The sequence below is a fragment of the Motilimonas sp. 1_MG-2023 genome (assembly GCF_030547455.1).
Taxonomy (GTDB): domain Bacteria; phylum Pseudomonadota; class Gammaproteobacteria; order Enterobacterales; family CBDFNC01; genus Motilimonas.
The window spans coordinates 1-56,491 of the sequence record NZ_JAUOPX010000025.1; the positions used below are offsets into that span (position 1 = coordinate 1).

Consider the following 56,491-nt stretch of genomic DNA (forward strand, 5'->3'; position numbering starts at 1 on the left):
GCGCATAAACCAGCTGATGTTTTTAAGGCGACTGCGCCATTCAGCAATTAATTCAGCCACTACCGCTTGCTCTGCACTGGTTTGCTCTTTTCCCATTAACCAATCATCTACCAGCATGGGCATGGCAAACAACTGCTGCCAACGAGCTGCGACTTCTGCATCCGATAAGTTACGGTTTTCAGCTAAATTAATGTGCAATATCAGATGGTAATGATTACTCATAATGGCGTAAGCGCAGACATCGATGGTGAAAATGCTCGCCAGCTGCTTTAGCTTTTCAAGCACCCAAGGTTTGCGATGTTCGTAACTTTGGTGGGTGTAGTGATCGATGCCGCATAAAAAAGCACGGCGCACGCAACGGCTGGTGACATGATAGTACGGAGTTGATTCAGGGCAAATCAACTGCCCGCGAGGTAAAGTCATGGCCACATCCTGCTCAATAAGTGGTTTTTAAACTATGGCTCAGGATGTGAATTAGTGCAAAAAGTGATGGATGTCCTGATATCTGCAAAAAGTGATGGATGTCCTGATATCTGCTGATATCTGATGTCCTGATATCTTACGCGAGTCTACAACCCGCCGCGTAGCGGTAAATTTAGGGCTGTATTGCTACAGCGTTTTGTGACTCTTTTCTAGTGACGAAACGAACCCTTCTGGGTAAAGGATTTTTTGGCCACTAGTGAATTCATTAATATGCACCCAAAGTGCTTTAAATTTGTTGCCTCCTTCATTACCAATAAATTCACGACTTTTATAATATGCAGGGTCTGCAAACTTCGCATCTAAGATACATACTACCTCATGACCAGGCTTACCGTTGTATTCGAAAATGTTTTCAAAAACTTGAACATCATTATCTACAATAATATTTGTGCCCAACTCCTCTTGGAACTCACGGACAGCAGCTTCTTTTGCTAATTCACCAAACTCTATTCCTCCCCCAATAGGTCGATAGAAAATTTCATCTTTTTTAGGATCGTAACCTTCTAGCACAAATATGTGGTTGTCTTTTTCGATCTTACAAATAGCAATATTCCTAATACTCAAATCGCTTTCCTCTAAAACTAACGTTTCTTAGGCTCCATAATGGGGTGATAAAACACCCAAAACGGCGCCTAAAACATATCCAAAATACTTACATTGTTTTTATCTAAGTTAAACAACGCTTTATCGCGTAATAATTTCCGCTCCTACCTTTGCTGTTGCAACATTGCCAAAACCTGATGCAGCGACGGCGAAACTTGATGACCAAGGGCAAGAATCTCCGCGTCTGGCTCGGTTAGGTCGGGAATTTGAAAAGTGATCATATTGGCTGATACTGTGGCGCGCACGCCGTTGTTGGAGTCTTCAAACGCCAAACAATGCTGCGGCGCGATGCCTAAGCGCTCGGCCGCGAGCAAGTAAATATCAGGGGCCGGTTTGCCATGCTCCACCTCACAGCCTGTAGTGAAATGGTCGAAGTAATGATCAAGCTGAGCCAATTTTAGCTTAATGCCCGCCACATCTTTTTTCGTCGAGGTGGCAACGGCTGCAGGAATATGATTGGCCTTAAGCCATTCTAACAACTCAATCACCCCGTCTTTTACTGGGATGGCCTGATGCAACACAATGGCGTTATAGCGCTCACGCCAAGCTTGATGTACGGCGGGGTAGTTATCGCCATAGTAGTTACGCAAAATATGCTCAATGCCCGTTGCATTACGGCCGATGATGGAAAGGTAGATGGTTTTATCAAACGGTACTTGTACTTCATCGCAAGCTTGCTGAAATACCTGCATACACACCCGCTCGGTATCGAGTAGTAGACCATCCATGTCGAAAATTGCGGCTTTAAATTTCATTGGTTTACTCTCTTGGGAAGCGTTGCCGTTATTGTCACATATTCTAATGCATTGAGGTATGGCTAGGTAGAGGCCATGGCGTGAGCCATTTTCAGCGTTAATTGCACCGCTTAGCTATTTTTGGCAGCATGCTTGCCATACGGAGTTTTCTAACGGAGTTGTATTCATGCATTACCATATTCACGCTATTGATCCTAAAGCCCATTTATTTGCCGTTACCCTGACCATTGAAGCAGCTCAAGCGCAACAAGTGTTGTACTTACCCGCATGGCTACCGGGCAGTTATATGATCCGTGATTTTGCCAAAAACCTGATTGATATTCAGGTGCAAGACGCCAACCAACAGCCATTAGCCTTAACTCAGCTAGATAAGCAAACTTGGCGAGTGAATAATGACGCAGGGCAAATTCAGTTAACCTATCAAGTGTATGCGTGGGACTTATCGGTGCGCACCGCCCATTTAGACACCACTCATGGCTTTTTCAATGGCAGCAGTGTGTTTTTAGGCGCGAAGGGCTTAGAAGAAACTCCTCATAGCGTGACCATCGCTGCGCCAGCATTAAGCGAACTGGCCGATTGGAAAGTGGCGACCAGCATGACCCGCACCGCCGGCGATCAATTTGGCTTTGGCGAATTCAGTGCGCCTAATTACGATGACTTGATTGACCACCCGGTGGAAATGGGCGATCTCATCATCGACACCTTTATCGCCGCTGGCGTGCCTCACGATGTGGTGTTAAGTGGTAAGCATCGCTGCAATATGGCGCGCCTATGCCAAGATTTAAAAGCCATTTGTGAATATCAAATAAACTTGTTTGGCACGCCCGCGCCGTTTGCACGCTATGTATTTATGACCACGGTATTGGGCAATGGTTTTGGCGGCTTAGAGCATAAAGCCTCAACGGCCTTGATGTGTTCACGGGGTGATTTACCCACCGCGAGCGATCTTAATGCGCCGGTGGAAAAAGGCTACCGCACTTATTTATCCCTGTGTAGCCATGAGTATTTTCACAGTTGGAATGTCAAACGGATCAAGCCTGCGGAGTTCACCCCGTTTGATTTGTCGCAAGAGGCTTACACCCAACAATTATGGGCCTACGAAGGCATTACTTCTTACTATGATGACTTTATTACCTATCGCTCGGGCTGTGTCGATCAAAGCCAATATTTGACCATGCTCAGTGAAATTGCCACTCGCGTTTATCGCGGCAAAGGCCGCTTTAAACAAAGCCTGAACGACTCGAGCTTTAACGCGTGGACTAAGTTTTATAAACAAGATGAAAACGCCGCCAACGCCATTGTTAGTTATTACACCAAGGGCTCGCTGTTTGCGCTGTTTTTAGACCTGACCCTGCGCACCGAAAGCCAAGGCCAATACAGCCTAGACGACGTGATGCGCCAACTGTGGCAAGACTACGGCTTAACCGGCAAGGGCACGGATGTGACCAGCCATCAACGCATTGTTGAGGGCTTATTAAATCGCAACTGCGACGACATCTTTACATATCTGAGTAACACCGATGATTTACCCCTTGCAGATTTGTTCGCCAAAGTGGGCATCAAGATGGAACTGCGCAGCAGTAAAGGCAGCACAGATCAAGGCGGCGCAGGGGTAGAAGGTGACAAAATTGGCTTTGGCGCTCGCACCAAGGCAGAAGGTTTTGGTTTGCGGGTATTAACCGTGAGTCAGGGTAGCCCAGCGCATCAAGCCGGTTTAAGCGCGGGCGACTTATTAATTGCCGCCGATAACCTACAAGTAAACGCACAATTTGAACAACAGCTGCAAAGCTACTCAGTGGGCGCCGTGATCAAGCTACATTGGTTCCGCCGTGATGAATTAATGCAAGGTGAATTGCGGGTGACAGAAGCGGTTAAAGACACCGTGAGCTTAAGTATTAGTGACGCCGAATTAAGCAAACTGTGGTTGTTGTAACAGGTTGTTGTATAAGTGTTGTGGGAGCTGAGCTTGCTCAGCGAAAAAAATAACTATTCCCTGAGCAAGCTCAGGTCCCACAAAAAACACAGGCCGTGCAGCTTAACGGCATGTTGATGTACGGTGTGCCGCTATTTGTGGGGATGTCGTTTATTGCTAATCAGCCATTTGCGTAAGGTTTACCTACGCCAGCGCCGCCATTCACTTAGATTTTTGGTTCTTCATTGGCCAAGTGTTTGGGTTGATAACTTGGTTTATCAATGAAAAGCGCTTTTTAAAGAAACTAAAAACCGCGAAAGTCATTATAAAGGTGCGTGGGACAGGCATCTTTTCTAACCGAGCAATTAAGTGACTGTCCCGCACTTGAGTCCATGCGTTAAGGGTTGGAGCCGAAGTCATTCGGCGATATTGATAGCAATTAAATATGGTAAATAACTGTTTTTTATCACTTAAGGGCGGGTTTCAATCATTTTCCCGCTTCATGCATACCTGAGCAGTCATTGAAGTGCAGCGCCCTCAGCCAATAAAAGAGCTAGACAGACCATTTTCTCAGCCCCTGCTTCTAATAGTAAGCGAGATGCTAGTTGCCTAGCATCTTCGCGGTTTACCTTTATTCCCTAATTCGGTCTATTCTGTCACCTGCTTGAGCAGGGTTTCAATGGTAATACTCCCTGATCGGTGCTCGATGCTATCGTTTTTATTAAAGGCGATATGGCCAGAGTTCAGCCCCTTGGTCATTTCGATAAAGCCAGCCAGTGCCGCAGGTGAAAAACCTTGCCCAGCCATGGCTTGTTGCCAATGACTTTCAGGTATGGCGACCGCAGCTATTGGTTTATCAAGCTGTGCGGCCAAGTGATGCGCAACATCATGGGGTGAATAATCGGCGGGGCCGGTCAAATTGATCGCCCTTGTTCCCTGCCAATTCTCGCAAAGTACTTGGGCGGCAATTTCGCCGATGTCTTGGGTTGCGATCATCGGAATTTTACGTTCAAGAGGCGCAAGAAAGCTGGCTAACTCGCCTTGCGCTCTGGCTGATGCGATTAATGGCTGCCAGTTTTCCATAAAATAAGCCGCACGTAAAAAAGCGAGGTTTAGATCTGTTTGGCTTAAACGTTGCTCTAAAGTTCTATTCATCCCAATCCAACCTGTGTCTGATGCTTGCTCGGCACCGACCGACGATAACGCCACTAGCTTAGGTAGTTTTGCCGCCACTGCTGCGTCGGCAATCACGTTCGCCATCACCTCGGCTTGTGCAAATAAATCAGGCTGTGAGTATTGCGGTGGGCTGACGATATAGGCAGCGGTTACACCCGACAGTGCATTAGTCAACATCGCTGCATTGCTTAAATCGGCAACGGCTACTTCTGCCCCTTGTTGTTGCCAATACGCCCCTTTCGTTGCATCGCGTACCACCACGCGCACCTGTTTGCCTGCTGTTATTAAGGCTTGAGCGGTGGCGGCTCCTGTACGACCGCTCACCCCTGTTACTGCATATAGCTCTGCTTTAGTCATTATTTTCTCCGGTTATTTGACGCTGTTATAGAATCAATAACGCTGATCTTATAGACTGCAAAAACATAATAAAAATGCATGTTTGTAATGCTAGGTATGCTTAAAATGGATTTAAATAAGGTTGACCTTAACCTACTCAAATTATTAAGCGCACTTTTAACCGCGCGTAATGTCACAGTGGCAGGGCAAATGGTGGGCTTGAGCCAGCCGGCGGCAAGTCGAGGGTTGGCGCGGTTACGTCAGCTATTTAATGACCAATTATTTGTGCGCACTGCTCAAGGTTGGCAGTTAACGCCGCGCGCCGAAGCTTTGTCGGGGTCAGTCGCGAGGCTGCTCGAAGATGCAAAAGCCATTGTCGCGCCAGCTACGTTTGAGCCGAGCACGGCGCAGTGTCGGTTTACAATTGCTACGGCGGATCATTTAGCCGCGCTGTTGATGCCTAAGTTACTGTCTAAATTGGCCAAGCATGCGCCGGGTGTGGATTTAGTGATCCCGGCTAGAGCGGGTAACAACATTCATTTGGTCGCAGAGGGCGGCGCAGATTTTGCGATTGGCGTTTATGATGATTTACCGGCAAGATTTTATCAACGCAGGCTGTTCAATGAAGACTTTGTCTGCCTTGTTCGCCGCGATCATCCGGTACTGGCTAAGCCCTTTACCTTGGCGCAATTTGCTTCATTGTCACATATCTCAGTGAGTATCACGGGGATGGGCAATAGTGCAGTCGATGAAGCCTTAGCTAAGCAAGGCCTGAAACGAAGAGTAGCGGTGCGGTTGCCGCACTTTTTAGCAGCGCCCATGTTAGTGGCTGAAACGGATATGGTGTTAACACTGCCAAGTAGATTCGCGCAGCAAATTGCCAGTATGCTCCCTGTTGCAGTGCTGGCGCACCCTCTCAACATTGACTCTTTTACTCCATCAATTATCTGGCATGGCAGGCAACACGATAATCCCGCGCATATTTGGCTGCGAAATTTAATAGTAGCCATTGCTGAGGAGCTGTAATAAAAGTGGGCACTGAATATTGTTGGGTCGACTAAGCAAGATGAAAAATAAACATAGTTAAGTATTGGTCATGTCAGTCACCCTGCTAAACTTGGTGTTATTGTGGGTGGCTAAGTTAAATTTATTCAGTAGGTTAGTTTCTTATCAGTTGAGATGCTCTCGCATACACTGTTGTAAATAATTTAACGAGTTCACCTAAGTTTAATGAAATGCTTTTGAGGATGTTCATGACCAGATGTGCCCTGTTTGTCATTTTACTGACTCTTTTTAGCTGCTTTAGCTCTGTCGCCAAAGAAGTGTACGTGTGTGGCATGGCTCAAGGGTTTCATCCTTATCAGTTTAGTGAGAATGGCGAGCCTAAAGGGTTGGACTATCAGCTTTTTCAAAAGATGGCCGCTAAAATGAACGTACCTGTGCAAATTTGGCTGGGTGATTGGGATGATGTGGTAGCCAAGCTTAGATTTGGTCAATTAGACTGTGCGATTGGCATGGAATGGAACCAAACACGTGACAAATATTTTGATTTTACAACACCTTATTACATGCGGCGAAGCGCCATATTTGTATTGAAACATGATAGTAAAATTAACGATTTGCATGATCTGGACAAGCAGTTAGTGGTGGGTGACCGACACTCATATTTTGAACGTTACCTCAAGGAGCAGCAAATCGAAGTGCGGAATAAGCGCACACATTCAAAAGAGCAATCGTTCATGTTATTACAGCAAAAACAATATAAAGCCATGATTGCACCACTACAAGTCGGCTATTACCTTGCAGACAAATATCATGTTGAGCTGAAAGTGCTAAGTCTTAGCCCTGCGGGGACGCCTGTGTCTATGGTGGTACAGAAAGGCAATAAAGCGCTGTTATATAAAATGGAGAAAGCGTTACAGGAACTAATAGTAGAGAATGAAATATCGCCTATCTTTCAGCGTCAGTAAGTTTAGTTGCCCTAAAATTGATCAGAGTACGTTATGTCATCCATTCCCCAATCTAAAGACGAACTACTGCTTGCCATCAATGGTATTTTTACCAAATTAATGGCCGATTATCGTGTTATTTCAGCGGGTATTTCACGCGATAATGGAGTGGAAGGCAATATTAAAGGCACGCAAATCAGTGTTTGCGACACAGTGGCTTACCTAATCGGTTGGGGCAAGTTAGTGTTGAAATGGCAGCGTTTAAAGTCGCAAGGGCTACCCGTTGATTTTCCGGAAACGGGTTATAAATGGAACCAGCTTGGCTTATTGGCAGATCATTTTCATCAAGAATACCGCGATTGGCAGTACGAAGATTTACTCAATGAGCTTGAATCCACTGTGGCTGATGTCGTTGACTTGATTTCAAGCTTAAGTAATGCCGAGCTTTATGAAAAACCTTGGTATAACCAATGGACATTGGGTCGGATGATCCAATTCAATACCTCATCACCAATGAAAAATATACGCACTAAGGTAAGGCGTTTTAAGAAAATGAAAGGCTGCTAAGTTCTTTTTTGAGCGTTAACAGTGGCTTTAGGTTAGCCTGACACATTGGAGCTTGATTAGGTTTGCTACCATGCTCAAGATAGTGACTCATATAAATTCATTTGTTACTCAAGAAAAATAGGCGGTTTAGATGAAGTATGTAGTTTATCTATCAGGTGAGATTCATAGCGATTGGCGCGAGCAAATTATCCAAGGCTGCGCGTGCAAAGGGCTTAATATCCAATTTACCTCTGCTATCACTGATCATGAGTCCAGTGATGCCGCGGGCGATGGTTTAGGAATGGAAACATCTTCTTTTTGGCGTGATCATAAATCGGCTAAGGTAAATGCCATCCGCACCCAAACAGCGATAAAAAACTGTGATTTAGCGGTAATACGCTTTGGTGCTAAGTATAAACAATGGAATGCTGCGTTTGATGCCGGCTATTGTGCAGCATTGGGCAAACCTTATATCACGTTACATGATGAAGATTTAGTTCACGCATTAAAAGAAGTTGATGGGTCGGCGCAGGCTTGGGCAACAACACCCGCTCAAGTAATTGAAATATTGTCTTACTTATCAGCATAGCTGAGTGTATTTGCTGTTAGCTAAAAACATACACAAGGGCTAGGTCTAAAGTGATGTTGCCCTTTCGCTATTTTTTTAATACTCATGGTCTCACTAGACGAGCTTTTAATTTTGCAGCTGCGTGAACCCTATGTATTACAGATTTGTTAATTGTGTTATTTAATTGATGTTTCTATCTTTATGCTTCTGATAAATAACAAGGAGTGTTTACGTGGAAGCAATCAAATTCTTTAACAAGAAAATGTCAACAGTACTGATCTCGGCGGCTATTTGCGGCCCAGTGATGATGCAAAGTGTTCAAGCAGTGGAGCCAACCGACCTAATTCAACCAAAAATTGTCGGTGGAGGTCTTGCTAACACCAGTGAGTGGCAATTTTATACGCAAATTTTAAATTCTAATACGACAACCGCTTTTTGTGGTGGTAGCTATATTGGTGATGGTTATGTTTTGACCGCGGCACACTGTGTTAAAAACAAACCCGCGATCTTTTTGCACGTAGAGGTTGCTGGGTTTACCCTTAACGGTGGCGTTGGCGATCGCATTCAAGTTGCCGAAAAATTTGTTCATCCTCTGTTTAACACCAGTACCTTGAACCACGATGTGGCCTTATTGAAGCTAGAGCGTGAGCCCACGGTTGGCCAGCCAGTTAGCTTGGCGCAAGGCAGTGTTGAGCAATACGCTCGTACGGGTGACTTAATTACTGTCGCGGGCTTAGGTCGTTTAAGTGAAAACGGTGGTCGCGCTGGGCAACTAGAAGAAGTAGACGTGCCATTGGTTTCTGATGCGGTATGTAATCAATCCGGTGGCTCTTATGCCAATGTTGGTGATGTGGCTTTCTGTGCGGGTTATCCGCAAGGTCAAAAAGACTCTTGTAGTGGTGACAGCGGTGGCCCTATTGTTGTCGATACCGGCGGTCAGCGTGTACAACTGGGTATTGTAAGCTGGGGTGTAGGTTGTGCTAGACCGGGTAAATACGGTGTTTATGCCGATGTTGCCGCCCTAAGAGATTGGATTGACGGTATTAAAGCGGGTGAAAAACCGCTTTCACTGTCTTATCTTGCTAATCAGCAGCTTAATGATTTTGCTTTAGGCGCTGTGGTTAACCATACTTTCCGTATCCGTAATAGTGGTGACAGCGATGTTAGTATTAACTCTTTAAACTTGAGCGCCAGTGGCGTGGCGACTTCGCCCGTGACAACCAGCGATACCTGTAACAGCGCGACATTGGCTGCTAATCAAAGCTGTGAAGTGGGCGTTGAGTTTGGCGCGAGTCAGGCTGGTGTGGCTAAGGTTGCCTTGAACTTTAAAGTGGATCAAAGTGATTTAACATACACGGCCAACGTTAGCGCGAAAGCCATTGATGAAGATGTTGTTATTCCAGACACCGGCATTACCCCGTTTGTGGCGGGTAAAACCAAGCCAGTAAATGGTCAAATTTACAGCTATGCAGGGCAATGTTTTAAAGCTAAAAACACCCCAGGCGTTTGGGAAACACCAAAAGCAGGTTCGTGGTTCTGGAGTGTTACTGCTTGTGCAACAACACCAACTGTTGAACCAACCATCGAGCCAACAGTAGAACCGACAATGGAACCTACGGTTGAGCCTACTGTCGCTCCAACCATTGCGCCAACCATTGCGCCAACAGTTGAGCCGACTCAGCCGCCACAAGGTGTGATTGAGTTCGTATTAGGTCAAACTAAGGTAAATAATGGTGACATTATTTCTTACCAAGGTGAGTGTTTTGCTGCGAAAAATAACCCAGGTACATGGGAGCCACCAAAAGCGGGTTCTTGGTTCTGGACTGCAGTAACTTGCCCATAATAGCTTGATTTAAAAAGTAACCAAAAGGGATGCATTGCATCCCTTTTTTGTTTCTAGTTATCGGCGGAGTGACAAGAGTAAAGGCTTCGCCATACGGTCTCTATCGAAATTAACTAACCCGAATCTTGGATAAGCGAACATAGTATATTTTCCTGCAAAAACGCTGCAAAAACGCTGTGAATATGTCCTTATAAGCTTTGCGTTTTCATCCCTGAAAACGCAATTTTGCCGTAAAACATACTTTATTTAGTTGCGTTAAGCTTAAACAGAACAGAGGTTAACTAGTCGTTAGGTTGGCTCTGCCACCCACAAGGTGGCAGATTTGGTCAGAAGTTAACCCTGCGAAAAGAACACCAGTGGCTGACTCTGCTGCTGATTTAGCTCATCCGCCTCCACTCTCTCTGCTGAAGCGTTAGGCTTTATCGCCACTTCATTGGCGGTTAAAGTAAAGGTTACCCGCGATGAAGCCAGCTCATAAGGATCGGCTTGAAGTGTTAGTGGGAGTGATAACATTTCACCAGGGGCGAGGGTGACATCAGGTGAGTTAAGTAAGGTAAGGGGCTGATCGCTATTAATCACTAAGCGATATTGCTGAGTATATTGGGTTTTATTAAGCATTTTTACGGTGTAGGTGTTTTCCACCCAACCCTCATTGTTATACCTAAATAACTCACTGCGATCGCGTAATACGTTGAGCTCAAGTGGTTTTAAGTTAATGCTTTGTATAATAGTGGCACTGGCAATTAACGTGGCGACTATGCCATAACCCCATACCCTAAGCCGACTGGGTTTAGCGGCTTGTCCTTTCAAGCTGGCCTCACTGGCAAAACGAATTAGGCCTTGTTCATAACCAAAGTTAGCCATGGTTTGATTACAAGCATCGGCGCACAGGCCGCAGTTAATGCATTCATATTGCAGGCCGTCACGAATATCGATCCCCGTTGGGCACACTTGTACACATAAATTACAATCAATACAGTCGCCTAAGCCTGCTTGTTTCAGTTCGGCTTGGGTTTTGTTGCGTTTGCGTGGGCCGCGCTCTTCGCCACGTACGGTATCATAGGTGATAGTTTTGGTGTTGGCATCAAACATGGCCGACTGAAAGCGTGAGTATGGACAGCAATGTAGACACATTTTTTCTCGCATTAAGCCAGCGTTTACATAAGTACAGGCAACAAAAAACCAGACCCAAAAACCCTGCCAGAATGACACTTCAAAGCTAACCACTTCAGCCAATAGTGTATGAATGGGTAAAAAGTAGCCAATAAAAGTGACGCCACTAACAAAGGCTATCAGCAACCAAGAGCTGTGTTTTGCCAATCTGAAGCCGGCTTTTTTGAGGCTCCAAGGCGCTTGGTCGAGTTTTTTACGTTGGTTAGCGCTGCCTTCAATTTTGTTTTCAAACCACACAAAGATCAGTGTCCAAACGGTTTGTGGGCAGGTAAAGCCACACCACACTCGACCGTATAAGTTGGTGACCAAAAACAGCATAAAGGCGGAAAAAATCAGTCCACCAGCCAGTAAGGTAAAATCTTGTGGCCAAATGGTGATGTTGAAGAAGTAGAATTTTTGCTCGCTAATTGAGAGTAAAATTGCTTGGCGATCTTGCCACTCCAGCCAAGGCAAGATGAGAAACAATAAGAATAAAAAGCCACTGAAATACTGGCGAACACGTTGAAACTTGCCCTGAGTTTCACGGATATAGATTTTTCCGTCAGGGCTGCTTGTTGCATCAATCACTTTAACGGGGATCGGTTTTGCTTCCATTTCGTTACCACATTGTTTTTTATTTTAGTGGTTGGACTAGGGCAAGAAGTGTGCCGAAATTAATTAACGTTAAACTTCTGATTTTATGGGTTTATTTTGTTTTGGCCTAGGTTGTTTTTCGTGATATATCGCTAATTCGCTATATTTAGCGAATTAGCCGTTGATTAGTTAGGGTTTTATCTTGTCATACTGCGTTTATTTACGCTTATGAATACCGAGCTTTTTCATTTTTGAACGCAAAGTGCTTTCTGGTACGCCAGCAATTTGCGCGGCGCCATGGGGGCCACTAATCCGACCTTGAGTTTGTTTGATGAGTGCTCGTATATACTCTGTCTCCATTTGCTTGAGGCTTTTGTTGTGGTTTTTCTGTTTGCCTCGGTCAGCATTAAGTGGCGTGGTTAGAGTCAGGTAGTTGTCTTGGCAAATAATGGCTTCACGCTCTAATACATTTTGTAGTTCGCGAATGTTGCCCGGCCAAGAATAAGCCATTAACTCATTTAGGGTTTGGCTGGTAGCATGAGTGATTGATTTACCAAGTTTTTTGTTTAGTTGTGACAGGATGCTCGAGACTAATAAGGGTACATCTGCTATGCGTTGGGTAAGGCTAGGTACTTCAATAGGAAATACATTTAAGCGATAAAACAAGTCCATTCGAAAGCTGCCAGCTTCAACCATTTTACTCAAATCGCGATTGGTTGCGGCAATAATGCGAATATCCACCTTGATGGTTTTACTGCCACCCACCCGCTCTAATTCCTGCTCTTGTAGCACGCGTAATAACTTTGATTGCGCCGCAGGGCTTAGCTCACCTATTTCATCTAAAAATAAGGTGCCTTTGTCGGCCAATTCAAAACGGCCTTTACGACGCTCGAATGCACCGGTGAAAGCGCCTTTTTCATGGCCAAACAGCTCACTTTCCAACAAATTAGGTGAAATTGCTGCGCAGTTTACTTTCACCAGTGGCCGATTTTGGCGTTGGCTTAAACTATGTAGGCTGCGCGCGACCAGCTCTTTACCGGTGCCGTTTTCGCCGCGTATTAACACCGTACTGTCGGTGCTTGCTACTAGCTTAATTTGCGCCATCATGGCATTAAATATTGGGGTGTTACCCACCATGCCATGAATATTATGCTCGTTGTCGATTTCAGTTTTTAGATAGAGGTTTTCATCTTGCAGTTGTTGCGATAAGGCTTGTACTTGTTTTAATGCATTGCGCAACGCTTGCTCGGTTTGCCGTTGTAGTGATATATCGCGAAATATCGCCACCACGCCGATCATGCGCTCGTCTTTGTAAATAGGGGTAGAAGTGTATTCAACAGCAAAGCAGCTACCGTCTTTGCGCCAGAACACTTCGTTATCGATATGTCTGGGTTTGCCGTCGTGTAAAGTGGCGTAAATATGGCATTCTTCCATCGGATAATGGCTGCCATCACTGTGGCTGTGATGATGAAACTGATGAATGGATTGGCCAATTAACTCATCAGCACGCCATTGGGTCATTTGCTCGGCGGCCTTATTAATAAATACCGCATGGCCATTTAAATCAAAGCCATAAATACCTTCACCCACGGCATCAAGCAGTAATTGGTTTTCCGGTAAAAACTCGGCTACGCCTTTATTCATTGTCGGGTCCAGTATTATCCTTGGGTTGATTGTGCGTAGTATAACTTTATTCGCGAAATATCACGACATATCTATTGGTATCAGCCCTCATTGTGCATGACTCACCCAGCCTTTACGCTTCTTTACTCAAGTTAGCAATCCCTTTAAAGCGATTCTTGTTATATTGCGCTTTCTTTGTGTTTTAATCGTATGTCTGGTTTATTGGCAGCATAGTTAGGTGGGAATTTGTGATGACCAAGACAAAGTGGTCGATGTTACTGTTAGTTAGTGGTTTAGCGGCAGTTTTGTATTACGGTTGGATTGGCTCAAGTGAAGCGGTTAAGCCTAGTGTAAAAGCAACGCGTCAGGTTGAAGTGGTGACGGGTGAAGTGCAAGCTTATGGCGTAGCGCAACGATTAAGCCTAGTGGGCAGTTTAACGGCGCAGCAGTCTGTCGACTTGGCTTTTCAAATATTTGCGCCAGTGGCTGATATTTTAGTTAAAGCCAATGCTGAAGTGGTTCCCAATCAAGTGTTGGTGCAGTTAGATGACAGTAAAGCTCGCGCAGCCTTTGTTGAAGCGCAATCAGTATTAACTGAAGAGCAACGCAAACTTAAAGAATTTCAACGAATTGTCAGTCGCGGTGCAATTACTCAGACCGAGCTAGACGCGCAGCGCGCCAGTGTTGATGTCGCCAGCGCACGGTTAGCGGCAGCGCAGGCAGCGCTTGACGATCACCAATTACGAGCACCATTTGCTGGCACGCTGGGGTTAATTGATGTCAATTTAGGTGATATGAAAACCGTTGGCGAGGCGGTGATGAACCTAGATAACCTCAATACTATGCGGCTAGATTTATCGGTACCTGAGCGTTATCTTTCACAAATTTCTACGGGTATGAGCATTATCGCCAAGGCGCGAGCTTGGCCTGAGCATAACTTTGTTGGTCAAGTGGTCGCCATTGACTCACGTGTTAATCAAGACACTTTAAACGTGCGGGTGCGGGTGAACTTTGATAATCCCGACAAGCGGCTTAAGCCGGGCATGTTTATGTCGGCAACCATGACATTTCCTGAGCAAACGGCACCGGTTATTCCAGTACAGGCATTAGAATATTCAGGCACGAAACGGTTTGTTTATCTGTTGCAAGAAGATGGCACTGTCGCCCGTACCGAGGTGGTGTTGGGCGCTAGGGTAAATAATGATGTGTTAATTGAATCAGGCTTAGCGGTAGGCGACCAAATTGTAGTGCAAGGCTTGGTGAATATGCGTGATCGTATCAAAGTAAAAGATTTACAGGCAGCCAACGGGGAACCGAGTTAGATGTTACTTTCTGATGTTGCTATCAAGCGGCCTGTTTTCGGTATTGTATTAAGCTTACTGTTAGTTATTTTTGGGCTTGTTTCGTTTACTAAGATGTCAGTGCGGGAAATGCCTGAGGTCGAGAACCCGGTTGTTACCATTAACACCACCTACACGGGGGCTTCGGCATCGATCATGGAAAGCCAAGTCACCAAAACCTTAGAAGACCAGCTCAGTGGTATTAGTGGTATCGACAATATTACCTCGGTCAGTCGCAATGGTATGTCGCGCATTACTATCAATTTTTTGCTGGATTGGAATATTACCGAAGGCGTTAGTGATGTTCGTGATGCAGTGGCTAGAGCGCAAGGGCGTCTGCCAGATGAAGCTGATGATCCAGTGGTATCGAAAGATAATGGCTCAGGGGAGCCCTCGGTTTACATTAATTTAGAATCTTCAGAAATGGATCGTACCCAGCTAACTGACTATGCCGAACGGGTGTTGGCTGATCGCTTTAGCTTTATTTCTGGTGTGAGTGACATTGGTATCAGCGGCGCCTTGTATAAGGTGATGTATGTACAGCTAGACCCTGAGTTAATGGCGGGTCGTGGCGTTACCTCTAGTGATGTGCTGAATGCATTAAAAAAAGAGAACATGGAAACACCAGGTGGTGAGGTGCGTAATGATGTGACCACCATGCCAGTGCGTACTAGTCGTCTTTATTTACAGCCTGAAGACTTTGAGTACCTTGCGGTAAAGCAAAACCCTAATGCCCCGCCAACCTATCTAAAATATATCGCTAAGGTATGGATTGGCGCGCAAAATGAAAGTTCAACCTTTAAAAGCAATGGGGTACAGAATTTAAGTTTAGGTATTATTCCCCAGTCTGACGCCAACCCTCTAACGGTAGCGAAGCAAGTACGCGCTGAGGTGGATAAACTACAAAGTGTATTGCCTGCGGGTACTCAGCTGTTTGTAGATTACGATGCCACGCTCTTTATTGAACGTTCTATCCAAGAAGTCTACAACACCTTAATGATTACCGGTGGCTTAGTGATCTTGGTGCTGTATCTATTTATTGGTCAAGCTCGCGCCACGTTCATTCCTGCTATTACCGTTCCTGTGTCGCTGATTTCGGCATTTATTGTGGCGTATTTCTTTGGTTTTTCAATCAATCTATTGACATTGATGGCGTTAATTCTGGCCATCGGTTTAGTCGTAGATGACACCATAGTGGTGATAGAAAATATTTTGCACTACTTAGAACAAGGGGAGTCGCCCTTGGTTGCCGCGTTTAAAGGCTGTCGTGAGGTGGGATTTGCAGTGGTTGCCACCACGTTAGTGTTAGTGATGGTGTTTATTCCCATCGCCTTTATGGAGGGTATGATTGGCCGCTTGTTTACCGAGTTTGCGGTGCTGCTTGCGATTGCAGTGAGCTTTTCATCTTTTGTCGCGCTGACCTTATCGCCAGTGCTGGCGAGTAAGTTGTTTAAAGGTGAATTAAAAAAAGGACCGATCGCACTAAAAATGGATGCAGGCTTTAGCCGCATAGAGCAAGGCTACCGTAGCTTATTAAGTAAAGTCGTGATTTATCCTTGGCTATCACCTGCTGTGATTTTGGCTTGTTTGCTAGGCTGTTATTATTTAGTGCAAGAGGTACCCAATCAGTTAGCGCCGCAGGAAGATCGCGGGGTGATTTTTGCTTTTGTGAAAGGCGCAGAGGGCACCAGTTATAACCGCATGATCAAAAATGTGGAACAAGTTGAGCGACAACTATTGCCCCTTGTTGGTCAGGGAACGATCCGCTCGATGAGTGTGCAAGCGCCTGCTTTTGGCGGCCGTGCCGGTGATAACACAGCCTTTGTGATCATGCAGTTAGAGGATTGGGAGCAACGTAGTATTAGTGCGTCTGACTCCCTTAAGCTGGTGAAAGACGCCTTAGTGGGCATACCTGATGTACGTGTTTGGCCAATGCTGCCAGGTTTTCGCGGCGGCTCAAGTGATCCGGTGCAGTTTGTATTGCGTGGCGGTGATTACAAAGAGCTGTTTGAGTATGCCAGTCAGTTAAAGGAAAGGGTGCAACAGAGTGGCCTGTTTACTGGGCCCGATTTAGATTACGCCGAAACCACACCTGAACTAGTCGTGCATATTGATCGCGCTCGCGCTGCGCAATTGGGGGTGAGCGTACAAGAAATTGCCGACACGTTAGAAGTGATGCTAGGTGGGCAGACAGAAACGACCTTTATCGATCGCGGTGAAGAATACGATGTATATCTGCGCGGCGATGAAAATCGTTTTAATAATGCCAGTGATTTAAGTCAAATATACCTGCGTACGCAAACTGGTGAGTTAATCACCCTCGACACGGTCACCGATATTGAAGAAGTGGCGTCGGCGCGGCGCCTGAGTCATTTGCAAAAGCAAAAGTCGATAACCTTAAGTGCCAGCTTAGCCGATGGCGTGACTTTAGGTGAGGGACTTGCCTACTTAGAGCAACAAGCCCAAACCATGTTACCCCCTGATATTAGTATGGATTACAGCGGTGAGTCGAAAGACTTTAAAGATAACCAAAGTGATATTCTCATCGTGTTTGCGCTGGCTCTGCTGGTGGCTTATTTGGTGTTAGCCGCGCAGTTTGAAAGCTTTATTAACCCGCTGGTGGTGATGTTTACGGTGCCCATGGGCATTGTGGGTGGCTTGCTTGGCTTGTGGTTAACGCAGGGCAGCTTAAACATTTACAGTCAAATTGGCATGATCATGCTAATTGGCATGGTAACCAAAAATGGTATTTTGATTGTTGAGTTTGCCAACCAATTACGCGACAAAGGCATTGCTTTTGAAGAGGCTGTGTTAGCGGCGGCATCAAGACGCTTACGCCCGATTTTAATGACCGCATTTACCACCTTAATAGGTGCTATTCCCTTGATTATGTCAACGGGAGCGGGCGCGGAAAGTCGCATCGCGGTGGGCACAGTGATCTTCTCAGGGATGGCACTGGCGACCTTAGTCACCTTATTCGTGATCCCGTCTATGTACCAACTGATGGCGCGTCACACCCATTCGCCTGAGTATGTGGCAAGGTTGTTGGATCAGCAGTTGAAAGCAAATGGCTAAGGGAAAACACACTTTTATCCTTGGTGAGGATTAAACAAGTTGCGTTCAACAGCCATTAACGGAGGCCTGCCGATTTAATTATCGGTCTCAATTTTCGAGTTGGCTAACTCACGTTGCAAGGGCGGGCATAGATTGCCGTCCTTTGCTATTTGCTGTTGTAACCAACGGCGAAAAATTTGTGCTTTTTCACTGACCGGGCGGTTTTTCGCGGTAACCAAAAAATAGCCGTAGTCAGAGGCGATACTGGTCTCAAATAACCTGACCAGTTGGCCATTGGCCAGCTCTTCTCCCACTAAGCTTTGGCGTGCTAATGTTACCCCTTGTCCTGATACTGCTGCTGTGATTGCGAGGCTAGCATCACTAATGCTTAAGTTGTCTTTTAACTTCAAGGCCGGATAACCTGCGGCGCGAAGCCAAGTATTCCAGCTGGTATTGGTGGTCAGAAAATCATTAATAATAGTGACTTGAGTAAGATCAGGTGCGCTCGCTAATGACTTGTTAGCAAGCTTCATGCTCTCCAATAATTTAGGCGAACAGACCGGAAATAAGTTGTCACTCATCAAGGCTTCACTGTCGCAGTTCGGGTATTCACCTAAGCCAAAACGAATCGCTAAATCAAAATCCGATTGTGCTAAATCGACTACTTGTAAGCTTGGCGTTAAACGCACTTCAATCTCGGGATATTGCTCCAGAAAATGCCATAACCTTGGCACCAACCAACGGGAACAAAATGACGGTAACGCCGAGATATTTAATGCTCCAGTGGTGCTAGAAAGGGATACTTTTTGCATGCCGTCGGCGAGTAAAGTTAGGGATTGGCTGACATAAGGCAAAAACGCAAGGCCTTGTTCGGTCAAGCTTAAACGACGGCTGTGACGTACAAATAAGGGGGCCCCCACTTGTTGTTCAAGGTTGCGAATGTGCTGACTAACGGCGGCTTGGGTAATAAATAAATCTTGTGCCGCTAAGGTAAAACTTAAATGTTTGGCCGCACTTTCAAAGCAGCGTAGCGACATGATGGGTGGCAGGTGAGTATTCATATAGATAAGTTTTACTTATGTAAAGATAAGAATCTATCGTTTGTTTATTAGTCAGGTCAAGCCTAAATTATTTATCAAACCTAGATGGATAGTGAGGGTGTATGCAATTAGTGACTAGATTGGTGAGTGTTGATAAAGGGTGGGCGAAACTTAAAAATATTTGCCTTGTAATAAGCTGTACTTACAATGAAATGCAGCGGCGGCGACGCACTCGTCAACAATTAGCACAGTTGTCGGCTCATCAGCTGAAAGACATTGGTATTGATCCTGCTCAGCAGCAAGAAGAAATTCGTAAATATTTTTGGCAACGATAGTGTGCGAGTGAGGTGTTATTGCTATTTTGGCTGACAGTCTCATTTGGAATTAACAAAGGCGTAAGTAATGACTGATATTCAAGGTAGCTGTTTATGTGGACGGGTGGTGTTTAGCTGCGACAATCGCTTTAGCCAATTTCATTTTTGTCATTGCCAGCAATGCCAAAAAACCTCGGGCTCGGCCCATGCAGCCAATTTGTTTACAGAGCCGAGTAATATTAACTGGCTCAAGGGGCAAGATCAGATCAAGCGCTTCGATGTGCCCGGTCGTGCTATTTCAAGCGCCTTTTGCCAACACTGTGGCTGTGCCATGCCGTACCTGTCTGGCACGGGTAAGGCTTTGGTGGTACCGGCGGGTTGTTTAGATGGTGAGCCGAATATCGCCGTGGATGATCAGATTTTTTGGGCAGAGCGTGCATCTTGGTATGATGCAGCCTTGGCTAGTCAGTGTTTTTTGGGGTTTCCTAGGGTCTGTTGATCTTTGCTGGTTAATTTTTGTTCGAGATAAAAGCGTTTTGAGCAAGGCGAGCAGTGTGTAGCTTAGCATTCTAAGTAAATACTGCTCAACGATGGGCAAAACGCTTTTAGCCGAATCCGTAGGACAGCGTTTGTTGGGTATTTCTACTGCGTTATCGCCTTTTCGTGTAGCTAGCTACACCACAAAAGCGCTGCCTTGTATAAATACCCAACAATTCGCTGCAAAAACAATCACGAAAGATCAACAGACCCTAAGTAATCAGCAAGGTTTACTCGCCTCTTTTAATGCTTCAGCTAGATGCTCGCTGAGGTAGTGCCAAACTTCGTTGACTGCCCGGCTGCGCGCATTTTTTTCTAAACAAACCAAATGAATAGGAGCCGCATCAGGGTGATGCCATTGGCTTAGTACAGGAACCAGCTGGCCTTTTTTTAGCTCGGGCTGAATTAATATGGGATCAACTCGAATAATCCCCATGTCCATACAAGCGAGTTCTACTAAGGTGCGGCCATCGTCAGATGCGGTGGATGGAGTAATACGTAAGGTTTGTATTTCGCCACTTGGGCTGCAAAAGTGCCAGTGATCCATTGTCAGCTTTTGATGACGGAAGATTAAGCACTGGTGAGCAGCCAGATCGTCTGGCTTATCAAGCTTAGGCGCGTGTTTAAGGTAGTTAGGACTAGCAAAGCAAGCCCATGATTTAGTGCCAATATGACGAGCAACTAATGACGAATCAGATAATTGACCCACCCTTAGTGCGATGTCTATGCCTAGTTCAATCAGGTCAACGACGCGATCATCAAGGTTAATTTCTACCACTATGTCGGGAAATAGTTGCTTTAAATGTGGCAACAAAGGCAATAGGTAACGTTGGCCGATAATAGTGGAACTGCTGATTTTAACCCGCCCGCTGGGTTTGGCTTGGGCTTGTTCGGTTAGCTTGGCGGTATTGTTAAGTAGGTCGGTTAGTGAATCAGTGATGACGAGTAATTCTTTGCCGGCATCAGTGAGGTTTAACTGCCGAGTGCTGCGTTGCAATAACCTCAAACCCAATTGCTTTTCAAGCTGGGCAATTTTCTTACTGACTGAGGAGCGCGGCAATTGCAGCGCGTCAGCTGTGGCTTGAAAACTGCCTAATTGAGTAACACGACGAAATAGGTACAGATTAGGCAGTTGCAAGTGCAAAGTCGTGGTATCAATATTCATTTTGGTTCCCATATAGAAACAATATGTTTCTTATATCGTGTCTTATTGGAAATAATTCTCCAAGGTATGCTGTTCTTCGTCAACTCATATATTCAGGAGATCAGTTATGTCATCCACACTACAAGGAAAAACCATATTAATCACTGGCGCAACCGCAGGCATTGGCTTTGCAACGGCGCAATCATTACTGCAACAAGGTGCGCGATTAGTGATCACTGGTCGCAATCAAGAACGCTTAAATCAAGCCGTCAGAAAGTTGGGCGAGAGGGTGATACCCGTATTGTGCGACAGTGCTAATGTTGCGCAAATCCAACAAATGGCAACTCAGTTACAGCGCGATAACATCAAGCTTGATGGACTAATTTTAAACGCCGGCGTTTTCTATCCGGTGGCCTTTGAGCAAATGAGCTTAGATAACTTAAACACCACCATGGCGGTTAACTTTAATGGCCCAACGTTAACCTTGCAGGCGTTGTTACCTTGTTTGAATAACCCATCTAGCGTGGTCTTTATTTCCAGTGTGGCGGTGCTTAAAGCCTTTGCTACTGCGGGCGTTTATAGTGCTAGCAAAGCCGCCTTTGAAGGCTTGGCAAGGGTTCTTAATTTAGAGCTTGCTGAACGTGGTATTCGTATTAATTCGATTCGCCCAGGCGTAACGGCAACGGAAATCCAAGCTAAAGCAGGCATGGATCAAGACGCTATTAGTGGATTTTTTGAATCGTTGAGTAGCACGCCCGTGGGCAGAGTGTTAACGCCAGAGGATTTAGTGCCTGCTATTAACTATTTAATTTCCGATGCGAGTATTGGCTTACGCAATGCGTATATCGACATTGATGGTGGTTTTGGTCTTTAGTCCGAGTCCTAAGGAAGAGTATCTTTTATCCAAGTGTAAAAGCATCAGGTTCAGCTTGGTGCTTTTTTCGTTAACCCAAAAAGGTGCTCACGGGCTTGCAGGTACTGTGATAACTCTCCAGTTGGATCAAGCCTTGTAAAATAAAGCCGTGGTAACGAGCTTGAGCAAGTTGATGATCAAGGCTCGGCGCAAAATAGTAAGTTATGTCTTCAGCACCTGTTTGCTCTACCGGAATAAGTTGTAACTCACCCCAAGGCGCAAGCTGAGTGGTGATAGGGGCCTTAACTTGGTATTGATAAGGCTCGATACCATCGGAAGCTTGGCGAATTAAGCTAAACTGCTGTTGCCCCTGTAGCACGAGCTCGCGGATTTGAATGGCTAAGGTGTCAACATCGCGCAGTGGAATATGCGTTGAGTGGTAGCTTGTTGTTTTGCCATCCAGTTTAACTTGAGAATCGAAGCCGTTATTGCTAAACGAGGCATGCATGTCACGGGATCTAAACCCCGACACCTGTTGCTGAAATTGCGTGGTGAGCCATGCTTGTTCAGTGTTAGACCAAGTCAGTTCGGCGCGCTGTTGATACTGAGTGGCAATCCCTAAAATAGCGGCGTGACTGTTTGAGGTTATCACCGCTGACTGACCCTGCCAAGCTTCCGTTCTGGTCATGGTTCCAGTATGTAAATCGCCAAGGTAAACAGAATAGCTAGCTGCGCGACTGCATTGTTTGGAATTATTACTGGCTGACACGGGATAGCTCGCCATTAGGCACGCTAGCAATAACATGGCGTGATGCATCCAGCGCATCTCGGTACAGTTTTTAAAATACTTCATTAACATTGAGATAGAAGTTAGTGTCATTTTTGCCAACACCTACGTCAAAGCGTAAATTGATCTGGTCTTTAAGATTAAAACGCAAGCCAGTGCCATAGGAGGTGAGTACGTCATCATTGAGTTTGCTAACGTGAGAGGCAACACTGCCCGCCGCGCCCCAAAATACCATGCCAAAGCGTTGGTAAATGGGTAAGCGGTATTCAACCTGTCCCATCATCATTTGTTCATCACGATAGCGCCCCTTGATATAGCCACGCATGGCATTTGAACCGCCTAAATCCGGCAATAAATTCCATGGCACATCGCCATCGGTAAAATGCCCTTGTAGTTGCCAAGCGATCAAGCCCGGTGCTGATGGCAGGTCAATATAGTTCGCTAATTCAACGTCATAAGTTGAAAACGAAGCATATGCATCATTGTGATAAAGCCCAGCGTCAATCTGAAATAGCCAACCTTTGCTGGCGTTTAAGCGGTAATCTCTTGAATCGTAAATACTGCTGAGCACCGCGCCCGCACTAACATTGCTAGGTAATACGCCATCGGCATCTACCTTAGTGCCTGTTTCGACAAACTCTAACTTGTCTGCGCTGGCGTAAAGCAAGTCAGCCCCAACACCGAGAAAGTAATTATCAGCAAACTCAGTCATCCAACCTGGCTTAAAGCGCAATAGCTGTTCATCAAACTCATGCTTGTTGGTATCAATATCGCCATTAAGGATGCCGCGTCCATAATAGACGGCGGCTTCATTATGCAGCTCTAATTCCAGCAACAGCCGCTGCCTGCCTTGGTTTAAAAAGGTCATGCTTTCTACTTCAACGCCGTAAGATTTATTAGCAGAAGCAAAAGAGTTAATGACTAAAGAAGAAGGCTGCTCTTGCTTGGTCGCATCGCCAGTTTTATACAAACCAACCACCAATAATCCGACACCAAATTTTTTCTCTGGCGTGTAATAAGCGGTGGGCAAATAACTCATATCGATGGTTTTACTGTCGTCAAACCCTCCGTCAGCACCAAATACCGATAATGTATTGTCAATCCACGTTGGCTCCATGTCTGCTGGTGTATCAAATAAAGGCTCAACAACGGCATGCGCGCTATTGGCGCACAGCAACAGGGATAACAATAGTTTTCGGGTCATAACGGCTCGGTTCGGGTAAGGGGAATTATTTGGTGGATTTTTATAACATACTTTAACGCATCATTAGGTGTGGATTATTGCATCCTTATGTTTTATTTTTATGATTATTTGAACTTACCTTGACGCCAATTGGGGCTGATAAAGGACTATTTATGCCTTCTTTCCAATTTTTTAAGCGCCATGACAGCGGCTCATTAACTTATCTGGATGTCGATTCAGCGACCTTTGCGGATGAAAAATCGCAGCTACTTGAGCAAGGCTTTGAGGTAGCGAATAATCATTATATTCAAGCTGCCACTGCTGAAGAAGCCTTGACACTAGCTGCCCAGCCACAATTAGAAGCGCTGGATAGCTATGGCGCTTTAACCCAGTCAATGATTGGTGTGTATGAGCTGATCAAAGCGCCTTTTAAAAAATGAAATCAGGAATATTTTGTTTAAGCTCAAATTATTTCTGATTAAGCTGATAACTCAACTAGCTAAAGCGTTACTAGCTATAGCCTTGGTGATAGTGCTTTTCGCCAGCTTGGCTTTCGGGCTTAATCATCATTATCGCACGCCCTTGCAACAGTTTTGCTCGGAAGTTGAGTTAAATAAGCCTGTTAGTGATGTGATAACGCTGGCCGAAGGGCATTCGTTTTTTATTTTGGATATGCGTGACAAATACGACAGGGTGGGCATATTGAATCATCGGGCGCATTATTTTCGCTACGAATGTGCGATCACTGTGGTGAATGATGTTGTGACCGAAGCTAAGATGGTAATCGCAGATTAACCCAAGGGATTAAGGTAATGATTGCAGTAAACGGACGTTTTAATATTTACAATCAAGTGGATAAGGTTGATTTAGCGAGAGTAAAAGCCTTACTCGGTTTATCCTATTGGGCGGCGCAGCGAAGCTTAGAAGACATCGCCACGTCAGTACAACACTCGCAATGTTTTTCCCTTTATGATCAGCAATATCAAATCGGTTTTGCCCGAATTGTCACCGATTATGTGTCGTTTGCGTACTTAGCCGATGTCATCATTGACCCTGAATATCGCGGCCAAGGGCTGGGTAAATGGTTAGTCGAAACCGTGGTCAGCGATCCGCGTTGGCAAGGTAAGCTACTGATGTTAGCCACCGATGACGCCCATGGCCTCTATCAACGTCATGGCTTTGCCGAAAGTAGCAAACTGATGGGCATGGGTATCAGAGAGCAAAGATAATGCAGCCGATTGATGATGGTTTGGTAAGCGCGGCAGAAATAGCCTTTTTAGGTAGCTACCTCGTATGTAGCGTGCGAGTTTAAAAGTATGTGATTGTTAATGAATAGAATTCATAGTTATGATTTATTTAAGCGATTAAAGTTTAGGTATCGATTGTTAACACGATTTGTAGCGTTTTCTGCGTTGATGCCATCTGTTGGAGTAATGTTTTTCTTTATACCTTTCTTTGAATCTATAGAGGAAAATTATTCAAGAAGTACTGTTGGGCTTATTGCTATTACCTGTATTTTGCCTATGTGTGTCTGTAATTTCGTAGCAGTATTTTATGGGTATCGATTTATCCTTAAGAAGAGAATCGGAATCACTAACGAGCAATATAAGCTTTTGGCATGGTGCAAGTGGTATCCAGCATCGTGGCTCAAACGTTAGTCAAATCAATAGATGGGGCGGTCATTTTGAATGAGTAATTACAATGGGTTTAGATGCTGTCGAATTTATAATTTCGATTGAGAAACATTATTCAATCACTCTGCCGGGCGAAGATATGGAAACGTTAGGTGTTGTCGGTGATTTTGTTGTCTACGTTGCAAATGCCTGCGAGATGCAAAATGGCAATGAAGTAGAGTTTGAAGAGGTGTATGAGACAATAAAGTGTTTCCTAAATCGTGATTTTGACATCCCTTGCAATGAAATAAATCTGAAATCTCGTTTTGTCGATGACCTAGGAATGGGGTAGCGATGAGAAAACGGGCTATCATTAAATGATCGTTAGATTGAGCAAAACATGACCATATCCTTTGTGACTCCCAGGCTAAGCGTGGTTGAAGTGGAAGTCGGCATTTCCTTGTCGGATCGCTCGCAATTACTTGCTTGCGTACCAACGATCCTGACGCCTGCGGTGGTTGCTGCGTTACCGGCTGATTTTCATGATGTGAATACACCCGCTGCGGCCGAAGTTTGGTTGGATAGTATGTTATCGCAAAGCCGTTTGCTGCTAGTAAAATCCACCAGTAATGATGTTATTGGCTTCTTATTTGTTTATGTCACACAGGGAAACTTTGCCCATATCGGTTATTTATTGGCGCAAGCTTATTGGGGTAAGGGGTTAGCAACTGAGCTGTTGTATGGGTTCATGGCTGATGTTGGCAATACACAACCTTGGCAAAAGCTAGTAGCGGGCGTTGACCAAACCAATATTGCATCCGCTAAGCTCCTTAAGAAGTTAGGTTTTGTTGAACAAATGCCTGATGAAAGTAGTGTGGCTATGTTTGAGTATATTTTGCCCCAAACACAAGTTTGAAGCAGCTACCAAAGCTAGGGAGTGTAAAACGGAACTGTCATTATTTACCTGCCGCTCAAATGTCCTCATCCTGATACGGATGCCCTTCAAACCAACTCTCTAAAAACTCAATGAAATACTTAACCTTAGGCGGTGTGTACTGACGCACAGGGTAGAGGGCAAATAAGGTCATAATGGGTTTAGTTGCATCGCCTAGTATTTCTACCACTTCTCCTGCTTGTAGGGCGTGGTGACAGATAAACCGAGGAATATAGCCTATTCCTAGCCCTTGCTTGATCATTTCCAGTAAGAACACTGAGCTATTGGCTTTGAGCGGACCCGCTATGGGCACGGGGTCTACGCCAACTGGCCAAAGGTTTTTATGACGAAAATAACTGTATTCAAAACAGTGATGTTGCTGTAAATCTTGCGGTGTTTGGATGGTAGGGTGAGTGGCTAAATATTCAGGTGAGGCACAAATACTATAGCTAAACTTGGTGATTTTTTTGCCGACATAGGCTGAGTCAAACTCACGACTAGCGACCCTAAGGCCAAGGTCAAAGTTATGCTCAAGTAAATCTTGTGCCATATCGCTCAGCTCAACGTCTAGCTCAATTTGTGGATATTGTTTCATAAATGCCGCCAGTGCGGGGGCGAGCACGGTTGAGCCTAGCGCCATCGGCACGTTAATACGCAATCGTCCCTTCGCCGAGTGCTGTGACGCTTGTAGCTGTACTTCGGTGTCTTCAAGGCGTTTTAAAATTTCGCGGCAGCTGACTAGATAGTCTTCTCCCAACTCCGTCATTTGCAGGCGACGGGTTGATCTTTGTAATAAACGAACCCCTAAATTGTCTTCTAACTGGCTGATTTGTTTGCTTATCATTGATTTACTTGTACCAAGCTGCTCGGCCACGCGGGAAAAGCTACCTAGCTCAACCACGCGAACATAAAGCTGCATTGCTTTTAACTTGTCCATTGTTATTGTTTCCATAAGGGAAAAAGACTTTGCTAATTGTGACTATATATCAGTTCAATAGCGGGGTTTATAGTGTACTCAAATCAACCACACCACAAACAGAGGTTAAACATGTACACACTATATTTCTCACCTGGCGCTTGTTCGTTGGCTACTCAAGTTATTTTACGCGAACTAAATCTGCCTTTCACCTTGGTTAATCGCAACAATGTAGAGGGTTTTCAGGCTATTAACCCCGTTGGCGCGGTGCCTGCTCTAGGCCATCGCGACCAGGTGATCACCGAGGGTGCGGCGATTATTTTACATTTGCTGCAAAATCATCCGAATGACTTGTTACCACAAAGTGCAGTTGAAAAAGAAGCAGCCATTCAGCAGCTATTATTTGCCAACGCAACAGTACATCCTGCTTATAGCAAGTTGTTTTTTATTGCATCGGCACTACCTGAGGGCGAGGCACAAACCACTGCACTACAGGCCGCAGCGGTGGGGATTAATAAGCTATGGGTTCATATTGAGCACATTTTGCAACAGCAGCCTTATCTTGCTGGTGAGCGCCTGACGCCTGCGGACATACTATTGAGTGTGTACGAAACTTGGGGCCAATATTTTAATGTTGATATTCAACTAGGGCCAAAAACTCAAGCCTTGCTGCAGCAAATTCGTCAACGTGACAGCTATGTTGCTGCAGTTGCCGCTGAGCAACAGGTGGCTTAATCATGGCTGAAGCTGCGTCGGATCTAGCCATTATTGAATCTATGATTGGTAGTTATTTTAAAGGGTTACATAGCGCCGATACCAAGTTGTTAGACAGCTTGTTTGATGACAACGTCAGCCTGTATGCCCCTGGGATCCGCCGCACTAAGGCGCAGTGGCTCGAGTTGGTCGCTAATCGTCCAGTGCCGCAGGCCCTTGGTCATCCATATCGCTATCAAATCTTGTCAATTGAGCTTTGCGGTGAGCAGGCATTCGCTAAGTTAAGCTGCCCATTGCTCGGTGAACAATACATAGATTTTTTAGGTTTTTTACATGAGCAAGGGCAGTGGACTATTGTTTCCAAACAGTATGCCAACAACCCATTTTTACAATTAAAACAATAAGGAAAGGTTATGCCATATGTGAATATCAAGATTACCAACGAAGGTGTGAGTACGGCGCAAAAGCAGCAGCTAATTGCGGGTACCACCGAGCTGCTGGTAAAGGTGTTAAATAAAGATCCCGCCACTACCTTTGTGCTAATCGAAGAAGTGAATACCGATAACTGGGGAGTTGGTTATGACTCAGTAACCACATTGCGCCAGCAGAAACAAAACACTAAATCCTAACGCTAAGGTGCTGTTTAGGCCATATTTGCAGTGGTTAGATTGTGTATAAACGACCTTCGGTTATAGTGACCTAGCTAAACAAATAATCAACGGTGACCCTAAACTAGGGTCATTTCATGTTTGGCTATCTCATTGCACTAGTACCAGCTACGCCTTTTTTCACTGTAAGCGCCTTGTTCAAGATATAAAAAAGCTGCAAAAGCCGATACGTTAAAAGGGTGAGCCCGATGGTCAAAGGCTCTCCTCCAAAAAGTAGCACTAAATCCCCAACAAACTGCTAAATCAGCATAATCCTCATCCAGTAGAAAAAGACTAAGCGATTGAATCCAAATAGGAACTCGGCTATGGTTTGGTGCATCAATAAAATGTTAAAAATAAGTGAGCGCTAGGTTCACCTATGTGATTTGGCAAGTTTGGCACGAAAAAATGTAACTTAATGGAATACAAATGAATAAATTGAGTAATGATTATTTAACTGAATGTAAGAAAGCGCTAGATGCAGAGCAAGCTCATAGCTTGTCAACTACCAATAACTGGGTGCATGTGAATAGGGAGCTTGTCCACCAAGATTGGGATGTTCTGTATAAAAAATTAGCAAAATACGCAGATGAAGCAGCTGTTGATAACGTAAATGTTCAGGCACTAATGAAAGAGCATTATGAAATAGCATGTAGATTTTATACCCCTTCTAAAGAAGCATACATAGGTATGGGGATATTTTATAAAGAAAATGAAGACATGAAAAAATTTCACAATTCGTATCATCCAGACATGGTTGATTATTTGGGCGATGCAATTGTTCATTACGCGGACAATAATTTATAAAATCTTATAGTAGATAGGTATAGATTAGGTTTGCGGCGCACCTGATTTAGGCGCTAATAACGCTATCGTGATGTTATTGGATTATGACAATAGTTTATTGAAAGCGTCATTGGATAAACTAACTTGAATAACACTGGGAGTGGTAACCAAGATGCATTCAATTCAATGCCAGTGCGGTAGCGTCCGCGGCCAACTAGAAGGCAGTGGAGTCCACAATCGACTCATCTGCCACTGTACCGATTGCCAAACGTTCGCAAAGTTTCTTGGCAAAGCGGCTGAGGTATTAGACCCGCAAGGCGGGACTGAGATTGTGCAAGTTGCGCAACCGCGTCTTCGCTTTTTGCATGGAGAAGATCGACTTTCTGCTGTACGCCTGAGTGAGAAGGGCATGGTTCGTTGGTATGCGTCGTGCTGTAACACTCCTATCGGCAACACGATGGCCAACCCAAAAATTTCATTTATTGGATTAATTCATTCCTCTCTCGATCATGCCCAGATGGATAAAGACTTCGGAACAAATATTGCGATCTTAAATACAGATGCCGCTCTGGGTGAGATAAAGCCCAAGCAGCGTGGTCTTATAGGCGTTATAACACGTTTTATCTGGCTTCTTGTCACGATGCGCATCAGTGGCCGCTACAAAAATTCGCCGCTGTTTAATGCATCAGGCTCGCCGCGAGTGGTGCCATCGATACTTACGTCCCGAGAGTTGGCGCAGTTGAAGGATGACGCATAACTAATACCTCATAACTTGGTTTCCAGCCCTTTTCTTGCTTCTGGTAATAAATAAAACCTTAGGTTAGAGTGCTTTAGATAACAACATGATTAAGGGAATATCAACATGCGCGTATACGGCGATGTGCAATCAGGTAACTGCTACAAGGTAAAACTGTTGATGGCGCTGCTGCAAATTGAGCATCAGTGGCAGGCGGTAGATATTTTAGCGGGTGATACCAAAACACCTGAATTTTTGGCTAAAAATGCCAATGGCAAAATTCCGTTAGTGGAGCTAGATGATGGCCGTTTGTTAGCCGAATCGAATGCGATTTTGGGTTACTTTGCTGCCGATACGGCGCTAATGCCAAGTGATAAATTCCAACAAGCTAAAGTGTATGAATGGTTGTTCTTTGAGCAATACAGCCATGAGCCTTTTGTCGCAGTAGCCCGTTTTATTCAGCATTATTTAGGCATGCCAGCGGCGCGCCTAGCTGAGTATGAATCGCTACAATCCGGTGGTAATAAAGCTTTATCGATCATGGAACAACAGCTCACGAAAACCCCTTTCTTAGTGGGTGACAGTTTAACTATTGCAGACATTGCACTATATGCTTACACCCATGTGGCCGGGCAAGGTGGTTTTGATTTAAACCGCTATCCGCATATTCAAGCTTGGTGTCAGCGCATTGCGCAGCAGCCGCATTATGTGGCGCTGGGTTAAGTAATGAGGCTGCTGTTTAATGTTATGGTGACCTTGGCGTTGATAGCGGCGGGCTTGATGGCAATCTTTACGTTTACTGCGCCGCCGCAGGTGGAAGCTAATTTTGCGGAAAAAGCGCCTAACTTTTTTGTATTGGCGAGAACAAGCAAAGGATACCAAAAAATAAAGCTAGCGCATGCCTTGGCTAACCCGTCTGATTATCAGTTTTGGCTTGACCAAGAAGAAGTAGCGTTAAATGTCGGCGATATTCACCACATCCGTGTGTTGCAGTCGGATCGGGATAGCCAGCTGATCCGCTTTAATTATGTTAACAGTTACAGCTCAACCTCTATTTATCGGGTCAGTAAAGACCAGCAATTAACGCCTGTGAGTTACGAAATAAACCATCAAATGGGGCAAGGTGTGATTGTTATGATTGCGTTTATTCCTTTAATATTTATTGCCCGCTGGCTGGCAAAATTGTTGGCAAATAGATTATTCCCCCCCGCGATTAAGCAAACTAATTCCTCAACTTAGGCCACATTGAGGAATTTAAACACTGCCCTTTAACCTTGTTCTTCACTAATATTCATCAGTAGGTGAATTATTGTTGAGGAGCGAGTATGGCAACGCTGAGTGAGCGGGTTGCGGGGCGACCGAAAGGGGATTCTGATGCGCGAAGTAGGTTAATTCGCGCGGCGTTGCAGCTATTCGGTAGTCGCAGCTTTGCGACGGTTTCAACGCGAGAATTAGCGCGACAAGCTGAAGTGGATGCTGCAATGATCCGTTATTACTTTGGCTCTAAAACCGGCTTGTTTGAAAGCATGGTGCGTGAAACGTTGGCATCGGTTTTAGCCAATCTACGTGACATGTCGGCCTCGGCTGCGCCCAGCGATCTTGCCAGCTTAATGCAAACTTACTACCAGGCCATGGCTCCTAACCCTGCTTTGCCGCGATTAATAGTGCGAGTTTTACAAGAGCCAGAGCACAGCGAGCCGCAGCGGATTTTATTAAATGTTTTTGCTGATGTAATGGAGCTATCTCGCCAATGGTTGGCTCGTGCGTTGATTAACTCTGGCAGCTTACGTGATGAAGTGAACCCCGAATTAGCGCGTTTAAGCTTAGTTAGCTTAATGGTCTTTCCATTAATTGCCCCACCAGTATTGATGCAACAATTTGGTTTTAGTGGTCAGCCTAATGAGTTAGCGCAATTAGTGGCGCATAATATCAGTGTATTACAGCATGGCTTGCTGAAGTCGTCTGACTCGGAGGACGCATAATGAAGTACTTAACTTTACTTGCTGTGTTAATGATCATCACGGGATGCACCGAGCCAGAGCCAAGGGCTTTTGGTCAGGTTGAGCGGGATCGGATGACATTAACCGCGCCTGTTAATGAAGTGATCAAGCAAATTTTGGTTGAAGAAGGGCAGCAAGTGAGTGCGGGTGACGCCTTACTGCGTTTGGATGATACGGTTGCCCAAGCACAACTGGCACAAAAACAAGCCGAGCTGGCGCAAATCCAAGCCAAGTTAGCAGAGCTGGTAGCTGGCGCGAGAGGCGAAGAAATTGCCCGTGCTAAAGCCAGCGTAGCGGAAGCGAAAGCCAATGTTACCGAAGCGCAGCAAGACTATGTACGTACTCAGCGCTTGTATAAAACCCGGGTGTTGACCAAAGCAGATTTAGACCAAGCCAAAGCTAACTTAGACACGGCAGATGCTAAGCAAGCCCAAGCCCAACAAAGTTTGAACGAGTTACAAAACGGTACGCGCAGTGAGCAAATAGATCAAGCTCGTGCCATGGTCAATGGTGCCCAAGCAGGCGTGGCCATTGCGCAAAAAAACTTGGCAGATTTAACCTTAATTACTGCACAGGCTGGCATTGTGGATGTTATGCCGTGGCAAGTAGGCGACCGTGTGGCCAAGGGGTCACAGCTGGTGGGGCTACTTGCTACTGAACGACCTTATGTAAGGGCTTATATTCCTGCCACTTGGCTCGATCGGGTATCAGTGGGGGCGCAGGTTAATATTTTAGTGGATAGCCGTGAGCAAAGTTTAACCGGCACTGTGCGCAAGGTGCGCAGTGAGCCTGCTTACACGCCATTCTATGCATTAAACGAGCGCGATCGAGCGCGCTTAATGTACCTAACCGATATTGATTTAGACGCCGCTGGTCAACAATTGCCCACGGGCATGGCCCTTGAAGTGGAGCTATTGCCATGAGTGCTGACTTGGCCATTGAAACTCATGGCATGAGCCGTGAGTTTTCCGGTGTGACAGCGGTCGACCAAGTCGATTTAGCCATCGCTACGGGCAGTATTTACGGCTTTTTAGGGCCGAATGGCTGCGGCAAATCTACCTCTATTAGGATGCTGACTGGATTATTAACGCCCAGTGCTGGTGAGATTAAAGTTCTCGGTGAAAACTTATTTGGTGCCGAGGAAAGAATACGCCGCCGCATTGGTTATATGACGCAAAAATTCTCCTTATACGACAACTTATCGGTGTTGGAAAATCTGGAATTTGTTGCGCGAATTTATGGCTTAAAGCGCAGCGAACGCCGCAGCCGTTTAGCTGAGTTGTTAAACTTGTATGAATTAGCAGGGCGTGAAAAACAATTGGCTGGCTCAATGAGCGGAGGGCAAAAGCAGCGCTTAGCCTTAGCGGCCGCGACATTACACCGCCCTGAACTGCTATTTTTAGACGAGCCCACTTCGGCGGTTGATCCCGAAAATCGCCGCGAATTTTGGGAACGATTATTTGATTTATGCGATCAAGGCACCACCATTTTAGTCTCAACCCATTATATGGATGAAGCCGAACGTTGCCATGGTTTGGCAATTTTAGAGCGCGGTATTAAACGTGCCGACGGCTCGCCGCAACAATTGATGGATGCAATGAATGCACAAGTGGTTGAAGTAGCTGGAGAAGATCTGCGCTCGCTAAAACAAGCCTTAGTTAAACTCCCTGAAGTACTTTCTGCCGCGCAAATTGGCAGTCGGTTGCGGGTGCTGGTGGCGCGAAAAATTGCTGACCCCCTCGCTTGGTTAAAACTGCAAGTAGGCGAGCGAGATCTGTTCTTGGTGCAGCCTAGCTTAGAGGATGTATTTGTCACTTGTACGGGAGGGGATCGGCATGTGGCTTAGGATCTGGGCCGTTGTAGTAAAAGAGTTGCGCCAGCTTTCTCGCGACCGCATGACCTTTGGCATGATAGTGATGATCCCGCTGGTGCAGCTGATGTTATTTGGCTATGCCATCAATACCGATGCACGTCACCTTCCTGCGGGGGTAGTGAATTTAAGTGGCAGTGCCTATGCACCGCGGATTGTGGCGGCCATGCAGGCCAGCCAAGTGGTTGATTTTAAATTTAACTACGCCAGCCTTAAAGAGGCTGAGGCGGCGATTACCAAAGGTGAGGTAAAGTCGGTGTTGTATTTACCGCCCGATTTAGCTGAGCGCTTAGTGCGTCATCCCTCGGCTAGTGGCGGACAATATTTGGCGCAACCTGTCGGTCAATGGCTGGTGGATGGCTCGGATACTGTGGTGGCGGCAACCATCAAAACACTTAGACAAATGCCGCTCTATGATGTGATGGATTTACCGCCCATTGATACGGTGCCCAGTTTTGAAGTGGTGCAATATTTCAATCCCGAGCAGCGTTCGGTAGTAAACATCGTGCCTGGTTTGCTGGGGGTTATTTTAACCATGACCATGGTGATGTTTACCTCGGCGGCGATTGTGCGCGAGCGTGAGCAAGGCAATATGGAGTTTTTAATCACCACACCAGTACGGCCAATGGAATTAATGGTCGGTAAAATAATGCCTTATGTGTTGGTGGGACTAATACAAGTGACCATAGTGCTAGGCGCAGGACATTTGCTATTTGACGTGCCATTTCGTGGTGGTATCGACTCAATGGCGCTAGCATCACTGTTGTTTATTTGTGCCAGTTTGACCTTAGGTTTAGTGATCTCGACCATCGCGAAAACTCAGCTGCAGTCGATGCAACTGACTATTTTTATTTTGTTACCTTCCATTTTGCTGTCGGGCTTTATGTTCCCTTACGAGGCGATGCCTGTGGCAGCGCAATGGATTGCCGAAGCGCTGCCCGCTACTCATTTTATGCGAATGTCCCGCGCCATTGTGCTGCGTGATGCAGAGGTGATGGATCTAAGCCTAGATGCACTGTGGCTACTAGGATTTACTGCTATCGGTTTGTTGGTGGCGAGTTTACGTTTTTCAAAGCGGTTGGATTGATTAGGTGGTGAATTTAAGCGAACTCAGCATCGTTGAGTTCGCTTAACCAGATTACAATTCGTCTACGTTAATGCCGATGGTGATTGCGCCAATTGGAGCACCATTCTCATCGACTATGGTGGCGCTCATTTGTGACTGAAACATTTGGGTAGATTCATCTTCTTCTACTTCATCAACAAAAATAGCACCCGCCCCCATGGAGTAAGTCTGTTTAAATTTATCTTCATCCCCTTGCCAGTAGTCACTGGTCATGGAGCTTTGACCAACATTAAGGCCTTTGTTATCCATAATGAATATTTCTGTGTAAAGGCCTGCAGCGCCTGTTTCAACCTGCTTTAAGTAAGTTGAAAGCTCATTATTAAGTGTTTTATCTATTAAGGTGGTATCTCCGCCATCGACACCTGTGCGCCATTGCTGATCGAGTTTATTTATGTCGCTGTCAGTTAGCGAAGCGTTTTGTTGATTTTGTGCTTTAATCGCTTTGATAACTATAGGGTCACTTAGCCAAGTGCTTACTTTAGTTGCAAAATGTTCTTTCATTTTTGGCGCAAAATCATTGGCTTGAACGCTGCTAGCTGCTAATAGAAGCGCGCATAAAACAAGTTTTTTCATCTTTACCTCACTTTATAATGATTTATATGTCAACTACAGTTACAGCATAGTCTATTTTTTACGCTTGCTTCTTTCGCTTTTGAGTCTGGTTTTTTGGAGAATAATTTCATGCAAAATTGGTCAATCAAGGTTACGTTGTCTTGCATCATTATTGTCTTGCTTGTGGTTGGTTCTGCTTTGTCATTTGCGCTAAACCGTTACCATGTGCAGACGTTAGCAAAGCATCAGTTTCAGCAGCAAAGTTTATTAATGAGCTCTGCAATCTCATTAAAAATTGCAGGGGCGGCACGTTTCAATAAGGTCGAAAACATTGCTGAGGATATTCAAGTTGTGAATCAGCAAAACCCGAATAGCATACTGTTTTTACAAGTGCTCGATAGTAATGGGAAATTGATTTACAGCGCTGATGATCTCTCGCAATACACAGGTAAAATAGAGCTCAACGCTAATCGAAATAGTCAGTATCAAACGGTTGATAACACGGACTATTTAGAAGTCTGGCAAGAGATTAAATATGGCAAAAAAGACGATGTCGTTGGTCATCTAGCCGTGGCCTATAATTATCAAGTGATTGCCGACGAAATTAATGCTAATAGCCGTACATTAATTGGTTTTTTTATTGGTCAGATGCTGTTGGTCACTTGCGTGGTTTACTTCTCTATCCACTGGTTGCTGAGTAAACCATTACAGCATTTTGCCTTAAGTATTAGGCGACTTAGCCAAGGCGACGCTAATTTAAGTGCCCGAATTGAAGAGAAAGGTGCGCCTGAACTAAAAAATATTGCGCAGTATTTTAACCAATTACTTGAAGCGTTGTCTCAGTCCTTTACCCATCTTAGTGAGCAAACGTCGCGGTTAACGGATTTGAAAGATAATAGCCATCAGTACTCTCAGCAATTGATTGAATTGATTAGTAAGCAAGCTGACGATGTACACCTTGCCCAGCAGCAAATCGATCAAGTCAACCAAATGAGTGAGAGCATCATTAGCTCATCGGCCACCTCCAATTCTAAGGTTGAAAATGTCAATCAAGATGCAACTCGAACTAACGGTACAATTGAAGAGTCATTATCTGGGATTAAAGCATTTGAACAAGAAATGACCCTAACGGCAGCATCGATAAAAAGCCTATCAGAGAACACGCAATCCATCACTGGCGTACTGGATGTCATTAAAAGTATTGCCGACCAAACAAATTTATTGGCCCTTAATGCTGCCATTGAGGCCGCTCGTGCGGGTGAGCAAGGCCGAGGTTTTGCCGTGGTTGCTGATGAAGTGCGCTCTTTAGCGGGTAAAACCAGTCAATCGACAGAAAAAATTAACACGATGATTTCCACGCTACAGCAAGGGGCACAACATGCTGTGGATAGTATGAATGCTAGCCAAACTACTTTACACACTAATGTGGCGGCGATTGAGCAAGTGAGCAGTCAATTTGGTCAAATATTTGTTGAAATAGTTGACGTGATGGGCATCAACCAAGAAATAAAATCACTCGCTCTTAATCAAAATCAAGCAAGTGCAGAGCTACATCAGCGTTTAGAAGAGTTAGTTTTACAGGCGCAATCAGGCCAACAAGTGGCGACTAATGCTCATCATGCGCACCGTGAAATGGAGCAAGAGCTGACTAAAACCGTGAATTTGGTTAAGCGTTTTAATGCTGAGTAAATCTACTCTTGACCGCCTTGCCAAAACTGGCTGACGTGTTCAATAAACGCCCGTAGTTTGGCCGAGCGGTTAGCTTGATGCGGAAACAGTAAATAGATATCACGACTTAAAGTAGTGAACTCCGGCAACACTTGGATTAATTGATCTTGGCTAATCAGTGGATTAAGTAAAAAATCAGGTAGCTTGATAATGCCTTGGCCTTGCAAGGCGGCTTGAATCAGTAGCATGTTGTCGTTGATTTGCAGCGTGCCGTGGGTGTCGACATCGTATTGATCGTTTTGTTGCTCAAAGTGCCAGAGTGTTAAGTTGGGGTCGGACAAGCAGCTATGATGGGTCAAATCTAACGGTGTGACTGGGCGGCCATTTTTTGCTAAGTATTCCGGCGATGCGCAGCAAATATGTTGATAACTCAATAGCTTTTTCGCCACCATATTTTCTGGCGGCGTGTTGGTGGCACGAATGGCAAAATCAAACCGGCTGCTGGCAAGATTTTCATTTTGATAGCCAATGTTTAGGTCAAAGGTGATGCCTGGATATTGCTGCTGAAAGCGAGCACATAAAGGCAGTAAATAACGTTGGCTAAATAGCATTGGCGCGGTAATACTAATTTGCCCTGTAACATCAGTGGTGACCTGGTTTAAGCCTTTTTCTAAATTGGCAACAGATGCGTTTATTTGCCGCATTTTTTGCAGCACTTGATGCCCCGCGGCGGTGAGTTTGACATGGCGGGTGGTGCGGATCAGTAAGCTTACTGCCAGCTCTTTTTCTAAGGTGCTAATTTGCGTGGATAAATAGCTGCGCGAGATACCGAGATTTTCAGCGGCTTTGGCAAAGTTTAAAGTTTCCGCCACTTCACTAAATAAGTGGTAACGTTCAAAACGTTTATGGGCTTTTTGCATGGCGCTAATCTCTCTATATCTCACAATACGACTCATTGTGGTTAATCATCAGCAAAAATGCATCCTATTGTTCGTTATATCGAACAGTTAGTTTTTGTTTTGGCCTTTAATCTGACCTGTTGGCGGCATAGGATGGGATCAGTAAATGATATTTTCTACTTGGCTAGGAGCTTTATTATGAATGCATTACCTTCATCGCTATTTTCCCCGTTAGTGCAAGGCTATTGGCGCATGGCCCATTGGAACATGACGCCGCAGCAACGCCTGACGTTTATTAAGCAACACGTTGAGCTAGGCGTAACCAGTGTCGATCACGCGCCGGTGTATCAAAGTGAAGCTCTGTTTGGTGAGGCGTTAGCACTGGAGCCAAGTTTACGCGCGCAGCTACAAGTGATTTCTAAGTGCGGCATCATTCCTGGCCAAGGCGAACAAGTGGCTCATTACGACAGCGGTCAGGCCGAGATTATTACCTCGGTGGAGCGTTCGTTAACCAATTTGCAAGTTGAAAAACTGGATGTGCTGTTAATTCATCGCCCTGATTTATTAATGCAAGTGGATGAAATGGCAGAAGCTTTCGCGCAGTTAAAAGCAGCGGGAAAGGTTGAGCATTTTGGCGTGTCTAACTTCAGTGTGGCTGAATTTAACTTGTTACAATCGCGCTTAGATGTGCCGCTAGTGACCAACCAAATTGAAATCAACCCAATCAATATGCAAGCCACCGAAGATGGCACCTTGGCACAAATGCAGCAACTAAAGGTGCGACCAATGGCATGGTCTTGCTTAGCAGGCGGGCAGTTGTTTAATGGTGAGTCAGCTCAGGCCAAACGCGTGCAACACACCTTACAGCAAGTGGCGGATGAAATTGGCGCAAGCTGCATTGATGAAGTAGCGTATGCTTGGGTGATGAAGCTACCCGCCAACCCTGTACCAATTATTGGCAGCGGCAAAATTGCGCGAGTGCAAACCGCGCTCAATGCTCTTGAGCTAACCATGACGCGTGAACAATGGTATCGCATTTGGGCTGCAACAAAAGGGCATGGTGTGGCTTAGTTCTTTATCGTATTTTCGCCCCATCACTGGGGCGCCTACGAGAGGTTGTATGTATCTGTGGAGATGAGCTTGCTCTGCGAACATCACACATCCCCTGAGCAAGCTCAGGTCCCACAAAAAACACGAATCAACCCGTTCAACAGACAAGGAACAGCACCTAAATCTAGGCTTAAACCAAACACATCAACATTTTTTATGAATAGTTTACTCGGTTTGGCCCTTGTTAGTGCAGCACTTAACATGAACAAGTTACATTTATATCAAGCCTGTTGATGAATATACTTGTCTTTTATATCAATAATTTAATTTTATATGTATATCACATATATGGCGCGAAGAATTATTTCATCACTCGTAAATAAGATAAGGTTTAAAATCATATTTTAGTCAAGGAATGATCATGAAAAGTTTGTCACTATCTTTATGCGCGTTATCTATTGTTGCCTCAAGTACTGCCATGGCGTGGAATAATACAGAATATTCCCATACCAATGGTTTGGTTGAACGCATTCAAGTGTATGGCGAGTCACTAGAAAACAATGTCGTTGGTGATTACGCTAGTCGAGAGGTGTTCGTCTATCTTCCTCCCAGTTATTACGAAAATGATGAAAAAAACTACCCCGTTGTTTATGTACTGCATGGTTTAGGTGGTACTGCACAAGGCCTTTTCGCAAATGGTGAAAATGATCCTAACTTAGATAAAGTGATGGATGAGCTGATTGCTTCGGGCGACATTAACGAAATGATTCTAGTGGTGCCTGATACTTACAATTACACTTTGGGCAGTTGGTATCAAAATTCAGCGGTGACAGGTAACTGGCAAGAGTACTTGTTGGATGACTTAATTCCGACCATTGATGAGCGTTTTCGCACTATTGATGATGCCGAAGGGCGAGGCATTTTAGGCCATTCTATGGGTGGTTATGGTGCCATCTCTACTGTGTTGGCTGAGCCGGAAGAATTCTCAGCGCTTGCTGCAATGAGTCCATCTTTTCTTGTTAATGATTTTTCACCTAGTTTATGCGGCTATTTTTATTCGTTGCAAATGGATACCCTACAAAACTGGAATGGTAATCCGAGTGAATTAAGTTACGACACCTATGTCACTTTTTCATTAATGCAACTTTCTTCTCCTGATCTAAATAACCCACCTAGCTATGTTAAAAAAGAGCTCGGCTTACAAGACTTAAATGCTTGTGCAGCATTAGATTTACCGTCACAAATTAGCGCTCAGCAACCGAGTGTGGAAGATTTTGGTCATATTGCGGTTCGAACGGAAATTGGTAATCAAGAAATGTTAACTCCCGCAACTTATCAAGTAAGTGAGTTATTAAAAGGCCTTGGCATGCAAACCAGTTTTAATGAATTTGAAGGTGGTCATTTAGATAAGTTAAGTGTGACAATTTACGACAACATTAAATTTATGAGTGCAAATCTAGCCGCTCCAGAGCTAGATGATTAACCATAAAAGGTCGAGGGCATCGGTTAATAGGTAAAAGACGCGACAAAAGTTTGTCTTTTAGTGCCTCTAAATATCCCGACCTGCGACTCTTTCATCGAGCGCATTACTGGCGCTCCTAATTTTTTACCATCTTAGGAGCGCTTTTATTAAATGATCATTACACCAAACTCATCAACATTTCTTCAGAGTATTCAACCAACTCTTTGCCTTCACGGACGCGGGCTACGTAGTCGGGGTTGGCGATAAACGGACGGCCAATCGCTAATAAATCATACTGATTCTCGGCGATGGCGGCACTGCCCATCTCGGCGGTGAGGCTGCCCACACCCACTAATGTCTTACTGTAATTGGCGCGAATGTAACTGGATGCGCGGCCACCTAAATAATCAAACTCTAATGCGTCATCAAAAATACCAACATGAACAAAGGCTAAGTTTCGGTTTTCTAATTGCGCCAGTAGGTAATCAAACACGGCACGATCGCGAGGATCGGCAGGCATATTAAAATAGGCCCCGGGCGATAAGCGAATGGCTGTGCGATCTTGGCCAATTTCGGCAATCACGGCATCCACCACGGCGAGTGGAAAACGCGCCATGTTTTCTGGTGTTTCACCAAATTCGTCGCTGCGTTGGTTGCTGCCGTAATGTAAGAATTGATCGATTAAGTAGCCATTTGCACCATGGATTTCCACGCCGTCAAATCCAGCAATCATCGCATTAGCGGCAGCTTGAGCATAGTCTTCTACTAATTGCTCAATATCTTCATGAGTTGCAGGGGTAGGTGTTTGATACTCTAATTCACGCATACGCGGCACAGTGCCTTCAACTGCGATTGCTGAAGGTGCCATCACGGCCTTGCTACCGGTTGCGGCGCTAAAAAAGTGTGGGTGTGCTACACGGCCAGTGTGCCATAGCTGCGCAAAAATTTTACCACCGTTGTCATGCACGGCTTGAGTCACTTTTTTCCAGCCTTCTACTTGTGCTGCAGTAAATAAGCCCGGTGTATTGGGATAGCCCTGGCCATCAGGGCGAATAATGACCGCTTCTGAAATGATTAAACCCGCCTCGGCGCGGCGACCGTAATACTCAGCCATGGCTTGAGTCGGCACTAAATCGTCATCTGCCATACAGCGAGTGAGCGGCGCCATGAGAATGCGGTTGTTTAGGGTAATCGTTTCATTAAGGGCGAAAGGTTGAAAAAGATTGTCCGTCATATGGCCTCGGTGGTTACTGTTGTATTTTGAATGTTCGTTCAAGATATTCTTATTTGAATGCTTGTTCAAGTATTATTTTGAACAAGCATTCAAAATTAAGTACAATGGCCATATCCGATATTGCCCGAGTATGTTAATGAGAAACGCCGAATTTGACCGAGAAAAAGTGCTGCGCTGCGCCATGACCGCCTTTATGGACAAGGGATACGGTAAAACCAGCATGCAAGATCTTAAAGCGGCGACGGGTTTACATCCAGGATCGATTTATTGTGCCTTTGAGAATAAACGGGGTTTGTTGTTGGCGGCATTAGAGCAATATCGACTGGATCGCAGTATTGAATTTGCCGCTTTTTTTGCTGATGAGCGACCCGCTTTAATGCAATTAAAAGCCTATATCGACGATCTGGTGCAACAATGCCTCAGTTGCGATAGTAGTCAAGCGTGCCTATTAACCAAAGCGTTAAACGAAATGGCAGAGCAAGATGCTGAGGTGCAGCAAATTATTGCGAATAACCTAGCTGCATGGCAACAAGCGTTAACTCAAGTATTTGAAAGGGCTAAATCGCAGGGTGAGCTAACATCAGGGCGAGATTGTGAGCACTTAGCGCGTTATTTAGCAATGGGTATTTATGGCCTACGCACCTTTGCTCATACCCATCCTAATGCTGAAACACTCCAAGCTTTGGCTGATCAACTTTATCACGACATTTGTGCTTAAGTAGGCACTAAATATATTTACAAGGATGCAAAATATGATAGTTATTTATGGTATTGCTGAACAACTTAACCCCATTAAAGCTAAGCTTTCAAATGTGATTCACGGCGCGATGCAAAGCGTGCTTGGCATGCCTGAAGATAAACGGGCTCATCGTTTTATACCTATGGATAAAAGTGATTTTTATGCGCCTGGCGGACGCAGCGATGCCTATACCGTGATTGAAATTAACCTGATGGCGGGGCGTGAAATCGAAACACAAAAGCGACTAATTAAAACGCTGTTTGTCGACATTGAACAACAGCTTGGCATCAAACCAGTGGATATCGAAGTGATCATTAAAGAGCAAGCGCCTTATCAATGGGGTTTTCGCGGTATGACTGGCGATGAAGTGACCGACCTGACTTATAAGGTGAATGTTTAGGAAACCTGATGTGATGGCGCTGTGACAGGGTATTTTTCCCTGCAAAGTGCAGTGAATTTATCCCGATACGCTTTGTTTTCCCCTGAAAGGAAATTTGCCGGAAAAATACTTATTAGTTATCTAGTCTGTGCGGTGGCGTGTTTGTTGGGTAGATTTCTGTAATGACTTGCGGAATAAATTTTTGCTAAGCCTTACAATTGTTAACACTAAAACGAATCAAAAACCATTATCTTTGCAATGAACCTTATTTGGCTTCAAAAGCGTTTTTGTGAGGATTTATGAATCGTTTCTTAAAAATGGCATTACTGCCGTTGGTACGTTTACTTTCAGCATGCAGTAATGCCCTAGATAATATTCTGTTTAATCTTGTGCCTCATCCACAAGAGCCGCAAGAGCGGCAATATAATATTAGGCAAGTGGAATTCGTTAACCCTACTGATGGCACCTTGTTAGCTGGCGAGTTAACTTATCCAACAGAAGGAGAGAGTTTTCCTGCGGTGGTGTTAATTTCAGGCCATGAAAGCGGGGCCCCTCCTGCGAGTCGGAATGATGAAATAGCAGGGCATCAATATTTTTTAGTTATTTCCCATCTATTAACTCAGCGCGGTTATGCGGTACTTCGTTACGACAACCGAGGCGTTGGCGATAGTACGGGAGATTATATGACTGCTTCTGATAATGAGTTCTCTGCTGATGCGGCCGCTGCCCTAAAATGGTTGCGTGAGAGTTCAAACATTCGGCTGACCTCATCTGGTTTTTTGGGGCACTCTCAAGGAGGTATTAAAGCCTTGCTTGCCGCAGAAATAGAGCCCCCTGATTTTATTATTAGTTTGGCAGGTATTAGTGTCGAAACCACCGCTCAGGCTGTGGTACGTCAGAATCAAGAAATCAATCGTGCTAATGGTATTCCGCAATCTTTATCTGATTTGCAAGTTAAAGAATTAACAGATATTTTTGAAATTCTACGGATCTCAAGCACTAAAGAGCAAGCCCAATCATTATTACGAGAATATACCCGTAATGCGGGGATCACAGATGTGGATCATATTCAAAATGTAGTAGACCAATTTGGATCTAATTGGTGGTTCACTGAAGCACATCGGGATATAAAACCTTTAATTAAGAAATACCGCGGCCCCGTATTGGCGTTATTTGGCGCAAAAGACCTACTGGTCTCAGCTGCTATTAATGAAGCACCAACTCGTCATTTGCTGCGTCATCCGCAATCAGAAGTGCACACTTTTGACCACTTAAATCACTTATTCCAAACGGCGAAAAAGGGAACGGGTCCGCAAGAATATTGGGAAATTGAAACCACTATTGAGGAGTATGTGATTGAAAAGATTGATGATTGGACGACGTCAATCAACAGCATGTCCTGACAAAAAATGGTGGCATTTAGTATTGATTAAATCCAACACTCTAATTTGGCGTTGTACACTAACAAAATCGCCGTTAAATCTTACAATTGCTAACACTAAACGCCATTAAAAACCCTTATCTTAACTGAGCAATATATTTGCTTTGGTTATTCATATGGAAGGAATGAGAAAATGCAGTTGACAACGTTTGACATAATAAAGAAATGCTCATTATTGGGTTGTTTGGCGCTTAGCGGGCTTGTATTGAGTGGCTGTGGCTCGGATGACTTGAAAAAAATAATCGAAACTAAAGCACATTTCACCTATATCAATACCACAGATAAAGCGGTGAATTTTTACTTGATGCGTGATGATGTATTAGAGGATGACGAGCAAGATGAATTGTTTAATGGCGGCCATCAAGTGTTGAGTAATATTGGGGTGAATGAGTCGCAAACATACTTCCATACGTATAGAGCGCATCAAACTGGCGTGCACTTAGGAGTTAGCGATAGTAACACTTTGATAAAACAAGCTAAAGCGAGCGTTAATCTCGACTTTGAATATAAAGAAACGCCTAAATTATGGGTCGTTGCTTGGATGATGGGCACTCAATTCAAGTTGACATACTTCGGCAAAGAATCAGCGGATCAAGATGGCGTTTACAAAGTTCGCCTATTTACTCACAGTGCGATGCCTGTGAGTCTTAATGGTTCCGAGGAGGTAGCTTTAACGACAGAGCAAGGCAAGGTAACTCAGGCTTTAGCTGTTACTAATTGTGCCTCTGGGCTAGAAGTGGGCGGGAAAAAGATCGACTTGTGTAACGCAGACTTAGGGCGTTCCTATTTAGTGGTGGTGGATCAAATGGGTCTACGCAGCTTACTACCTGAATCATAAAATAGACTGTTAGGAGGCACACGATGGATATTAATATTAGCCAGTGGAAGTGGTTGATGACATTGTGGTTGACTATCTCTTCTTTTATTTTGTTTCTGTTTATTTCGGCGGTGAACGCGAATGCGCAGCCTGTGACTTTTTATGATGGTGAAAATAAATTGTCAGGTGTGTATCTAACGCCACTACAAAACCAGCCAGCGAAAGCTGTGCTGGTATTTGTTCATGGCGATGGTGCGCAAACGTATGATGCCGATGGTTATTATGAATTGATCTGGGAGCCTCTTAGAGCCAAAGGTTATGCTGTGCTAAGTTGGGATAAGCCCGGAGTGGGGGATTCGTCGGGTAACTGGCTTAATCAAACAATGAGCGATCGCCAACAAGAGGTGATGGCTGCGGTTGAATGGGTACAACAAACCTATGGCTTTACCACTAGTAATACTGGCTTGATTGGTTTTAGCCAAGCAGGTTGGGTGGTTCCTGAATTATCAAACAATGACTATAAAGTGGGTTTTGCCGTTGGTGTTGGTTTTGCAAGAAATTGGATCGATCAGGGTCGTTATTATACGCGCGTGAAGCATCAATTATTAGGCAGTAGTAAGGCCGATACTCAGGTGGCTATAGCTCAATACAATGATGAAGTGCGTTTCTTCAAATCGGCATTGCGCTCCGATTACCGGCGTAACAGTGACATGTCGCGTCAGCGGTTTTTATTTGTTATTAAAAATATAAACTCTGATGCCAGCTCTGCATACACAAAGATTAACATCCCTACCTTACTCTTGTGGGGCAAGGATGATTTGAATGTTGATGCTAAAACGGAATTTGCCTATTGGCAACAGCAGCCAAACCCTTTTGTTACGACTGCTCTATTGGACGATGCCAACCATGGTTTACTGGACGCTAAGCATTTCAGTGGCCAAAGCTACGGTATTAAAGACTTGTTAAAATTGGTTTGGCTAGGAGAATATGCGATGGCGAGCACTGCAATACCGACGTTACTCAGTTGGCTCGAACAATTACCACTGCCAGACCCAATCAAGTAAACAGGTTATGCCAGCTGACAGTTAAGCTTGATGATTAGTCTAAAATTATTAAGGTAGAAAGATGGATTTTACCCTACGTCTTATTTGCATTTTGCTCTGTACTGGTATTCTGTCAGTTCAGGCCAGTACCGACCCCTCTTCTTCCGAGCGGCTAACCGAAAAGGTTTTGGGTGATTGGCATTGTTCATTTGCGGTAAAGGAAAGTGGTGCCCAAGTGTCGATTGAATCTGATGACCTGTTTATCCGTGGTGGAAAGTTGGTTAGCAAAGGATTATTAAAAGCCAAATTTGCACCTGATTTACCTGAAATTGAGTATGCCGTTAATAGCACGTCGAATTGGAAGGTAGAACAGGGCTATTTGATAAGTACTCTGACCGATGTCAGTGTTGTCAATTTAACTGACCCCGAATTTGACAATATTGTTAACCCGAAGGAATTGTTCCCTGTGAATGTGAGTGAGTCATTGCAGATTTTGGCGATTTCGAATTCAACTATGGTGTTGAAAAGTAGTGCCGCAGGCCAAGAATATCGTTGTAAAAGAAACAACTAGTTTGAAGCGACTCGATGATGGATCGCCTCATCACTGGGGTTAAAATGGGCTCATGATATGGGCCTGACTAGGTTGTAAAAGCGACTTTACAAAAAATAGTTAACTATCTTGGTTGAGTGCGAACCAACTCACTTTAGAATAACGAAGTTAACATTTGCATGCTTAGCAAGCGTTTAAGTCAATGGGAAAGATGGTTAAGGATGGGATTTTGAATAAGCTAAAAATATTGTTACCTGTGTTGGTACTTGGATTGGGCGTTGGGGGATATTTTGGTCTAGCGTCCTTAGAACAACCACCACAGCAGAAACCACCGGAAACTAAGCTAGTACAAGTTAGTGTGCTGGAAAACCATTTTCAACCCATGACCTTAACCGTTTCCTCTTACGGCATTGTTAGCGCTAAATATGAAACCGAACTTGTGGCCCAAGTAGGTGGCGAAATCACCTTTTTGTCGCCGCAGTTCATTCGTGGTGGCTTCGTTAAAAAAGGCGACGTACTGGCTAAAATTGATCCCAGTGACTATGAAGTCGATTTAATTCAAGCCCAAGCAAATCTAGCGGCTGCGAAGGCTGCGTTGGTACAAGAAGTGGCCTACGGCAAAGTGGCTAAAGAGCAATGGTCTGACATTAAAAGTAAGCTACCAACCGAGCTCAGCTTGCGCAAACCACAGTTGGCACAAGAGCAGGCCAAGTTAAAATCGGCTGAGGCGAGTTTAAAACAAGCGCAACGAAATCTTGATCGAACTGTTATTCGCGCTCCTTATGATGCGCTCATTGCCAGCCGTAGTATTGGTCCGGGGGGGTATGCGGCTCCTGGTGAGGTGCTTGGCCACTTATTAAGCACAGAGCAAGGAGAGGTGCGTTTGCCGCTGGCGCAACAAGAATTTAAGTACTTAGTTCATCAGGGCATTGGTGCCGATGTCATACTGACCTCAGGGAACAGCTTGTTTCAAGGCAAAATTGTCCGTAACGAGAGCGTAATTGATAACAATAGCCGAATGGCTTACTTAGTTGCAGAAATCAAAGATCCTTATGCGCAGCAATCGGCGAATTCAATCTTGCCCTTTGGTAGCTATGTGAGTGCTGAAATTGAGGGTATTCACGCGGGTGAGGTAAGTGTGTTGCCTCGCCATCTTGTTACAGATGGTCAAGTAGCTGTGCTTACTCCAGAGCGCACCTTGGCATACCGCCAGGTGGAAGTGCTGCGTTATAACGCTGGTGAAGCGGTTATCAGCTCAGGCTTAGAACAAGGTGACAAGGTGATTAACTCTGCACTCGACTATGCCATGCCGGGTATGAAGTTGGATTGGGTCGACGACCCTGAAAAACCAGCAATAGAGCATGAAGGTTTAGTCGCTCCAGCTAATGATGATGCCCTCGCGCGTGAAAGCGCTACCGAGAACGCGGCGAAGGAGGGGTAATCATGCTGGATACCAACAAAGGCATCATTGCTTGGTTTGCCCGCAATAGTGTGGCGGCAAATTTATTAATGATCATGATAATTGTCGGAGGTTTGCTAACCGCTGGGTCGATCAGAAAACAATTCTTCCCGCAAGTGGAAGTGAATTGGATCAAATTTAATGCAGTGCTACCGGGCGCGGCACCGCAAGAGGTGGAAGAAGGTATTCTGATTAAATTTGAAGATGCCCTTGAGCAAGTGCAAGGCCTAGAGCGAGTTATTGCTTACGCTGATCGCGGTTATGCCACGTCTTACATTGAAGTTAACGAAGAATACGATGCAACTTTAGTGCTCGACGAAGTGAAAGCCGCCATCGACAGTGTATCGAATTTTCCTGCTGAAATGGAAAGTAAGCAAATTGAGCGCATTAAGATGCGCCAAGATGTAATGTATATCAGCTTATATGGCGATTTAGCGCCACGTGAGTTAAAGCAAACCGGTAAGCTAATTTATGATGAAATTCGCCAGCTTCCTGGTGTCAGCATCACCGAATTTTACGGTGGTTTAGATGATGAAATTTCAATTACCGTTAGCAAAGATAAGCTGCGTGAATACGGCTTAACCTTTAACCAAGTTGCCCGCGCTGTGCAGCGTCATTCTGGCAATATGTCAGCAGGTGGGATCCGCTCGGAAAATGGTTACATTAACCTGCGGGTAGCTAACCAAGCCTATGGCGAGGCCGACTTTGCGGCGGTGCCGTTACTGACCCATCAAGATGGCTCGTTACTTACCCTAGGTGACGTGGCGCAAATTAATGATGGCTTAGAAGAAGGCATGCATTATTCGCGTTTTAACGGTAAAAATTCGGTGACTTTTTATGTTGGCGCTGCGGCAGATCAAAGCTTAACCGCGGTTGCTGACACCGTAAAAAACTACTTAAAAACCAAGCAAGCAAGTTTGCCTCAAGGGCTATATCTTGAGCCTTGGATCGACATGACCTACTACCTAGAAGGCCGTTTAGCCTTAATGCTCGACAGTATGCAAAGCGGCGCGGTGTTAGTCTTTTTGATGCTGGCACTGTTCTTACGCGTGCGTTTAGCTTTTTGGGTCATGATGGGCTTACCTGTGTGTTTTCTTGGTACCTTGCTCTTTATGCCAATGAGCATGATCGATGTAACTATTAATGTGGTGAGTTTATTTGCCTTTATTTTAGTGCTCGGTGTGGTGGTGGACGACGCCATAGTGATGGGTGAGAGTGCCCACAGTGAGTCGAGCAAATATGGGCAAAACATCGACAGTGTGATCAGCGGGGTTAAGCGTGTTGCCATGCCAGCTACGTTTGGGGTGTTAACCACCATTGCGGCGTTTTTACCTTTAGTGTTGGATGATGGTCCGTCGGCGGCTTTTGGTCAGGCCATTGGTTTTGTGGTGATACTGTGTCTACTGTTTTCGTTGGTGGAATCAAAGCTTATTTTGCCTGCCCATCTAGCCGCAATGAAGTCACCAACAGTGGTCAAATCGGGTTCAAAAAATCCACTCGACTGGCTTCGCTTAGGGGTTAATTATTTACAAGCTAAGGTGGACAGCGGCTTAACTTGGTTTATTCAGCGGCTTTATCGGCCCTGCTTAGCGCGTGCCTTAAGCCATCGTTATACTTTGATTATGCTATTCATTAGCTTGATTTTGGTGTGTGCGGGCTTGTATCAAGGTGGTTTAGTTCGCTTTGTCGGTCAGCCAAAAATTCCCCATGACTTTCCGACCATTAGCTTGACCATGAATGTGAATGCGTCAGAGCAAGCGACCTTAGACATGGCGTTAAAAATTGAGCAAGCGCTGTATCAGGTTGACCGCGAACTAGAAGCTGAATTTGGTCAAGGCATGATTTCAGACATGCAGGTGGATTTACGCAGCCGTACCGAAGCGGAAGTTTTAGTGCGTTTAGTGCTGCCAGAGTTAAGGCCAATGGATACTTTTGCCGTTGCGCAGCGCTGGCATAAAGCGATCCCCCCCTTGCCGGGAATGAAAACCCTGACCATTCAAGACAACTTGTTTGGTAATGACCGTGATGACGGTGATATTAGCTTCCGCTTGCAAGGCTCAGATCAGCAGCAGCTTGATGCCGTAGTTGCCGCGTTAAAACAACACCTTAATAGCTTAGCTGGGGTGGGTAATGTTAACGACAGTAGCCAAAGTCACAGTCAAGAAGTGCAATTTTCTCTCAAGCCACAAGCCCATAGCCTAGGTTTAAGCTTGGCTGATATTGCTGCGCAGGTGAACCAAAGCTTTTATGGTTTAGAGGTGCAGCGAATTATTCGTGGTGGCGATGAAGTTAAAGTGATGCTGCGCTACCCTGAGTTTCAGCGTAATAGTATCAGTCAAGTCGATAAGGTATTGATCCAAACCGAGACGGGCGTGCAAGTACCCCTGTCGGAAGTGGCACAAGTTAATTTTGTTGATGGTATGAGTCAAATTCGCCGTGAAAATGGCAGTCAAACCGTCAGTGTTTGGGCGTCAATTGATGCTTCTCAAGTGGAGCCCTTCAAGTTGGCTCAGGATGTCCGTGATAACTTTATTCCTAAGCTGTTGCTGCAATACCCTAGAGTGAGCAGTGAAATGGGCGGCAAAGTACAGCTTGAAATAGGCAGTGCCAATGAACAGCTACGAAATTTTGCGCTGTCAATGTTGTTGGTTTACAGCTTGTTGGCGGTCCCGCTGAAGTCTTATGCCCAGCCGTTGATTATTATGTCGGTGATCCCGTTTGGTATTATTGGTTCAGTGGCGGGCCACCAGTTAATGGGCATTGATCTTAGCTCGCTATCCTTGTTCGGCATTATTGCTGCTGCAGGGGTGGTGGTGAATGATTCCTTGGTATTGGTTGATCATATCAACAAAACCCGCGACCAAGGCAAGCCGCTGCACCAAGTGGTATTGCATTCAGGATGCCGCCGTTTTCGCGCGATTTTACTCACTTCGTTAACGACCTTTATTGGCTTAATGCCAATTATGATGGAAACGAGTATGCAGGCACAAATGGTGATCCCGATGGCGGTGTCGTTGGCTTATGGTGTGTTATTTTCAACAGTGGTTACGCTGTTTTTGATCCCATCTTTGTATTTGATGATTGATGATATTCAGCGAGTTGTGCAACGCATACGGGGTAAAAAACCTGCGGCAAAACCCGCGCCGGAGCCGTTAGCGGAGTAAGGTTTTGCATTGCCTGTGGGAGAAGCCCATACATCTCCCACAGGGGGATCGCAGCAAGTAAGCTGTGGCAGCCTAATACAAACCCTTCACCCTACTGACAGTTCCTGTCAACGCCTCGGATTATTGTTATCCCGTTGATAACAATAACCCAAAGGAAAGAACATGAACTCAGTAATTGAAATGGTTAGTTTTAAATTGGCAGCAGGTGTAACCGAGCAAGATTTTATGGCCGCAGTGGCGCGTAGCCAGACGGCGATTGCTCAGTTAGCCGGTTTTCAATACCGTTCACTTAGCTATAATGCAGAGCAACAACGCTGGACAGACATATATTATTGGCAGTCAATGGCGGCCGCAAAAGCGGCTGATGAGGCCTTTATGAGCAGCGTAGACTGCCAGGCTTTAATCGCATTGACTGATAAAGATTCGGTGGTGATGCAACATCAAGAGGTCCACTTCTCATCATGTGATAGCGCAGAGTAAAGCGAATAAATATTCTAACTGGGCTTTTGTATATTGCACAAAAGCCTAATTGAATTAAGGAATAAAGTGAGTAAATCAGAGCGGCTGTTTGCCTTATTAACTTTATTACGTAGCAAGCGTTATGCTGTAACGGCGGCGCAGCTTGCTGAAGTCATGATGGTGAGTGAACGGACCATTTATCGTGATATTCAATCACTGATCTTATCTGGGGTGCCGATTGCAGGCGAAGCGGGGGTGGGGTATGTGCTACAGGCAGGCTCTCATTTACCGCCATTAATGTTTAATGAACAAGAAATGGTTGCCCTTGAGTTGGGGATGCGCATGGTGCGGGCATGGTCCGATCCTGAATTAGCCAGTGCCAGTAATACTGCGTCACAAAAGATACTGTCGGTATTACCGGATCACTTAAAGCGACAACTAGAAAGCTTTCCTATTTTGGTTCCTGACTACCACATCCAATCAAAAACCGCGGAGCACAGCCAGCTACTGCGCCATGCCACCGATGCGATGCAGAAAATTTGCATTGATTACGTTGCTGAAAATGGGGCGGTAACATCGCGCGTATTGCAGCCATTAGGGCAAATATTTTGGGGCAAAGTATGGACCATGATCGCTTGGTGCGAGCTCAGGAACGCTTATCGTCACTTTCGTATTGATAGGATCCAGCATCTATCAATCTTGCCTGAGCATTTCACTACCGGCCCAGAAAAATCGTTACCCCACTACATTGCGCAGTATGTGCCACCAGACAGCTAACTAAGCTGCTATTACTTCTTGTAAGTTTTAACAGTGTAATCGCGTAACCTAATTTTAAAACCTTGTGACAATTCTCGGCCTAAGGCTCTGGCGGGAGTGACAGAATAAAACTTGTTGATATCGGTACGCTCATCATTGACCAAGGAAACTATATAGTAAGACTTCTTACTATTAACCTCACCAGAATCAACCTGCCTAAGTGCAACCTCAACGTGGTGCGGACGTTTAATGGTGACTTTTTTCGAACGTCTTGGGCCAAAAAAGCCAGTTGAGTGGGTAAGGGTGTTAGTTCTAAATTCAATCAGGGTGTCACTGTAGCCATAGCTGCCCAGAAAAAGTGCTAGTGCCGCCAAGGCAAAGAATGGGATGGCGATAATTTTTTCATCATCTGCAAGCGGGTCTTGAAGGATCATGATTGCCATATAACTAAGTATGGCGACTAATAAGAGGGCGAGTATCCCCCAATAGCGTCTTTTAATGGTTCGTACTGATTTGGCTGGTGCTGACATAGCTTATCCATAAGGTGTAAAAGTCAATAAAGACATGATGTTACTACCTATATTACAGCTAAACTTTGAATCGCCTCTCGCTATTAACTCGTTGTTATGAGGGATAAGGTATTTATTTGTCGCCCTCACTACCAAGCTGATCTTTGGCCGCCCCTTGATCGCATTTCAGGCAATTGAGCTGATGCCCTATCATGACTTCTCTACCTGCTTCAGTGATCACCCAAGGGCGCATTTGCCAAGGCGGATCGTGGCGCACATGTTGAAAATGGCCGCAGCGGAGCTCGGCGACCCAATGATTTTCTTCATCTAAGTGATAGCCACTGATGCCTTGCTTCATAAGTGATTACTTCCTATCCGCAGGATGGTTTACACCATCATTAGTAACGACTTCACCGAGCTCGAAGGGATTAACGCCCTCTAAGCACCCCACATTATAGCCGTATTCATTGGGGGACGAACGACGTTGGTGATGAGTATAAATACCGCATTCAGAGCAGAAATAGTGTTTGGCAGTATGAGTATTAAATTGATACAGCTTAAGTTGCTGATGTCCCTTAATAATATTAACGCCATCAAGTGCAACCGAGGCAACAATTGCGCCACGGCGACGGCACATTGAGCAATCACAACGTCTGGGCTTTTCAATACCATTAGGTAAGCTCAGCTCCAATTGCACCGCGCCGCAATGGCAACTGGCCATATGCTTCTCATTGATAACGGTATTGCCCACTTGCTTAATCATAAAAAGTTCTCTCTTTGCAAAAATATGTGCTATGCCATCTATTATGTTGTTAATCAGCTTAACAGTTTGGTTGTAAATCACAATTTCACTAAGTGTTGTGATTATTGATTGTGCCCTTACTGTCTATCGGGTATGAACATATTTTATTTGATTTTAAGTGTTGGTGATGAAAACTGAAAAATTCTTTAACTACTTGGGCTTGTTAGGCGTTTTGCTGCTAGTCATCACGATTATTGTGAATAAGCTCTCGCCGCAGGACTTTTTTCTACGCGAACACTATTTAAAGTTGTTATTGGTTTCATTAGTGGTCACCTTTGTACATTATTGCTACCTTGGCATGCGATCAGTACAGCAAAAACAATGGTGGTGGGCTGGCTTGTTGCTTCTTGCGCCAATACCGGTTTATTGGCTTTATTTTGCTTGGGAATTAGTCAAGGGCTATTGCACATTTTTGCCTTTTCTTAAGACTGAGCCTCATCAGTGATTTTGCCTGCTTGATGATTGAATTCGCTGTATAAATACAGCTCCATTGAGCTAGTTGATTGGTGTTTTTTGTAGGACATGAGCTTGCTCAGGGAATTTGTGATTTTCGCAGAGCAAGCGCTGCTCCGGGGGGGGAATACGCTTAATGCTTTGGTTATGGCGCTTGAGTTTTCGCAGCAGAAATGCTGTTCCTACATCAAGTGTACGGCGAAAGAATGCAGGAGTTGTCGCAGAATAAACAATCAAACATGGGGTTTTACATTGATAAATATGGATAGTGATGGTTCAATTTAGCATTAGCAGATTACATACCTCGCAAGGTATTTTTCGACTCACCGGAGACCAAGGTTGCCATGATCCAGTTAACCCTGAATCAGTTCAAATAGAGGTCGAAACCATTGATGTTATGGGCACCGATGGCTGGGTGGCCCTTGATATCAAAGCCAGCAAGACGCAACAGTTATTGCAGCAGATTGACCCAGAGATTGTTAGCCACCTGCTTACTTGAGCCTATTCGCTCGTTCTGCTTAGTTTACGATTTAACCATTGCTGACTCAGCAGCGCGGCGATGATCAAGCCTAAGCCAACTAAGGTTGAGGCGTAAATGGGCTCACCAATAATCCAATTTAGTAAAAACAGTGAAGCAAAAGGCGATACAAAAATCAGGTTGCTGATGCTGGCGGTGTGCTCGGCGTATTTCATTGCGTTCAGCCAACATACAAACGCCAAGCCCATTTCAAATATGCCAATGTAAATTCCGCCGACCCAACCTTGCCATGCCATCATCTGAAAATCATCAATATACCAAGTCGCGAACAAAACAAACGGCAAGCTCAAGCTAAAACACACCAGCAAGGCAACAATGGGATCCCCTTGTTGGCGGGTGTTTAAAATCCAATACAAGGCCCATAACAAGGTGCTGGCCAAGGCAAGGGCGACACCAACGGGATTTTGAAAATCTAACGCTAATAGGTCGCCTTGGGTGGCGATCACCAACACGCCGCCATAACCCAATAAAATAGCCAAGCCATCCGCCTTGGTGAGCTTTTGCCCTAACAGCGGCACCGCCAGCAAGGTAAGACTGATTGCCCAAGTGTAATTGAGGGCTTGAGCCTGCTGTGCTGGCAATAAATCATAAGCTTGGAACAGTAATAGATAATAAAAAAGTGGGTTGATTAAGCCTAACAGCAGTAACAAGCTGCCTTGTTGTTTGAGGTAGCTAGGCAATAAAGACAGTTTTTTTTGCCAGCAACAAATGCCACCAAGTAACACTATGCTGGTTACAGTGGCGACTAAAATCATTTGGATCGGGCTGAAGTAGCTTAGGGTAACCTTGAAAGCGGTGGCAACAGTAGACCACATAGCAACGGCTGCTAGTGCAAATAGCACGGCCGTCTTTTGATTTTTTACTAATGGTTGTTGATTAGCAGACAAAATTAATACCCAACATTAACTAAATATTGGGCAGAATATCAGGCGCGGTTAACCTTTGGCGACTTTTTTATCGTCTTTAGCGGTTGGCTTTTTGTCAAAATCAACAATGTTTTTTTCTTCAGCGTTTTTATGTTTACGCACACCAAAGAACTGGCCGCCTTTATCAATGCGAATGTCGCTACTAAATAGCTCGCCATTCACGATACCTTTGTTTTCAATATTCAAAATATCGCAATGGGTTTCACCTTCAATGGTGCCCGATACAAACACCTCGTTTGCTTTTAATACGCCTTTGAGAATACCGCTACGGCCTAAGGTGACATTGCCAACACAATTAATGTTGCCTTCTACAGTGCCATTAATAATCACTTCACCTTGTAAATTAAGGTCACCAGTAATAGCGCAGTTTTCTGATATGTAGGTTAAGCCTTCTTCTTTAGTCTTTTTAAACATTATGCTAATTCTTTATTTTTTAATACGAGAGAGGGGCTTAGCT

General features: G+C 45.0%; 60 protein-coding genes and 1 pseudogene. 42 read left to right on the plus strand and 19 right to left on the minus strand.

Annotated features, from left to right (window positions below):
- The 3 genes and pseudogenes from Q4519_RS13440 to Q4519_RS13450 all read right to left on the minus strand — a co-directional run.
- Window positions 1–423: pseudogene (locus Q4519_RS13440) on the minus strand (alpha-amylase family glycosyl hydrolase); the annotation flags it as partial.
- Between the two features lie 186 nt (window positions 424–609).
- Window positions 610–1,047 carry an NUDIX hydrolase gene (locus Q4519_RS13445; RefSeq protein ID WP_303513028.1) on the minus strand — a complete coding sequence of 146 codons (438 nt, stop codon included), beginning with the start codon at window positions 1,045–1,047 and terminating at the stop codon, window positions 610–612.
- A gap of 143 nt (window positions 1,048–1,190) precedes the next feature.
- Window positions 1,191–1,841, minus strand: a complete 651-nt coding sequence (locus Q4519_RS13450; RefSeq protein ID WP_303513029.1) for an HAD family phosphatase — start codon at window positions 1,839–1,841, stop codon at window positions 1,191–1,193.
- A 166-nt stretch (window positions 1,842–2,007) separates the two neighbouring features.
- On the opposite strand from Q4519_RS13450, the gene Q4519_RS13455 reads away from it, so the two are divergent.
- Window positions 2,008–3,774 (plus strand): M61 family metallopeptidase, encoded by a 1,767-nt coding sequence (locus Q4519_RS13455; protein WP_303513031.1) that lies wholly within the window; start codon window positions 2,008–2,010, stop codon window positions 3,772–3,774.
- Between the two features lie 627 nt (window positions 3,775–4,401).
- Here the strand turns inward: Q4519_RS13455 and Q4519_RS13460 are convergent.
- The gene (locus Q4519_RS13460) at window positions 4,402–5,286 is read right to left on the minus strand and encodes an NmrA family NAD(P)-binding protein (RefSeq protein WP_303513033.1); all 885 of its coding nucleotides are present in this window, start codon (window positions 5,284–5,286) and stop codon (window positions 4,402–4,404) included.
- A gap of 105 nt (window positions 5,287–5,391) precedes the next feature.
- Here Q4519_RS13460 and Q4519_RS13465 point away from each other — a divergent pair, with 105 nt between their 5' ends.
- From Q4519_RS13465 to Q4519_RS13485, 5 genes are all read left to right on the plus strand, one after another.
- Window positions 5,392–6,291, plus strand: coding sequence for a LysR family transcriptional regulator (locus tag Q4519_RS13465; protein ID WP_303513035.1), 900 nt, complete (start codon window positions 5,392–5,394; stop codon window positions 6,289–6,291).
- Window positions 6,292–6,518: 227 nt separating this feature from the next.
- Window positions 6,519–7,235, plus strand: coding sequence for a transporter substrate-binding domain-containing protein (locus tag Q4519_RS13470; RefSeq protein ID WP_303513038.1), 717 nt, complete (start codon window positions 6,519–6,521; stop codon window positions 7,233–7,235).
- A 33-nt stretch (window positions 7,236–7,268) separates the two neighbouring features.
- The gene (locus tag Q4519_RS13475; RefSeq protein WP_303513042.1) at window positions 7,269–7,781 is read left to right on the plus strand and encodes a ClbS/DfsB family four-helix bundle protein; all 513 of its coding nucleotides are present in this window, start codon (window positions 7,269–7,271) and stop codon (window positions 7,779–7,781) included.
- 130 nt (window positions 7,782–7,911) lie between these two features.
- Window positions 7,912–8,349 carry a YtoQ family protein gene (locus Q4519_RS13480; protein ID WP_303513045.1) on the plus strand — a complete coding sequence of 146 codons (438 nt, stop codon included), beginning with the start codon at window positions 7,912–7,914 and terminating at the stop codon, window positions 8,347–8,349.
- Window positions 8,350–8,560: 211 nt separating this feature from the next.
- A complete protein-coding gene (locus Q4519_RS13485; protein WP_303513048.1) occupies window positions 8,561–10,171 on the plus strand; it encodes a trypsin-like serine protease in 1,611 nt (536 codons plus the stop codon).
- A 333-nt stretch (window positions 10,172–10,504) separates the two neighbouring features.
- Here the strand turns inward: Q4519_RS13485 and ccoG are convergent, their stop codons facing one another.
- Both ccoG and Q4519_RS13495 read right to left on the minus strand, forming a co-directional pair.
- Window positions 10,505–11,938 carry a cytochrome c oxidase accessory protein CcoG gene (gene ccoG, locus Q4519_RS13490; RefSeq protein WP_303513052.1) on the minus strand — a complete coding sequence of 478 codons (1,434 nt, stop codon included), beginning with the start codon at window positions 11,936–11,938 and terminating at the stop codon, window positions 10,505–10,507.
- 195 nt (window positions 11,939–12,133) lie between these two features.
- The gene (locus Q4519_RS13495) at window positions 12,134–13,561 is read right to left on the minus strand and encodes a sigma-54-dependent Fis family transcriptional regulator (RefSeq protein WP_232803326.1); all 1,428 of its coding nucleotides are present in this window, start codon (window positions 13,559–13,561) and stop codon (window positions 12,134–12,136) included.
- Window positions 13,562–13,791: 230 nt separating this feature from the next.
- On the opposite strand from Q4519_RS13495, the gene Q4519_RS13500 reads away from it, so the two are divergent.
- Window positions 13,792–14,862 (plus strand): efflux RND transporter periplasmic adaptor subunit, encoded by a 1,071-nt coding sequence (locus Q4519_RS13500; RefSeq protein ID WP_303513054.1) that lies wholly within the window; start codon window positions 13,792–13,794, stop codon window positions 14,860–14,862.
- Complete coding sequence (locus Q4519_RS13505) at window positions 14,863–17,955, plus strand: multidrug efflux RND transporter permease subunit (protein WP_303513056.1); 3,093 nt, start codon at window positions 14,863–14,865, stop codon at window positions 17,953–17,955. It abuts the gene before it with no gap.
- A gap of 74 nt (window positions 17,956–18,029) precedes the next feature.
- Here the strand turns inward: Q4519_RS13505 and gcvA are convergent, their stop codons facing one another.
- Window positions 18,030–18,995 (minus strand): transcriptional regulator GcvA, encoded by a 966-nt coding sequence (gene gcvA / locus Q4519_RS13510; protein WP_303513059.1) that lies wholly within the window; start codon window positions 18,993–18,995, stop codon window positions 18,030–18,032.
- Window positions 18,996–19,096: 101 nt separating this feature from the next.
- Here gcvA and Q4519_RS13515 point away from each other — a divergent pair, with 101 nt between their 5' ends.
- Together Q4519_RS13515 and Q4519_RS13520 are read left to right on the plus strand one after the other, a co-directional pair.
- Entirely contained in the window at window positions 19,097–19,309 is a 213-nt protein-coding gene (locus Q4519_RS13515; RefSeq protein ID WP_232803320.1) for a DUF1127 domain-containing protein, read from the plus strand.
- Window positions 19,310–19,376: 67 nt separating this feature from the next.
- Window positions 19,377–19,787: a GFA family protein gene (locus tag Q4519_RS13520; protein ID WP_233054063.1), complete on the plus strand. Its 411-nt coding sequence runs from the start codon at window positions 19,377–19,379 to the stop codon at window positions 19,785–19,787.
- Window positions 19,788–20,045: 258 nt separating this feature from the next.
- Here the strand turns inward: Q4519_RS13520 and Q4519_RS13525 are convergent, their stop codons facing one another.
- Entirely contained in the window at window positions 20,046–20,990 is a 945-nt protein-coding gene (locus tag Q4519_RS13525; RefSeq protein WP_303513064.1) for a LysR family transcriptional regulator, read from the minus strand.
- Window positions 20,991–21,096: 106 nt separating this feature from the next.
- Between Q4519_RS13525 and Q4519_RS13530 the strand changes: the two genes are divergently transcribed.
- Complete coding sequence (locus tag Q4519_RS13530) at window positions 21,097–21,843, plus strand: SDR family NAD(P)-dependent oxidoreductase (RefSeq protein ID WP_303513067.1); 747 nt, start codon at window positions 21,097–21,099, stop codon at window positions 21,841–21,843.
- Window positions 21,844–21,913: 70 nt separating this feature from the next.
- Here Q4519_RS13530 and Q4519_RS13535 read toward each other — a convergent pair whose 3' ends face one another.
- Window positions 21,914–22,606 (minus strand): hypothetical protein, encoded by a 693-nt coding sequence (locus Q4519_RS13535; protein WP_303513149.1) that lies wholly within the window; start codon window positions 22,604–22,606, stop codon window positions 21,914–21,916.
- 55 nt (window positions 22,607–22,661) lie between these two features.
- Window positions 22,662–23,813 (minus strand): BamA/TamA family outer membrane protein, encoded by a 1,152-nt coding sequence (locus Q4519_RS13540; protein ID WP_303513070.1) that lies wholly within the window; start codon window positions 23,811–23,813, stop codon window positions 22,662–22,664.
- 152 nt (window positions 23,814–23,965) lie between these two features.
- Here Q4519_RS13540 and Q4519_RS13545 point away from each other — a divergent pair, with 152 nt between their 5' ends.
- From Q4519_RS13545 to Q4519_RS13565, 5 genes are all read left to right on the plus strand, one after another.
- Window positions 23,966–24,232, plus strand: a complete 267-nt coding sequence (locus Q4519_RS13545) for a hypothetical protein (protein WP_232803315.1) — start codon at window positions 23,966–23,968, stop codon at window positions 24,230–24,232.
- Between the two features lie 13 nt (window positions 24,233–24,245).
- On the plus strand, window positions 24,246–24,587 hold the full coding sequence (locus Q4519_RS13550) for a hypothetical protein (RefSeq protein ID WP_303513071.1): 342 nt from the start codon (window positions 24,246–24,248) through the stop codon (window positions 24,585–24,587).
- Window positions 24,588–24,604: 17 nt separating this feature from the next.
- Window positions 24,605–25,021: a GNAT family N-acetyltransferase gene (locus Q4519_RS13555; RefSeq protein ID WP_303513073.1), complete on the plus strand. Its 417-nt coding sequence runs from the start codon at window positions 24,605–24,607 to the stop codon at window positions 25,019–25,021.
- 472 nt (window positions 25,022–25,493) lie between these two features.
- Complete coding sequence (locus Q4519_RS13560; protein ID WP_303513075.1) at window positions 25,494–25,757, plus strand: hypothetical protein; 264 nt, start codon at window positions 25,494–25,496, stop codon at window positions 25,755–25,757.
- A gap of 48 nt (window positions 25,758–25,805) precedes the next feature.
- Window positions 25,806–26,321, plus strand: a complete 516-nt coding sequence (locus Q4519_RS13565; protein WP_303513077.1) for a GNAT family N-acetyltransferase — start codon at window positions 25,806–25,808, stop codon at window positions 26,319–26,321.
- A gap of 55 nt (window positions 26,322–26,376) precedes the next feature.
- On the opposite strand, the gene Q4519_RS13570 is transcribed toward Q4519_RS13565, so the two are convergent.
- Complete coding sequence (locus Q4519_RS13570) at window positions 26,377–27,276, minus strand: LysR family transcriptional regulator (protein WP_303513079.1); 900 nt, start codon at window positions 27,274–27,276, stop codon at window positions 26,377–26,379.
- 111 nt (window positions 27,277–27,387) lie between these two features.
- Between Q4519_RS13570 and Q4519_RS13575 the strand changes: the two genes are divergently transcribed.
- From Q4519_RS13575 to Q4519_RS13625, 11 genes are all read left to right on the plus strand, one after another.
- The gene (locus Q4519_RS13575; RefSeq protein ID WP_303513081.1) at window positions 27,388–27,990 is read left to right on the plus strand and encodes a glutathione S-transferase family protein; all 603 of its coding nucleotides are present in this window, start codon (window positions 27,388–27,390) and stop codon (window positions 27,988–27,990) included.
- 2 nt (window positions 27,991–27,992) lie between these two features.
- Window positions 27,993–28,373: a nuclear transport factor 2 family protein gene (locus tag Q4519_RS13580; protein WP_233054074.1), complete on the plus strand. Its 381-nt coding sequence runs from the start codon at window positions 27,993–27,995 to the stop codon at window positions 28,371–28,373.
- Between the two features lie 9 nt (window positions 28,374–28,382).
- A complete protein-coding gene (locus Q4519_RS13585; RefSeq protein ID WP_232803305.1) occupies window positions 28,383–28,598 on the plus strand; it encodes a 2-hydroxymuconate tautomerase family protein in 216 nt (71 codons plus the stop codon).
- Window positions 28,599–29,045: 447 nt separating this feature from the next.
- Window positions 29,046–29,423, plus strand: a complete 378-nt coding sequence (locus Q4519_RS13590) for a TipAS antibiotic-recognition domain-containing protein (RefSeq protein ID WP_303513085.1) — start codon at window positions 29,046–29,048, stop codon at window positions 29,421–29,423.
- Between the two features lie 151 nt (window positions 29,424–29,574).
- A complete protein-coding gene (locus Q4519_RS13595) occupies window positions 29,575–30,159 on the plus strand; it encodes a DUF6151 family protein (RefSeq protein ID WP_303513086.1) in 585 nt (194 codons plus the stop codon).
- A gap of 105 nt (window positions 30,160–30,264) precedes the next feature.
- The gene (locus Q4519_RS13600) at window positions 30,265–30,861 is read left to right on the plus strand and encodes a glutathione S-transferase family protein (RefSeq protein WP_303513088.1); all 597 of its coding nucleotides are present in this window, start codon (window positions 30,265–30,267) and stop codon (window positions 30,859–30,861) included.
- Between the two features lie 3 nt (window positions 30,862–30,864).
- Window positions 30,865–31,377: a hypothetical protein gene (locus Q4519_RS13605; RefSeq protein WP_303513091.1), complete on the plus strand. Its 513-nt coding sequence runs from the start codon at window positions 30,865–30,867 to the stop codon at window positions 31,375–31,377.
- A gap of 86 nt (window positions 31,378–31,463) precedes the next feature.
- Entirely contained in the window at window positions 31,464–32,120 is a 657-nt protein-coding gene (locus tag Q4519_RS13610) for a TetR/AcrR family transcriptional regulator (RefSeq protein ID WP_303513093.1), read from the plus strand.
- On the plus strand, window positions 32,120–33,061 hold the full coding sequence (locus Q4519_RS13615) for an HlyD family secretion protein (RefSeq protein ID WP_232803299.1): 942 nt from the start codon (window positions 32,120–32,122) through the stop codon (window positions 33,059–33,061). The genes Q4519_RS13610 and Q4519_RS13615 overlap by 1 nt, the downstream gene beginning before the upstream one ends.
- Window positions 33,058–33,984 (plus strand): ABC transporter ATP-binding protein, encoded by a 927-nt coding sequence (locus Q4519_RS13620; RefSeq protein ID WP_303513098.1) that lies wholly within the window; start codon window positions 33,058–33,060, stop codon window positions 33,982–33,984. Before Q4519_RS13615 ends, Q4519_RS13620 begins: the two co-directional genes overlap by 4 nt.
- Window positions 33,974–35,095: an ABC transporter permease gene (locus Q4519_RS13625; protein WP_303513101.1), complete on the plus strand. Its 1,122-nt coding sequence runs from the start codon at window positions 33,974–33,976 to the stop codon at window positions 35,093–35,095. The genes Q4519_RS13620 and Q4519_RS13625 overlap by 11 nt, the downstream gene beginning before the upstream one ends.
- 51 nt (window positions 35,096–35,146) lie before the next feature.
- On the opposite strand, the gene Q4519_RS13630 is transcribed toward Q4519_RS13625, so the two are convergent.
- A complete protein-coding gene (locus Q4519_RS13630) occupies window positions 35,147–35,707 on the minus strand; it encodes a hypothetical protein (RefSeq protein WP_303513104.1) in 561 nt (186 codons plus the stop codon).
- A 108-nt stretch (window positions 35,708–35,815) separates the two neighbouring features.
- On the opposite strand from Q4519_RS13630, the gene Q4519_RS13635 reads away from it, so the two are divergent.
- Complete coding sequence (locus Q4519_RS13635) at window positions 35,816–37,375, plus strand: methyl-accepting chemotaxis protein (protein WP_303513106.1); 1,560 nt, start codon at window positions 35,816–35,818, stop codon at window positions 37,373–37,375.
- A gap of 2 nt (window positions 37,376–37,377) precedes the next feature.
- On the opposite strand, the gene Q4519_RS13640 is transcribed toward Q4519_RS13635, so the two are convergent.
- Complete coding sequence (locus tag Q4519_RS13640; protein WP_232803294.1) at window positions 37,378–38,298, minus strand: LysR family transcriptional regulator; 921 nt, start codon at window positions 38,296–38,298, stop codon at window positions 37,378–37,380.
- Window positions 38,299–38,451: 153 nt separating this feature from the next.
- On the opposite strand from Q4519_RS13640, the gene Q4519_RS13645 reads away from it, so the two are divergent.
- Together Q4519_RS13645 and Q4519_RS13650 are read left to right on the plus strand one after the other, a co-directional pair.
- The gene (locus tag Q4519_RS13645; RefSeq protein ID WP_303513108.1) at window positions 38,452–39,324 is read left to right on the plus strand and encodes an aldo/keto reductase family oxidoreductase; all 873 of its coding nucleotides are present in this window, start codon (window positions 38,452–38,454) and stop codon (window positions 39,322–39,324) included.
- Between the two features lie 400 nt (window positions 39,325–39,724).
- Window positions 39,725–40,786 (plus strand): esterase family protein, encoded by a 1,062-nt coding sequence (locus Q4519_RS13650; RefSeq protein ID WP_303513110.1) that lies wholly within the window; start codon window positions 39,725–39,727, stop codon window positions 40,784–40,786.
- A gap of 157 nt (window positions 40,787–40,943) precedes the next feature.
- Here Q4519_RS13650 and Q4519_RS13655 read toward each other — a convergent pair whose 3' ends face one another.
- The gene (locus Q4519_RS13655) at window positions 40,944–41,999 is read right to left on the minus strand and encodes an alkene reductase (RefSeq protein WP_303513112.1); all 1,056 of its coding nucleotides are present in this window, start codon (window positions 41,997–41,999) and stop codon (window positions 40,944–40,946) included.
- A gap of 136 nt (window positions 42,000–42,135) precedes the next feature.
- Here Q4519_RS13655 and Q4519_RS13660 point away from each other — a divergent pair, with 136 nt between their 5' ends.
- From Q4519_RS13660 to Q4519_RS13705, 10 genes are all read left to right on the plus strand, one after another.
- Window positions 42,136–42,717: a TetR/AcrR family transcriptional regulator gene (locus tag Q4519_RS13660; RefSeq protein ID WP_232803291.1), complete on the plus strand. Its 582-nt coding sequence runs from the start codon at window positions 42,136–42,138 to the stop codon at window positions 42,715–42,717.
- Between the two features lie 34 nt (window positions 42,718–42,751).
- Window positions 42,752–43,138 carry a tautomerase family protein gene (locus Q4519_RS13665; RefSeq protein WP_232803290.1) on the plus strand — a complete coding sequence of 129 codons (387 nt, stop codon included), beginning with the start codon at window positions 42,752–42,754 and terminating at the stop codon, window positions 43,136–43,138.
- Between the two features lie 278 nt (window positions 43,139–43,416).
- Window positions 43,417–44,520: a S9 family peptidase gene (locus Q4519_RS13670; RefSeq protein WP_303513114.1), complete on the plus strand. Its 1,104-nt coding sequence runs from the start codon at window positions 43,417–43,419 to the stop codon at window positions 44,518–44,520.
- A 171-nt stretch (window positions 44,521–44,691) separates the two neighbouring features.
- Entirely contained in the window at window positions 44,692–45,396 is a 705-nt protein-coding gene (locus tag Q4519_RS13675; protein ID WP_303513116.1) for a hypothetical protein, read from the plus strand.
- Window positions 45,397–45,419: 23 nt separating this feature from the next.
- Entirely contained in the window at window positions 45,420–46,439 is a 1,020-nt protein-coding gene (locus Q4519_RS13680; RefSeq protein ID WP_303513117.1) for a S9 family peptidase, read from the plus strand.
- Window positions 46,440–46,500: 61 nt separating this feature from the next.
- Window positions 46,501–46,989: a hypothetical protein gene (locus tag Q4519_RS13685; protein ID WP_303513119.1), complete on the plus strand. Its 489-nt coding sequence runs from the start codon at window positions 46,501–46,503 to the stop codon at window positions 46,987–46,989.
- A gap of 208 nt (window positions 46,990–47,197) precedes the next feature.
- Window positions 47,198–48,409: an efflux RND transporter periplasmic adaptor subunit gene (locus Q4519_RS13690; RefSeq protein ID WP_303513120.1), complete on the plus strand. Its 1,212-nt coding sequence runs from the start codon at window positions 47,198–47,200 to the stop codon at window positions 48,407–48,409.
- A 2-nt stretch (window positions 48,410–48,411) separates the two neighbouring features.
- A complete protein-coding gene (locus Q4519_RS13695; RefSeq protein WP_303513121.1) occupies window positions 48,412–51,591 on the plus strand; it encodes an efflux RND transporter permease subunit in 3,180 nt (1,059 codons plus the stop codon).
- A 162-nt stretch (window positions 51,592–51,753) separates the two neighbouring features.
- Window positions 51,754–52,071, plus strand: a complete 318-nt coding sequence (locus tag Q4519_RS13700; RefSeq protein WP_232803283.1) for a hypothetical protein — start codon at window positions 51,754–51,756, stop codon at window positions 52,069–52,071.
- A 66-nt stretch (window positions 52,072–52,137) separates the two neighbouring features.
- Entirely contained in the window at window positions 52,138–52,827 is a 690-nt protein-coding gene (locus Q4519_RS13705; RefSeq protein ID WP_233054096.1) for a YafY family protein, read from the plus strand.
- Between the two features lie 11 nt (window positions 52,828–52,838).
- Here Q4519_RS13705 and Q4519_RS13710 read toward each other — a convergent pair whose 3' ends face one another.
- The 3 genes from Q4519_RS13710 to Q4519_RS13720 form a co-directional block, all read right to left on the minus strand.
- Window positions 52,839–53,336 (minus strand): hypothetical protein, encoded by a 498-nt coding sequence (locus Q4519_RS13710; protein ID WP_303513123.1) that lies wholly within the window; start codon window positions 53,334–53,336, stop codon window positions 52,839–52,841.
- Between the two features lie 112 nt (window positions 53,337–53,448).
- Complete coding sequence (locus Q4519_RS13715; protein ID WP_232803280.1) at window positions 53,449–53,673, minus strand: DUF3565 domain-containing protein; 225 nt, start codon at window positions 53,671–53,673, stop codon at window positions 53,449–53,451.
- Between the two features lie 6 nt (window positions 53,674–53,679).
- On the minus strand, window positions 53,680–54,078 hold the full coding sequence (locus Q4519_RS13720) for a GFA family protein (protein WP_232803279.1): 399 nt from the start codon (window positions 54,076–54,078) through the stop codon (window positions 53,680–53,682).
- Between the two features lie 166 nt (window positions 54,079–54,244).
- On the opposite strand from Q4519_RS13720, the gene Q4519_RS13725 reads away from it, so the two are divergent.
- Together Q4519_RS13725 and Q4519_RS13730 are read left to right on the plus strand one after the other, a co-directional pair.
- Window positions 54,245–54,562 (plus strand): hypothetical protein, encoded by a 318-nt coding sequence (locus tag Q4519_RS13725; protein ID WP_233054100.1) that lies wholly within the window; start codon window positions 54,245–54,247, stop codon window positions 54,560–54,562.
- 279 nt (window positions 54,563–54,841) lie between these two features.
- A complete protein-coding gene (locus tag Q4519_RS13730) occupies window positions 54,842–55,069 on the plus strand; it encodes a hypothetical protein (RefSeq protein ID WP_303513128.1) in 228 nt (75 codons plus the stop codon).
- A 2-nt stretch (window positions 55,070–55,071) separates the two neighbouring features.
- On the opposite strand, the gene Q4519_RS13735 is transcribed toward Q4519_RS13730, so the two are convergent.
- On the minus strand, window positions 55,072–55,995 hold the full coding sequence (locus Q4519_RS13735) for a DMT family transporter (RefSeq protein ID WP_303513129.1): 924 nt from the start codon (window positions 55,993–55,995) through the stop codon (window positions 55,072–55,074).
- A 48-nt stretch (window positions 55,996–56,043) separates the two neighbouring features.
- Entirely contained in the window at window positions 56,044–56,448 is a 405-nt protein-coding gene (locus Q4519_RS13740; protein WP_303513130.1) for a polymer-forming cytoskeletal protein, read from the minus strand.
- Window positions 56,449–56,491: the final 43 nt, after the last annotated feature.

Excerpts from the sequence above, each read along its gene's own strand:
- Q4519_RS13450 (WP_303513029.1), bottom strand. The coding sequence starts at position 1,841 with ATGAAATTTAAAGCCGCAATTTTCGACATGGATGGTCTACTACTCGAT.
- Q4519_RS13455 (WP_303513031.1), top strand. The coding sequence starts at position 2,008 with ATGCATTACCATATTCACGCTATTGATCCTAAAGCCCATTTATTTGCC.
- Q4519_RS13460 (WP_303513033.1), bottom strand. The coding sequence starts at position 5,286 with ATGACTAAAGCAGAGCTATATGCAGTAACAGGGGTGAGCGGTCGTACA.
- Q4519_RS13465 (WP_303513035.1), top strand. The coding sequence starts at position 5,392 with ATGGATTTAAATAAGGTTGACCTTAACCTACTCAAATTATTAAGCGCA.
- Q4519_RS13470 (WP_303513038.1), top strand. The coding sequence starts at position 6,519 with ATGACCAGATGTGCCCTGTTTGTCATTTTACTGACTCTTTTTAGCTGC.
- Q4519_RS13475 (WP_303513042.1), top strand. The coding sequence starts at position 7,269 with ATGTCATCCATTCCCCAATCTAAAGACGAACTACTGCTTGCCATCAAT.
- Q4519_RS13480 (WP_303513045.1), top strand. The coding sequence starts at position 7,912 with ATGAAGTATGTAGTTTATCTATCAGGTGAGATTCATAGCGATTGGCGC.
- ccoG (WP_303513052.1), bottom strand. The coding sequence starts at position 11,938 with ATGGAAGCAAAACCGATCCCCGTTAAAGTGATTGATGCAACAAGCAGC.
- Q4519_RS13495 (WP_232803326.1), bottom strand. The coding sequence starts at position 13,561 with ATGAATAAAGGCGTAGCCGAGTTTTTACCGGAAAACCAATTACTGCTT.
- Q4519_RS13500 (WP_303513054.1), top strand. The coding sequence starts at position 13,792 with ATGACCAAGACAAAGTGGTCGATGTTACTGTTAGTTAGTGGTTTAGCG.
- Q4519_RS13505 (WP_303513056.1), top strand. The coding sequence starts at position 14,863 with ATGTTACTTTCTGATGTTGCTATCAAGCGGCCTGTTTTCGGTATTGTA.
- gcvA (WP_303513059.1), bottom strand. The coding sequence starts at position 18,995 with ATGAATACTCACCTGCCACCCATCATGTCGCTACGCTGCTTTGAAAGT.
- Q4519_RS13515 (WP_232803320.1), top strand. The coding sequence starts at position 19,097 with ATGCAATTAGTGACTAGATTGGTGAGTGTTGATAAAGGGTGGGCGAAA.
- Q4519_RS13520 (WP_233054063.1), top strand. The coding sequence starts at position 19,377 with ATGACTGATATTCAAGGTAGCTGTTTATGTGGACGGGTGGTGTTTAGC.
- Q4519_RS13525 (WP_303513064.1), bottom strand. The coding sequence starts at position 20,990 with ATGAATATTGATACCACGACTTTGCACTTGCAACTGCCTAATCTGTAC.
- Q4519_RS13530 (WP_303513067.1), top strand. The coding sequence starts at position 21,097 with ATGTCATCCACACTACAAGGAAAAACCATATTAATCACTGGCGCAACC.
- Q4519_RS13535 (WP_303513149.1), bottom strand. The coding sequence starts at position 22,606 with ATGGCGAGCTATCCCGTGTCAGCCAGTAATAATTCCAAACAATGCAGT.
- Q4519_RS13540 (WP_303513070.1), bottom strand. The coding sequence starts at position 23,813 with ATGACCCGAAAACTATTGTTATCCCTGTTGCTGTGCGCCAATAGCGCG.
- Q4519_RS13545 (WP_232803315.1), top strand. The coding sequence starts at position 23,966 with ATGCCTTCTTTCCAATTTTTTAAGCGCCATGACAGCGGCTCATTAACT.
- Q4519_RS13555 (WP_303513073.1), top strand. The coding sequence starts at position 24,605 with ATGATTGCAGTAAACGGACGTTTTAATATTTACAATCAAGTGGATAAG.
- Q4519_RS13560 (WP_303513075.1), top strand. The coding sequence starts at position 25,494 with ATGGGTTTAGATGCTGTCGAATTTATAATTTCGATTGAGAAACATTAT.
- Q4519_RS13565 (WP_303513077.1), top strand. The coding sequence starts at position 25,806 with ATGACCATATCCTTTGTGACTCCCAGGCTAAGCGTGGTTGAAGTGGAA.
- Q4519_RS13570 (WP_303513079.1), bottom strand. The coding sequence starts at position 27,276 with ATGGACAAGTTAAAAGCAATGCAGCTTTATGTTCGCGTGGTTGAGCTA.
- Q4519_RS13575 (WP_303513081.1), top strand. The coding sequence starts at position 27,388 with ATGTACACACTATATTTCTCACCTGGCGCTTGTTCGTTGGCTACTCAA.
- Q4519_RS13580 (WP_233054074.1), top strand. The coding sequence starts at position 27,993 with ATGGCTGAAGCTGCGTCGGATCTAGCCATTATTGAATCTATGATTGGT.
- Q4519_RS13585 (WP_232803305.1), top strand. The coding sequence starts at position 28,383 with ATGCCATATGTGAATATCAAGATTACCAACGAAGGTGTGAGTACGGCG.
- Q4519_RS13590 (WP_303513085.1), top strand. The coding sequence starts at position 29,046 with ATGAATAAATTGAGTAATGATTATTTAACTGAATGTAAGAAAGCGCTA.
- Q4519_RS13595 (WP_303513086.1), top strand. The coding sequence starts at position 29,575 with ATGCATTCAATTCAATGCCAGTGCGGTAGCGTCCGCGGCCAACTAGAA.
- Q4519_RS13600 (WP_303513088.1), top strand. The coding sequence starts at position 30,265 with ATGCGCGTATACGGCGATGTGCAATCAGGTAACTGCTACAAGGTAAAA.
- Q4519_RS13605 (WP_303513091.1), top strand. The coding sequence starts at position 30,865 with ATGAGGCTGCTGTTTAATGTTATGGTGACCTTGGCGTTGATAGCGGCG.
- Q4519_RS13610 (WP_303513093.1), top strand. The coding sequence starts at position 31,464 with ATGGCAACGCTGAGTGAGCGGGTTGCGGGGCGACCGAAAGGGGATTCT.
- Q4519_RS13615 (WP_232803299.1), top strand. The coding sequence starts at position 32,120 with ATGAAGTACTTAACTTTACTTGCTGTGTTAATGATCATCACGGGATGC.
- Q4519_RS13620 (WP_303513098.1), top strand. The coding sequence starts at position 33,058 with ATGAGTGCTGACTTGGCCATTGAAACTCATGGCATGAGCCGTGAGTTT.
- Q4519_RS13625 (WP_303513101.1), top strand. The coding sequence starts at position 33,974 with ATGTGGCTTAGGATCTGGGCCGTTGTAGTAAAAGAGTTGCGCCAGCTT.
- Q4519_RS13630 (WP_303513104.1), bottom strand. The coding sequence starts at position 35,707 with ATGAAAAAACTTGTTTTATGCGCGCTTCTATTAGCAGCTAGCAGCGTT.
- Q4519_RS13635 (WP_303513106.1), top strand. The coding sequence starts at position 35,816 with ATGCAAAATTGGTCAATCAAGGTTACGTTGTCTTGCATCATTATTGTC.
- Q4519_RS13645 (WP_303513108.1), top strand. The coding sequence starts at position 38,452 with ATGAATGCATTACCTTCATCGCTATTTTCCCCGTTAGTGCAAGGCTAT.
- Q4519_RS13650 (WP_303513110.1), top strand. The coding sequence starts at position 39,725 with ATGAAAAGTTTGTCACTATCTTTATGCGCGTTATCTATTGTTGCCTCA.
- Q4519_RS13655 (WP_303513112.1), bottom strand. The coding sequence starts at position 41,999 with ATGACGGACAATCTTTTTCAACCTTTCGCCCTTAATGAAACGATTACC.
- Q4519_RS13660 (WP_232803291.1), top strand. The coding sequence starts at position 42,136 with ATGAGAAACGCCGAATTTGACCGAGAAAAAGTGCTGCGCTGCGCCATG.
- Q4519_RS13665 (WP_232803290.1), top strand. The coding sequence starts at position 42,752 with ATGATAGTTATTTATGGTATTGCTGAACAACTTAACCCCATTAAAGCT.
- Q4519_RS13670 (WP_303513114.1), top strand. The coding sequence starts at position 43,417 with ATGAATCGTTTCTTAAAAATGGCATTACTGCCGTTGGTACGTTTACTT.
- Q4519_RS13675 (WP_303513116.1), top strand. The coding sequence starts at position 44,692 with ATGCAGTTGACAACGTTTGACATAATAAAGAAATGCTCATTATTGGGT.
- Q4519_RS13680 (WP_303513117.1), top strand. The coding sequence starts at position 45,420 with ATGGATATTAATATTAGCCAGTGGAAGTGGTTGATGACATTGTGGTTG.
- Q4519_RS13685 (WP_303513119.1), top strand. The coding sequence starts at position 46,501 with ATGGATTTTACCCTACGTCTTATTTGCATTTTGCTCTGTACTGGTATT.
- Q4519_RS13695 (WP_303513121.1), top strand. The coding sequence starts at position 48,412 with ATGCTGGATACCAACAAAGGCATCATTGCTTGGTTTGCCCGCAATAGT.
- Q4519_RS13700 (WP_232803283.1), top strand. The coding sequence starts at position 51,754 with ATGAACTCAGTAATTGAAATGGTTAGTTTTAAATTGGCAGCAGGTGTA.
- Q4519_RS13710 (WP_303513123.1), bottom strand. The coding sequence starts at position 53,336 with ATGTCAGCACCAGCCAAATCAGTACGAACCATTAAAAGACGCTATTGG.
- Q4519_RS13715 (WP_232803280.1), bottom strand. The coding sequence starts at position 53,673 with ATGAAGCAAGGCATCAGTGGCTATCACTTAGATGAAGAAAATCATTGG.
- Q4519_RS13720 (WP_232803279.1), bottom strand. The coding sequence starts at position 54,078 with ATGATTAAGCAAGTGGGCAATACCGTTATCAATGAGAAGCATATGGCC.
- Q4519_RS13725 (WP_233054100.1), top strand. The coding sequence starts at position 54,245 with ATGAAAACTGAAAAATTCTTTAACTACTTGGGCTTGTTAGGCGTTTTG.
- Q4519_RS13730 (WP_303513128.1), top strand. The coding sequence starts at position 54,842 with ATGGTTCAATTTAGCATTAGCAGATTACATACCTCGCAAGGTATTTTT.
- Q4519_RS13740 (WP_303513130.1), bottom strand. The coding sequence starts at position 56,448 with ATGTTTAAAAAGACTAAAGAAGAAGGCTTAACCTACATATCAGAAAAC.